Genomic DNA, 57,671 nt, shown 5'->3' with positions numbered 1-57,671 from the left:
AACCGGCGGTAGTCCGATTTGACCGGGCCAGCGGTATCAAATACAACACATGATGCCACCGTCGCTTCACCTGATGAATGGCTGATATCGAAGCACTCCAGCCTCTCCGGAAGCTGCTCCAGATCCAACACGTCCTGCAGTGCCTCAAAACGGTCAAACAGTCTCCGCTGTGCGGCGGTGCGGCTGCTCAAATTCTGTCGGGCCGCCTGTTCGGCCATCTCCACCCAGGTGGCGCGTTTACCGCGCAATTTGTGTGCTATAGCAACCTCGTGCCCTCCCTGTGCGCCCAGGGCCTGCTGCAGCGGCACCACATCCTCCAGGGCTTCGGATACGAGAATTTCGCGGGGGATTTCCCGTGGACTGCCGATATAGAACTGCGGCACAAAGGCGGATAACAGCGCTGCATGACTCAACCCGAGACGCTCGCTGGGAAAAAAACTGCGACTGCCCAATATTCTCCCCAAGCGAATAAACAGCACGTGTACACAACAGCTGCCAGCCTCACTGGCAACCCCAAGCACGTCCACATCACCGCTGTCGCCCTCAGCCACCTGATCAGCCTGGAGGCGTCGCAGTGTGGAGATCTGGTCGCGCAAGCGCGCGGCTTTCTCGAAGGCCAAGGCTCTGGAGGCATCGTCCATTTCATCAGCCAATTCTCGAATAATACTGTCGTTCTTACCAGTGAGGAACATCTCGGCATGACGCACATCCTGACGGTACTCCTTCTCCCCGATAAAATGCACACAGGGCGCCGTGCAACGCTGAATTTGATATTGCAGACAAGGTCGTGAGCGGTTGCGAAAGACGCTGTCTTCACAGGAGCGGATACGAAAGGTCTTTTGCAGGAAATTCAGACTCTCACGCACTGAGGACGCATTGGGAAAAGGGCCAAAATAACGCCCCTTCCGGCATTTGGCACCGCGATGCAAGCCAATGCGAGGGAAAGTATCGCTACTTGAAAGAAAGATATAAGGATAACCTTTGTCATCTTTCAGCATGACATTGTATGGTGGGCACTGCGACTTGATCAGGCTTTGCTCTAGTACCAGCGCTTCCGTCTCGCTGCGCGTAACCGTAACCTCTATGGTGTTGATGCGCTGCACCAGTGCCATGGTCTTGGTAGTGAGACCGGAACTGCGAAAATAACTGGAAAGGCGATTGCGCAGGTTTTTCGCCTTGCCCACATAGAGAATATGGTTGTCGGCGTCAAACATCTGGTAGACACCCGGCTTTCGGGTAACGGAGGAAAGAAAACGCTTGCTGTCAAACATCTGGCAGTCAATTTTACTAGGCTGGCACCTGCCCGCTGAAATTAAAAGGCCCCTTCGGGATCGAGTATCTGGTATTTGATTGCGAGCAGGGTCAATTCAACATCACTGCTGATATTCAGCTTCTCGAAAATCCTGTAACGGTAGCTGTTTACTGTTTTGGGGCTGACAGAGAGCGCCTGAGCGATCTCTGCAACCTTGGCCCCATTGACGATCATATCAGCGGTCTGGAGTTCACGCTTGGAAAGTTTTTCGAACGGGGAGCGGTTGCCCGCGTGACCGGAGACATTGCGCAGTGCCATTTTCGTCGCCATGGCGCTGCTGATATGCATCTTGCCGGACACCACGGTCCGAATTGCCTTAACCATCTCTGCCAGGTCAGCGCCTTTGGTGACATACCCGCGGGCGCCCGCCTCTATCAATCGACCGGGGAACAAATCGTCATCCAGGGCGCTCACTGCGACAACTTTCGCCTGCGGACAACGGTGCAGCAGTTTTCTTGTCGCTTCGAGCCCACCCATGCCGGGCATTTTTACATCCATGAGAATCACGTCGACTTCACGCTGGCGCACAAATTCCAAGGCTTCCTCGCCACAATTTGCCTCACCAACCACCTCTACACCCTCGACGTCACTCAACATGCGCGAAATCCCCATTCGCACAAGATCGTGATCGTCTACCACCAAGACTTTGATCAAGCTATCCCCAACTACGGATAAGTGCAGTGATTGCGCAGCGTATTCATCCCCACCGCCTGTGCCCTCAAAACTGCCTTCTTCTTTTTAATTGCGGGGAAACTGCCCCGCACAGATCCACCCCGAGAATCCAACGACAACATACCAAACAAAAACGCTACCGCAAAACAAAGCTGCCGTTTCAAATGCTGCCAAAAAGTCTGATCGGCAAAGAAATCTGCTGCGTTTATTGGCAATCGTTACACTGTAAAAACGTACCAAGTTATTTTCCTGTGATCAACAGGTTTTTATTTCGCACAATTTGCATGGCAAAAAGCCAAATAGCAAAGATTCTATGGATAATAGGATTCGAAATATATTCCCCACATTCAATTTCTTTCAGCTATATAAACTAAAGTATATACCACGTCACAAATATCTGTTGAATTATATGACATACAGGTAATTAGGCACCGAAATTTCCTATAAAATCCGTGTTGAGCGGTAACTGCATAAAACACTGGGAGCAATATGGGAATAACAGAGCTGTTGAAAACGCTGGATCGGCGCCGTCAGCAAGCTGCCTTTCAACTGGAGCGCTCCGCTACGGATAGTAGCGTGGCTCAGGCTCCAGTGACACGCCAAATTTGGCATACACGTCAGCGGCGATCTCCTCGGCCAGCCCCGTCAGTTCCTCCCCACTGCCCCTGCCGGGGTTGACCAGCACTAGAGCCTGCGAATCGTGAACCCCCACAGCATTGCGCCGGACCCCCCGCCAACCGGCGCGATCAATCAGCCATGCCGCAGCCAACTTCCAGCGATCCCCCGCCGCAAAAGCCACCAAACCCGGGTGTACCGCTTTGAGGCTTTCATAGAGCGCGGTTTCTACGACAGGGTTCTTGAAAAAGCTGCCAGCATTGGGAATGATCTCCGGCAACGGCAATTTGCTATTGCGGATATCCGTCACTGCCTGCGCCACCACAGCCGGCGTCAGCGCGCCACTCTCCCAATTGCGCTTTTGCAGATACCCATGTAGTGCGGGATAGCCGATACAGGGCTCCCATGCGCCGGGAAGCGCCAGGCTCACTTGGGTGATGATGTACTGGTCTCGTAGTGAACCCTTGAATACGCTATCGCGGTAGGCAAAGGCACAGTCTCCAGTATCGAATCTATGTATTTCCCCGCTGGCAATTTCCATTGCCTGCAAGCTGCTAAAACGATCGCGCAACTCGATTCCATAGGCACCGATATTTTGAATTGGTGCTGCACCCACTTTACCCGGGATCAAGGCAAGATTTTCCAGCCCGCCCAATCCCTTCTCTACCGTTGTCATCACCAATTGATGCCAATTCTCTCCGGCAGCGGCACTGACAGTGTGGCCAAAGTCGCCAGACTTGACTGAAAGACCCCGAAGATCCAACTGGATAGCCAGGCCGGGAAAATCCCCTGTCAAGACGATATTGCTGCCGCCACCCAAGGGTAAAATAGGAAGGCGCCGCTGCCGCGCAAAGGTCAGAGCTTCCCGCAACTGATCCAGTGTTTGCACCCGCGCAAAATGGGCACTCTGAGCAGAAATTGCCAGGGTATTGTGGGGTTGTAAATCGATATCGGATTCTATCATCGGAAAACAGCTTTAGCCGAAAAGCGCTCGTACGCGCTGAAGATCCCACTCCGTATCTATACCACCAGGCACTGCCGCACAGGCATCGGCTACATGAATATGTTCATCGTGGTACAAAAAACGCAGCTGTTCCAGAGCTTCGAACCGCTCAAGCGGGGCCACGGGCCAGGATACAAAGCTTGTCAGCAGCGCCACCCGATAGGCATAGATGCCAATATGTCGGCGGGGTTCCAGACCAGCGGGCAGTTCCGTGGCTTCCAGGCTAAAGGCGTCCCTCGGCCAGGGTATGGGTGCGCGGGAAAAATAACGCGCCATCCCCGATTTGGCAGCGACGACTTTTACAATATTCGGATTGCGAAAGTCATCCAGGGTCTGAATAGGCTCCGCCAGGGTGGCCACACCGACACGGGCGTTTGCCGCGAGATTTTGTGCAACCTGGTTGATAACCGGGGCCGGGATCAGAGGCTCATCCCCTTGCACATTCACCAGTATACGGTCGTCGGCAAACCCCAGATTCATTGCCACTTCCTGCAGGCGATCAGTGCCGGAGGCATGATCCGCCGAGGTCATACACACCGCCCCACCAAATGCCCGCACGACTTCGGCTACGCGCATATCATCAGTGGCGACAATCACCCTTTCGGCGCTGCTTTCCCGCGCTCGTTCATAGACGTGCTGCACCATGGGTTTGCCAGCAATATCCGCCAGGGGCTTGCCCGGTAATCGGCTGGCGGCGAAACGGGCGGGGATAATGACATCGAAAGGGCAATTATTTTTCATCATCAGAAAACAGCTGCAGGTGCCGGTGCACCTTTTGGTAGAACAAATCGGGTAACCTGGCGCGCACCTCCAGCGCCCACCAGTGGCTCTGCCAGAAATCGCGGCATTTTACCGCATCTTTCATCGTCATGATGACCGGTGTTTTACCATCAAAGTGCAGTTCCTGGGGGCTGAATTGATGGTGGTCAGCAAAGGGCTGCTCCATCACCCTAAAGCCCAGTTGGCGGAGCGTGCGGAAAAAGCGCCGGGGGTTACCGATCGCCGCCACTCCGTGGCAGGGACCGGGTTCCGGCCCCGAGGGCAATCGCAGTGTAGAAGTCTGATCGAGGTTGAATTGGTGCCAACAAGAGGGCTCCAGTGTCATCGGGAAATCCAGCAGATCCCCGCACTGTTGCCTGACGCACGTATCGGGCTCGCCGCTACTCACCACAATATCCACAGTCCGCAAACGCGTTTGGGGCTCTCTCAGAGGGCCGCACGGCAACATATGCCCATTGCCGAGACCGCGCAGGCCATCCACCACACAAATTTCCAGGCTGCGCCAAAGACTGTAGTGCTGCAAACCATCATCGGACAAAATGACATCGCACTGGTGATAATCAATCAGTGCCCGGGCTGCCTCTGTGCGATTGGGGGAAACCATCACCGGCACGCCGGAAATCAGGTGCAACATCAGGGGTTCATCCCCGCATTCCAGCGGGTGTGATTGAGCCGTCACCTGGTAGGGGTAGCGCCTGGCCCGCCCGCCATATCCGCGACTGACAATACCGGGGTTTCTGCCTCGCTCTTTCAACCAGCGCGCGAGTTCCGCAACCAACGGCGTTTTGCCGGCACCACCAACGGTGATATTACCCACTACAATGACCGGCAGTGGCAGTGGCGGCCTGCGGGCCTTCCTGATCCTGCGCCGCTCGCTCAATTGACGGTAGAGTATCTCCAGCGGTGTGAGCAGATAGAGAGCCCGCCCCCCGCCCTTTTTTGGATACCAGCGCCTGTTGAACCAGTCTTCCAGTGACATCCCCGTGCCCTACCCCATCGTCTGCCGTTGCAACAATACGGCATAATGCCCACCGCGTGCGAGCAACTCCGAGTGATCGCCGCTCTCCACTATACGGCCCCTCTCCATCACCAGGATACGGTCTGCATTTTCAATCGTACTCAGGCGATGGGCAATGACAAACGTCGTGCGGTTTTTCATCACCTCTTTCAGGGCGGCCTGAATATGGCTTTCGGATTCATTATCCAATGCTGAAGTCGCCTCATCCAGAATAAGAATGGGGGCATCCTTGAGCAGGGCTCGTGCAATTGACAGGCGCTGGCGCTGGCCGCCGGAGAGTGTCTGCGCATTGTCACCCAGAGCGGTCTCCAGCCCCTGAGGCAATGCTTCAATAAACTGAGCCGCATGCGCCTGCTCTATGGCGCGCAGTACATTTTTACGAGGAGCATTTTCCAGTTCGCCATAGGCGATATTGCGGTAAACGGTATCGTTAAACAGAACAATATTCTGCGATACCATGCTGATATGACGACGCAATTCGGTGACAGGTACAGTGGAGATATCTGTGCCATCCACTAGAATACGCCCGCCACTGGGTTCATAAAAACGGGCCAGCAGGCTTACCAGGGTGCTTTTGCCGGAACCCGAGGCCCCGACCAGAGCCACAGTTTCCCCCGCTCCCACAGAAAAGCTGATCCTTTCAAGTACTTTCGGTGCGGCCTCGTCATAGCTGAACTCCAGCGCATCAAAACTGACCGCCCCACGCACCGGTCTGGATAATCTCTGGTTACCCCCCTGGGGTTCCTTGGGCGCATCCATTACCTCGAAGATGCTCTCTGCCGCAGCAATGCCTTTTTGAATATCCGCAAACACCTCAGAGAGACTGCGCACCGGTTTTGCCAGGGAGGCCGCAGCACCGATATAGGCGGCAAAAACCCCGGCAGTCATGGACTCCACCATTCCCGGTGCCAAGGCCAGCCATACAATAGTGGCCGTCGAGAGCCCTACCAAAATCTGGATAACCGACACACTGGCAGTATTAGTCACCACCAATTTCATAAATTGTCTGCGATTATTGTCACTGGCAGACAGAAAGCGGGAACGCTCATAGGCCTGACCACCGTACATGCGCACAACCTGGTAGCCATTGATAGCTTCCTGGGTGACATGGGTAACATCTCCCATGGAGTTCTGAATGCGATGACTCAATTTTCGAAATCGCTTGCCAACTACCCGCACAATAAAAGCGATCAGCGGCGCAAACAGAAAAAAGGTCAAAGTGAGTTTCCAGTTCACCAACAGCAGGTATATCAACAAGCCGAGCGTGGTAAAGGATTCACGGAAAAGCACCTTGATCGCCTTGGTGATGGCATTGGTTACCTGCTCAACGTTATAGGAAACTTTGGAAATCAGGTAGGCGCCGGTATAACGGTCAAAATAGGCACTGGGGAGCTGACCGATCTTTTCGAACAATTCGGTGCGAAGCTGATGAATCACCGCGCGTGCCACGTAGGCAAGGCCGTAGCTGCCAATAAAGTTGCCCAGCGCCCGCAACACAATAATCAACAGCATCGCCAGAGGTACCAGCCAGCGCGCGGTTTCCTGGGGCATCACGCCACCGGGATAGTGGGAAGCCACAAATTTGGAGAGAAAGCCGCGCTTTTCCGAAATACCTGCCCCCACGGCATCGAGCAGCAGCTCGGTAACGGCAATCAAGCTGACGCCCATCACAGAAAACAGCAAAAACCCCAAGACTGCAACACCAAAAATGGCGATATGCGGCCGGGCGTAAATGAGTAGTCGGCGATAGGTTTGCGCCCCGTGTTGCGGTTTGCTGGGGAGCGGGGTTACTCTCTTCATACAGACCAATGAATGGACGCACCCAAACGGGGTGCATTCACGCGTGAAGCCCACCATCTGTCACAGCCAGATACAGGCTCTGCGCGCTAGTTTTGTTCCGGTTGCCGTGTAGTAATGCTTAGGTTGACAAAGCCCAACTGTCCAGCGGCATCCAGTGCCCGAACCACGGCCTGATGGTGGGCAGTGGCGTCAGCGGTGATCACAAGCGGGCGATTGTACTCGCCTGCGGAAACTTCTGACAGTGCGGATTTCAAGGTGGTCAGTTTTTTGTTGATCAACGCCTGGCCCTCCACGGCGTAAGTACCGTCTGCGCTGATCAAAATTTCCACAGCACGGGGTTCCTCTGCCGCCTGGGGTCCAGCGGCTTCCGGCAGATTCAGCTTGAGGTGGCTCTCTTTGGTAAAAGTGGTAGACACCATAAAGAAAATCAATAGGAGAAAAACCACGTCAATCAGCGGCGTGAGGTTCACTCCATCAGACTCTTTGGCTTGGCGGCGAAAGTGCATCGGCTGCAACCTCGCTCAGGCTACAGCTTTGATGTTGCGGTCACTGTGCAAAACATCCACAAGCTTTACGGCCTCCTGTTCCATCGCAACCACAATGGCATCCACCCGGCGCTGGAAATATCTGTGCGCCATCAGCGCGGGAATAGCCACGGTCAGGCCTGCAGCGGTGGTGATCAAGGCCTGGCTGATACCTCCGGCCAGTACCCCGGCATTACCGGTTCCCTCCAGCATAATGGCGGTAAAAACCTGGATCATGCCAATCACGGTGCCGAGCAGGCCAATCAATGGCGCAACTGCTGCAATCGTGCCCAACACACCCAAATAGCGCTCGAGTTCATGTACCACTTGATTCGCAGTCTCCTCAATACTGTCTTTCATCACCTCGCGACCATAGCGGGAACTGGACAGGCCGGAGGCAAAAATGCGCCCCAGGGGGCTGGAGTCCCGCAACGCTTTGAGTTGCTCCGCCTGTACCGGATTGTTTTTCAGCCACCCCCAAACTTCACTCAACAGGGTTGGCGGCGCTATGCGCTGAGGGTGCAATGTCCACAAGCGTTCAATACAGATCGCAATCACAGCAACGGAACAGAGCAGGATCGGCAGCATCAGCCAGCCACCGGATTTTATGATTTCTAACACGTTTCTCAGCCCTAAACAGCGAGAGGGATTCCGGGAGTGTATCTACTGCATAACAGATACGGGTTCAGCACTTTATCACAGCTACTCCCGGCGGCTAAGTCCTCTACCATGTCCTGTCTCATCGCTGTGACCCGCATACCAAAACCGCGCAGCGGAGCGGGCCAGGTTCACCTGGGGCTGGCCGATGCCTTCCCGCCAAGTAAATGCCACCGCGCCACTTTGCGCGGTATTGAAGATTTGCGTGCCCATTGTGCGGTAACGCTCGACCACTTCGGCATGGGGATGGCCAAAGTGATGGCGGAAACCTGCGCTAAAAACAACCCTCTTCGGCTTCGACCAAACCAGCAGACTTGTCGATGACGAAGTTCTGGACCCATGGTGTGGTGCCACCAGTAGATCCACTGGCGGGAAGTCGGGGTACCTCTGCTGTAAGTGGCTTTCCACCGCACTGCTGATATCCCCTGTCAGCAACAATCGAACCTCGCGCCACTGTACCAGGGCGACACAACTGTGGTCATTTTCTGTACCGCTCAGCGCCTCTCCCTGAGGCCAGAGCCAATCAATAGTGATATCGCCGATACTGACGCTTCTGCCGGCCACACAGGGTTCCGTTGGCACACTGGAATTACCCGCCAGCTTGAATACCAATCGCCCCGGAGCAAACAGCCTCTCCGGCAGGAAAGTCTTCAGCACCCCCTGTACACCACCGGCGTGATCCCTGTCCCCATGGCTGACAATCAGCGCATTCAGAGTGGTAGCCCGCGCCGCCGCAAGGTGAGGGACGACTATGGCGCTACCGGCGTTCCAACCGGTTGAAGACAGGGGACCTGCGTCATAGACGACATGGGCTTGTGAAGAGTAAAACACCAGGGCCAGCCCCTGACCGACATCCAGGGCGGTGAAGTGAAACCCCTGGCGCTCCGGCATCGACAAAGGCAGCAGTGGCTGGAGCAGAGGCAGCAGAAACAGCCAGCCCAGCTTGCGCCCCGGCCAACCCCGTGGTAGCAACAGCACCAGTACACCCAGCGCGGCAACCGCCAGCAGTACTGGGTCGTGCGGCGCCGCCAGGGTCTGCCAACTGGGCAGCAGGCGATCCACTGTCTCCAGGCACCTTATCAAAAGGTCCAGTTGCCAGCCGGCAAACCTGAAACAGAGAAGCCCTAAGCCCGTCTCCATCAACAGAGCGCCCAACATCAGCACAGGTAGGATAAGCACACCCAACCAGGGAATCGCTACCAGGTTAAACAACATACCGCCGGCACTGAAACCGGAGAAAAAGACTGCCGAAGGCAGAATCAATCCCAGAGCTACCAGCCACTGGCTGCGCAACAGCTGCAGAATATGGGTGAGCCACAGGGGTTGCATTGCGGGATAGGCCTCTGCTTCCGACACCTGGGAAGTCGATACCGGCACAGGTCCCAGTGCCAAGCGCCCCCTGAAACCCAACAGCAGGGCTGCGACTGCACTGAACGACAACCAGAATCCCACTGCGTAAAAAGCCAGCGGCTGCAGGACTAGCACCAGGGCAAGTGCCAGGGCAAAGGCAATGCCGGCACCTATACGACGCCGCCAATGCCAACCCAGCAGCAAGACCCAGGTCATCACCAACGCCCTCTGCGCTGAGAGGGGCGCACCGGCTAGCAGGGTATAGATCAGGGTGCCCGCCAGAGCCAATACCACAGGCAGGACAGCGGGGGTGGTGCCTGTCAAAATACCGGCGCCCCGGGCAATACCATGACCGAAAAGCAATAGAAATCCCGCGACCATTCCCACATGCAGCCCGGAAATCGCTAGCAGATGCGCTGTACCGGTCCGCTTCAGCAGATCTCGATCCGCCTGAACAAGACCGCTGCGATCGCCCAGCAACAGCGCACTGATCAGTGCTGTCCGCCCCACCGGCAGTGCGTGCAGCCTGTCGCGCAGCACACCACGCAGCGACACGATTCCCGTACCCTGCCCCAACCACAGCGGGGTCGCATCTCCAGGACGCACATAGCCCGTTGCATATATCCCCCGTTGCAGAAGCCATTGCTCAAAATCAAAACTGTGAGGGTTCACACTGCCCCGCGGGCGCATCAGGCGCACCGGCAACAACCAGCGGCTGTCGCCGCGCAGTCGGGGCAGAGTGTCGGCATCGACACGATACCAGGTGAGATACAAGAGGCTACCCGCTGCAACCGGGCTTCGCCCTGTGTCCGCAGGGGTCCCCAAAACCACCGCCTGAAAACGCACACTGCCTGCCACCGACCCGCCCCATTGATCGCCGGTACTGGAGCGGATTTCCGGCAGGGATACGATTTGGACTCGGAGCAGATGGTCGGAGCCATGTCTCTCAATGGGCAGGCGTTGTTGCAGCGCTTTCTGGTTGCTCCACAAGCCCCAGCCGGCACCGGCAAGGGAAGCTGCCAGCAGTATCAGTGCGGGCCTGTAGCGAGGCCATATCAGCAGTACCAGGGCCAATGCCACATAGGCGCCCAGCAGCAGCCCTGTTTCAGGCAGTTCAGGAAGGCAACCAAGGCCTATGATGGACAGTGAAAATAACCAGAGCAGCAGGGTGGGACCCCAGAGTTGTTTCTCACCAGATACCCTCCACAAATAAGGCATATCCATTTCCCCGCAGCGCCCGCCCGATTCAATGCCTTCACATCAACAGGCGGTATCCCCCATGCGCACTTGCATCAAGCCTGGGATAGCTAGAAACCCAACACAGGTACAAGCGAGGCAAAAGAAACGGGGTATCGTTACCTTATTACTGCCGCCCGGCGACATTAGCACCTCTGAATGACACTTATCAGTCATATTATTTTAAAAAAAGTGCCATGTTTAACATTTTTGTAATATTTAGGACGCAGAATCCGCACCAGATTGAGGGGGCGCCAATACAAGTGAACGAAAAGACCCCCTCTGCCCAAAACCATAAACTGTGCGAGACGATTATGAACAAGACTGCGCTCTCTCTGGCCATCGTTACCCTGATCCCCACTGTGGTCATTGCTCAGGACGAAGGCGAAATAGTGGATTTTTACGGCAAAGCCAATGTCACTCTGCACTCCTTCGACGAGGGAGATGGCTCTGCCACCGACGTCCAGAGCAATGCCTCCCGCCTGGGCGTGAAGGGTGAAATCGCTTTGACGGAGAGTATCAAGGGTATCTACCGTATGGAATACGAAGTGGATATGGACGGCGATGCCGAAGATACCTTTTCCCAACGCAATATCTACGCTGGCCTGGAGGGCGGTTTCGGCCAGGTTATCGCCGGCAAGTTTGACACCCCCCTAAAAGTTGCCCAAAAGAAAGTGGATCTGTTCAACGACCTGGAGGGCGACATCAAGAGTCTGATTACCAAGAGCGACAACCGCGAAACAGACAGCTTTCAGTACACAACTCCGTCTTTCGCTGGCTTTAAAGCTTCTGCCGCTTACATCAGCCACAAAGACGCAGTCATTGGCTATGAGGTAATCGGCCTGGATGAAGCCGGGGATGAAATACTCAGGGAAATCACACGGGAAAACGGTGTTTCCGTCTCGATTGCTTACGACAACAACGGTGTTTACCTGGCCTACGCCGTTGACCAGGATGTTGAAGAGAATGACCGTGACGTTCAGCGCTTCGTCGCCCAATACAATATTGGCTCCCTGCAGGTTGGTGCCCTTTTCGAAGACCAGGAGAAGGCTGACGGTAGCCGCCAGGACGGTTGGATGGGCTCTGTTGCCTACAAGATTGAGCCGTGGACCCTGAAAGCCCAATACGGCCATTCCGACATTGTCAAAGAGGACGGTAAAACCTATAGCCTTGGGGTCGACTACAAGTTCAGCAGCGCGGCCAAGGTTTTTGGTTTCTACACTGACGAAAGTGCAGAGGCTGGCTACGACCGCAACTACGCAGGCATCGGCGCCGAGTACAAATTCTAGGCGCGCTTGCCATGCTGTCGACTCCAAGTGGGAAGGACTATCTGATCACCCTACCCTGTGAGTACTCAAACGGCGGCCACTGGCCGCCGTTTGAAGACTCGCTTGCCAGTCCTTTCACCGCTGACAACACGGGCCACTAAATCACCAACAAATCCATAAAGCGATGTACCGGCAGACTGCAAAGGCGTTGCTGATCCTGGCATAACGCCAGAACCTTCTCCACTTGGCCCGAAGGAAAGCGTGAGGCCAGGTTCTGGCGGAACTTATGCTCCAGCAGGGGAATTCCCTCCTGCCGGCGACGGCGGTGTCCAATGGGATATGCCACCTCGACCTTTTTTGTCGAGCTGCCATCCCGAAAAAAAACCTGCACTGCATTGGCAATAGAGCGTTTGTCCGGGTCCAGGTAATCCCTTGAGTAGCCTCCGTCTTCAATCACCGACATTTTGTCGCGCAGCACATCAATTTCCGGATGCGCCCTATGGAAATCATCTTCGTAGTATTCAGCCTGCAGATTGCCCAATAACAACGACACCGCAACCACATACTGGAGACAGTGGTCCCTATCCGCCGTATTCGTCAATGGGCCACGTTTGGAGATAATACGAATCGCTGACTCCTGCGTTGTCACCACAATCCTGTCAACCTCCGAAAGCCTTTCAGCCACCTGTGGGTGCAGGACAATGGCTGCTTCACAGGCAGTCTGGCTGTGAAACTCGGCCGGAAAGGAAACCTTAAACAGAATGTTCTCTATCACATAAGACCCATAGCCGCGGGAAAATAGAAACTGCCTGTCTCCCTCCACCTTCACTTTCTGATCCGCATTGGTTTTGCTAAAACAGACATCGTAAAAACCCCACTGTTTTGCACTGAGTGCGGTGGGAACGCCCATTTCCCCACGCAGTGCCATCTGCGCAAGCCAAAGCCCCCTGGATGCAGCGTCTCCCGCTGCCCAGGACTTGCGTGAACCGGTATTGGGGGCGTGCCGGTAGGTACGCAGGGCGCTGCCATCTACCCAGGCCAGGGATACTGCCGACATTATTTCCGCCCGGCTGCCACCTTTCATCCAGGCCGTGACCGCCGCTGAAGCTACCCGCACCAAGACTACATGGTCAAGGCCAACACGGTTAAAGCTGTTTGCGATCGCCAGTACACCCTGAATCTCGTAGGCTTTGACCATGGCCTCAAGCACTGTTTGCATCGACATCTGGGGGCCGCCCTGCACCAACTGCTCCCGCGACAGAAAGTCGCCCATCGCGAGTATGGCGCCCAGGTTATCGGAGGGATGACTCCATTCCGCGGCCAACCAGGTATCGTTGAAATCCAGCCAGCGTATTGTACAGCCGATATCCCAGGCCGCTTTCACTGGATCCAGTTGCAACCGGGTGCCCGGCACTCGCGCGCCACCAGGTACCCAGGTTCCTTCCACCACAGGGCCCAGCAACTTGGTACATTCAGGAAAACGCAACGCCAGCAGTGCACAGCCAAGGGCATCCATCAGGCAATAGCGTGCTGCATCCCAGGCTGCATCGGAATCTATCGGGTAATCCAGCACATAGTCAGCGATATCCTGGATGACAGAATCATAATCGGGCCGGGTATTCTGCTCGACAGCGGGGTGCATAGTGGGACTTTCCTGTTGAAGAAGCGCATAGAGTGTAACTGCTGTTGATCTCCAAGCTCTTCGAGAGCGCCAACCGCCAGGACTCAAACCATTGTATCCAAAAGACACGGGTCAACCGGATACCTGTTTGATTCATATTACGCCGGGCCTTGCCGCCACTGCCACAAAATAGTGTGAAGTGGAAAAAATCTGACACCAAAGTCTCTGCGCGCGTTTATTCACGATCACAATAAACCGTGAGGTGCGCATAACCCTCCGGCAATCACCCCTGAAATACAAACAGTACTGTTCGTTGCGTCAGCATTTCAAAGTCCTGAAAAAACGCCGCTAATGACATTTCCGCTAACGTCATTGATTGCCGGGCAAACCGGCCACTAGGGCATCGAACAAAAATAGAAAAGCGGGCCAAAAGACCCGCTTTTCTAGAGGCGCTGGCAGAGCTGGCAGCTAACAACCACCAAACCCCACACGACAACAGTTCTTTCAACGAGCAATCCGAGAATCACTCACAGGGAACAACATCTTCCGCCAGCAGTCCTTTGTCACCTTGTTGCATTTCGAACTCAACCGCCTGCCCCTCATTAAGGGTCTTATAACCCTCACCGCGGATGCTGCGGTAGTGCACAAAAATATCTTCAGTTCCTTCTCCACAGGTGATGAAGCCATAACCCCTTGCGTTATTAAACCACTTCACAGTACCTGTAACGCGATCACTCATTGAGACAACCTCATTATTGTTATTGCGCCTACCTCTATTACCCCATGCGTAAAGAGGGACAAACGCCACCCTATTGTTAACAGACTGCACAGTGCAGAATGCTATCTTGAATCATCCTTTGGACAGAAATCCAGCGAACGTAAACTGATTTTTAGATAAAATAGCGCCAGTGTCTAGTTTTCTATGTGAAATAAATACTAGCTTTGTACCTATCCGCGTAATTAACCGTCAAAAGCCTAGCAAAGGGCAGTATTAATATGACTCCCATGTATCTTATTGTACCTGCGGCGAGCTGTCACACACCGCTTCCTGCGTTAATGAAGGAATATCGGCAATATGCACGGTAGAGGTAGGAAATGCACAGGAAGCGCCATGGCTCTCGACAATCTTCAAGATTGATAACAAAATCTCCTGCTTAATCTCGTGAAAACGGATCCAGTCCGTCGTTCGCGTAAACGTATATACAAAGAAATCCAACGATGAGGCGGCAAAGCTGTTGAAGTTAACAATAAGTGTTCGATTGACATCTATTTCAGGGTGTCGCTGTAGCATTGCCTTTACATCTGAAACAATCGGCGCCATCAAGTGCGCGTCTTCATAACGGATTCCAATAGTTTCGAAAATCCTTCGGTTTAGCATACGAGAGGGGTTTTCTACTGCGATCTGAGTGAAAATGCTATTGGGCACATAGACCGGGCGCAGATCGAATGTGCGTATCCGGGTAAGGCGCCAACCAATATCCTCAACTGTGCCCTCAATCTCCTTATCTGGCGATCGAATCCAGTCCCCCACCGCAAAGGGGCGGTCCAGATAGATCATCAGGCCACCAAAAAAATTCGCCAGCAGGTCCTTGGCCGCGAAACCGACTGCCAGTCCACCGATCCCACCAAACGCCAGCAGACCACTCACGCTGTAGCCCAGAAACTGCATAATCACAATGCCAGCGGTAACGGCTATAGAGGCCCTGACAAGCTTGCCGATCGCGCGTACCGTGGTTGCATCCATCGGCTTGCCGATATAGCGGGGATTGCTCAGGTTGCACTCGATACTGTGGGAGAAGCGCCAGGCAAACCAGGCCAGAACCAGGATCAGCCCTATCTCACGCACCGGTTCTGCCACAGAGAAGATTTCCGCACCGGTTGCCCGTCCGGCATACTGCGCCGCAAGCGTCAGTCCCAGTAGCCACGCCAAAACCTGCCCCGGGGGCGACAGTGCCCGCACCAGGGCATCATCCCAGGGATTTTCTGTCTTTTCAGCCCGAGCTGCGAACCGCAGGACGAAACGGCCATACATCCAGGCAACTACTGCCGCAATCAGCACGAACAGGAAGACGATCACGATCCAGGCGCGATTCTCACCAAACCAGGTCAGAAGCAAGTGCTCTACAGATTCCACCAATACCCCCTAAATGCTAACAACGTTACAGCCCCCTACCCCCTCAACGCTTCCACCATAGGGATGGGGCTACCCTGGCACCACAGCCAGAGGTAATCTCAATACCTTATTGACACCAAGCCAACAATCTCAGACGCAACCGCGATGGCGCTGTAGCGCAGAGTCAGCCCATTTGTCTTGACGATCTCATCGGACAGGTAGGGCAGAGGGCTCACGGCCGCTGAATACCCGGAAATTCTCTAGGCTAAAACGCGTGCCATGGATACTCTGAAGAACCAACAATCCACAGCGATCCACCCGACGGCAGTCAATGGTGCCAGGTTGAAAGCCAGTCGCGCGTTCTGTGCCAACGGGCATTCGTTTCCAGTTCAGCCCAGGCAGTAATAGAGGGCCTGCCGCGCATGGCGCCCAGGCGCACACGGGATTCTGGTTGTGGCACAACCCCCTGCAGCGCAGCGAGGGCTTCCCGGGCCCCCTCACGACTGTTGCACACTACCCCCATATCGCAGCCGGCCTCCAGGGCAGCCCGAATTCTTTCCCCATAGCCGCCAATGATAGCGGCACCTTTCATGGAAAGGTCATCGCTAATGATAACCCCGTCAAAGCCAAGGCGTCCCCGCAGGATATCCTGTAGCCAGTAGCGGGAAAAGCCCACAGGCCGGTCATCGACATTCACGAAGTGAATATGAGCCGGCATCACTGCGTCCAGCTCCGAGGTACCGATACAATCAATAAATGGCAAGGCATCGGACTCCATCACCTGATCCAGGGTGCGCCCATCCTCTGGCAATTCCATATGGCTGTCTTCAAGCACGTGGCCGTGGCCGGGAAAATGCTTGCCGGTAGCCGCCATGCCCGCCTCCCGCATACCCTGAATAAATGGGCGTACAAATGCCGTCAGGCGTTTCGGATCTGCGCAAAAACTGCGGTCGCCAATGACCCGACTGTATGCATCATCTGCATCCAAAACCGGCGCAAAACTGAAATCCACTCCCACTGCCAGCAATTCCGCTGCCAACAGCCAACCCACATCCCGCAATTGCTTTTGTGAGGCTCTTGCGGACAGGGACTGCAGGGATGGCAGACGGGTAAATTCATCGCGAAAACGCTGGACCCTGCCCCCTTCCTGATCGACAGCCAACAACAACTCCGGGCGCAACGCACGGATCGCCGCGATCAACTCCTGCAATTGGGCCCGGTTGTGGTAGTTACGCGCGAAAAAAATCACCCCTCCCACGAGTGGATGCTGCAGCAATTCACAATCCTCACTGGAAAGTTCAAGTCCCTCGATATCGACCATAACCGGTCCCAGCGGTGCGGACATAATAAGCTCCTTGAATAGTTCCGCCGCCTGAACACCCCTTTCAGAGGCTATGTTTCAACAACCTGTAGCATGGCAGCGGCAGCAGGCACCAGTCGTTCCAGGGTCTCTGGCAAACTGCTCTGCGCACCAAAATCCTCTCTCAGGATAGCCTCTATGGCATCGAAACTCGACAGCGTAAAGATGGTTGCACCCAGCATGAAGTACAGGCGCCAGTAGAAGGTGACAGGGTCTATCCCGGGGAGGGCCTCTGCCAGCAGACCGGCAAAACGGCGGTAGCTATCGCCATACCGGGACACGATAAAACGGCGCAAATGCCCCTGGAACTGCGTATAGGCCAACCCTAAAAGGCGCATGAAACGCTGGGGATCGCGACCATGTTCGCCGAGGCTGCCGAGCCCCACCCGGTAGAGACTCCCCAGCAGGTCTTCCACACGCAGGTGTCGACCAGATGCAGCACACCCGTCCAGTTCTGACTCCAGCGCGCAGGTGAACGGGGTTAAAAAACGTTCAAACACCGCCTGAATCAATGCCTTCTTTGAACCAAAATGATAATTGACGGCGGCCAGGTTGACCCCGGCCGTGCTGGTGATTGTCCTTAAGGATGTCTCGGTAAAGCCGCGCTCCGAAAACAGGATCTCTGCGGCGTCCAGTATGCGGATAACGGTGTCCGTATGGCTCATAAGCAGTCAACCAGGATTTAAAACAGGTGTTTGATTCTGGCCAGACTAGCACACTCCACCGCCGGTCTGTCGACACCCTATTCTACTCCCATATCCCGATCAATCATTGAGGCTGTGATCAGGAGGGGGTAGCGGTTGGGAGCACGTTGTCGATAAAGACCGCTCCTTTGGAAGAAGTATGGTTTGCTCAGTTATCGCTAACCCGGTCGTGGCATACATTGCCGGGTCATTGCAATACAAGCGGCGCAGCCAGCAGCTCCGGGCCGGCGCGAGTCACAAAAGCAGCCAGTTCAATTGCGCTGTTTTTTAAATGCGACGCTTTGTTTGCCGGTTAAAATACGAGATGGAGGCAGGCGCGACACACGGGAAAAATTCTGCTTACTCCTGGGGCCGCATAAATTGCAGTATCAGGTCTGCCGCCTCCTCTACCGTTTCCACGATGTGGAATAAATCCAGATCGCCTGCATCAATGCAATCTCGCTCCAAGACCGTATCCACCAGCCAGTTGTAGAGACCACGCCAGTAGTTTCTATCCACTAATACAATGGGAAACCGTCGCACTTTTTGTGTCTGAACCAAAGTTAATGCCTCAAACAATTCATCCAAAGTACCGTAGCCCCCCGGCAGACCCACAAAGCCCACAGCGTGTTTGACAAACATAAATTTACGCACAAAGAAATAACGGAAATTTAAACTGATATCCTGATACGGGTTGGCTGTCTGCTCAAAAGGAAGCTCAATGTTCAACCCAATTGAAGTGCCCGGCAGGGCAAAAGCTCCGCGATTACACGCCTCCATCAAACCCGGTCCCCCACCGGTGATTACCGAAATACCCTCTGCGGCCAATAACTCACCGAGCTTCACACCTTGCCGGTACTCGGGACTACTCTCGGTAAAGCGCGCGCCCCCAAAAACCGTAACCGCGCCACTAAGTGCGATCAGACGTTCAATGCCATCTACCAACTCCGACTGTATGCGCAGCACCCGCCATGCCTCAGCCATTTTTGCATCCAGCATCGTTCCCTCTCTGTCAGGCCTTTCAACAAGCGTGTTTCATTCCCAGTTTTCATAACCAATGTAGCAGCATATACAGCGGGGGTGCATTGGGATTGCATATACATCAATTCTGTATATAATCCCAGCAACTGTATAAAAATACAGAATATTAGGTAATCCCATGACCAATCTCACTGCCCGACAAACCCAAGTACTAGAGCTGATCAAAACCTATTTGGAAGAAACAGGTTATCCGCCAACCCGGGCGGAAATTGCCCAGGAGCTGGGCTTCCGGTCACCCAATGCCGCAGAAGAGCACCTGAAGGCCCTGGCGCGCAAAGGAGCCATTGAGATGGTCGCCGGCGCTTCCCGCGGCATTCGGATTCCCGACCACCAATCCGGCCTTCCCATCATTGGTCGCGTTGCCGCAGGTCACCCCGTTCTCGCGGCAGAACACATCGAGGACTATTGCGACCTTCCTGCCAACTTCTTTCGCCCGCCGGCAGACTACCTGCTCCGGGTACACGGGATGAGTATGCGCGATGCGGGCATACTCGACGGGGATCTGCTCGCGGTACAGAAAACCGAGCAGGTCAGGAATGGGCAGATTGTTGTGGCACGTATTGACGAGGAGGTCACCGTGAAACGTTTCCGCCGCAAAGGCAACCAGGCGGCGGTGCAGTTACTGCCTGAAAATGATGATTTCGACATCATTCAGGTGGATATGCGGGACAACCACTTTGTGATTGAAGGGCTGGCGGTGGGCGTCATTCGCCAAACCCCTTGATTTGATCACGCCTTAATACGAAAAACAGCGGCCGTTGGCCGCTGTTGAAACCTCTCCGGGATAACCCCTCGATCAATGGATCGTATGGTTAGCCAGCAGTGATTCCTCGTCTTCCTCAAAGTAACCCGGCTCCAGCTCATCCAGATTGTGTACAGCCTCAATGCCCGCTTCCAGCATAGCCCGGGCAATAGCCACCTTGTGTTTTCTCATAAACTGGAGACTCTCGGCTGAGAAATGAATACTCACCAGAGGGTCCTCCTTGTGGCCGCTGCGACGCAAAGCCACATCGCCATTGGCCAGTTCGATAATCTCATAAGTTTCGGAGGACATTTGCTTTTCCTTCACCACAAATCAATTTGCGCCCAGTGTAACACAGGCTATTTATAAGTTTCAGTGGGCGCAGGCAAGCGAAGCAAATGGTACACAGGTACACTTAACACTCCTCCAAACTGGCACGCTGCCTGCGCACCAATTCTCTCAGAGCACCATGCCACTTCAGCAGAATTTCAGCAGAAAGCGCACCGGATGTGGGGGCGGCCATACTGCGCAGTGGGATCAGGTTTGCCTCTTTCCGCGCGGATTCCATTGTGGGTGTGGGAGCAAGCTGCTGCAGCTTTCTCCAGCCTTGAAGCAGCTTGCTTAACCAGCTATCTGGATCAGCATAGAGCAAGGATAATTCCCTGGCCTCACTACTGACCACTCCCCGGCTCTTGAGACTATCCAGGATTACTTGCAATGACTCGGGCTCGAAACCCAATTGCAATTCATTTGCCAGCTCAGCGAGGTAAGCCTTGTAGGCTTTCCACAACTGAAACAGGGCTGCCTCTTGCAGGGCCCTGTTTTGCAAGGCAGATTCACCAGACAACTGTAACAACAGCTGGCATTTGCGCAGCGCAGAGACAACCAGACCCGTATAGAGATTCGTCATTGACTGCCTTGAGCGGCTTTCTTGCGCGGGGGTTTACGTTTGGCAGCGGTGCTTTTATCACCGGGCTCGACCTGCCAAGTGCCCTCGCGATAGAAAGCACGCCATCCTGTCGCTTTGCCCCCCTCCTCAGACTGCACATATTGCTGCTGCATCTTGCGACTGAAACGCACCACCGTGTCCCGCCCCTCGTTGTCTTTGAGCGGGGCAGAGAAAAGGAAGCTGTACTTGGGGTCGATTTCGCTCTGGTGAGGCAGCAACTCTTTGACCAGGGGGGCGCGTGTTTCGCGTTTTTTAGGGAACTGACTGGCGGCCAGGAAAAGCCCGGTGGCACCGTCGCGCAGAATATAGTGGTCATCCACTTTCAAGCACGCCAGCTCCGGCATGGGCACCGGGTCCATTTTCGGCGGCGCCGGCTGGCCATTTTTCAATAACTTACGGGTGTTTTTACAAGCTTCATTGGTACAGCCAAAGTACTTACCAAAACGACCAGACTTCAGTTGCATGTCACTGCCGCACTTGTCACACTCGATCACCGGGCCATCGTACCCTTTGATCTTAAAGGTGCCCTGCTCAATTGCATAACCGCTGCAATCTGGATTGTTGCCACAGATGTGGAGCTTGCGGTGCTCATCCAGCAGGTAGCTGTCCATGGCCGTGCCACATTTGGCGCAACGGCGCTTCTCGCGCAAAAGGCGGGATTCCGCTTCCTCATCTGTGTCCGCATCCACCGCCTCATCGCCAGATACCAGGTTCATGGTATTGACGCAGCGCTCCTTGGGGGGCAGAGCATAACCGGAACAGCCCAGGAATACCCCGGTGGAACCCGTGCGAATTTGCATATGGCGTCCGCACCTGCTACAGGTAATATCCGTGTCAGTCGGGGTATTGCGACGCATGCCCTTATCGGTAGACTGCGCCTTTTCCAGACGAGCGGAGAAGTCCCGATAGAACTCATCGAGTAACTGTTTCCAACCTTTCTCCCCCTCGGCCACCGCATCCAGGGACTCTTCCAGGTTCGCGGTAAAACCGTAGTCCATTAAATTTTTGAAGCTTTCACTGAGGCGATCGGTAACAATGTCGCCCATCTTTTCCGCGTAGAAACGCCGGTTTTCCAAACGCACATAGCCGCGGTCCTGAATGGTGGAAATGATTGACGCATAGGTGGAGGGCCGGCCAATGCCGCGTTTTTCCAATTCCCTCACCAGGGCCGCCTCACTAAAACGCGCTGGGGGTTTGGTGAAATGTTGTTTCGGGTCCAATTTCTGCAGGGCGAGCCTGTCGCCGACTTTTACGTCCGGCAGTTCCAGATCCTCCTCCTTTTTGCCCCCGGAAGGCGCCACTTTGAGGAACCCGTCAAAGCGGATAACCCGGCCGCGAGCGCGCAGTTCAAATTCGCCGGCGCTGACCACGATTGAGGTAGAGGTAAATTGTGCTGGCGTCATCTGGCAGGCGACAAACTGTTGCCAGATTAGGTTGTAGAGCCTTTCCGCATCGCGTTCTACCCCCGATAGCATATTCGGGCCCACACGCACATCGGAAGGTCGAATGGCCTCGTGGGCCTCCTGGGCCCCTGCCTTGCTGCTGTAGGTGTTAGGCACCTTCGGCAGATACGGATCGCCGTAGTGCTCGCCGATATATTCCCGAGCAGATTCCACAGCCTCCCCACTGAGATTAGTGGAATCGGTACGCATGTAGGTAATATGCCCCGCTTCATACAAACGCTGAGCCAGGGTCATGGTCTTCTTCACACCGAAACCGAGGCGGTTGCTCGCCGCTTGCTGCAATGTCGAGGTGATAAACGGGGCACCGGGCTTGGAGCTGGTCGGTTTGTCGTCCCGCCCGCTAACAACAAACGCACTGGACTCCAGTTGCCGCACGGCACTATTCGCCTGGGCCTCATTGACGGGCCGGAATACCTGACCTGCCTGCTTTTTGACTTCAAGGCGCAGCTTGTCGGCGTTATCGGTTTTTGTGTCTGCAAGCAGGGACCAGTACTCTTCCGGAATAAAGGCACGGATCTCCCGCTCCCGCTCTACGACAAGGCGTACGGCCACAGACTGCACGCGCCCTGCAGACAATCCCCTGGCCACTTTTTCCCAAAGTAGCGGCGATACCATATACCCGACAATACGGTCGAGAAAACGCCGTGCCTGCTGGGCATTCACCCGATTGATATTCAATCGCCCGGGGTCTTTGAAGGCGCCCTGAATTGCCGACTTGGTGATTTCGTTAAAGACTACCCTGCGATAGCGGTCGTCACTACCGCCGATGGCCTCGCGCAAATGCCAGGCGATTGCCTCTCCCTCGCGATCCAGGTCCGTCGCCAGGTAGATATGGTCAGCGTTTTCGGCGAGCTTGCGCAATTCACTGACAACTTTTTCCTTGCCTGGCAGAATTTCGTAATGTGCCAACCAGCCGTGATCCGGGTCTATGCCCATGCGTTTAATCAGTTGCTCGTGACTCTTTTTGCGCTTGTATGCCGCTTTCGCCTCCGGGGAGAGCTTGCGGGTTTCCGCCGCGCGCCGCGCCCGCGCCTTAGCATCAACAGGCCCTTTGCGGCCCCCACCTGTGGGCAAATCGCGAATATGGCCAACGCTGGACTTAACCACAAAGTCCTTGCCGAGGTATTTGTTGATGGTTTTCGCTTTGGCCGGTGATTCAACAATGACCAGTGATTTACCCATAACTCTCTGATTTGAAATAAAAATTTACTGCTGTTTAAGGCCCGGCAAGCTGCCAGTCCAAGCTTGCGCTGCGCGAATATATAAGCTCCAGCCAGTGCGCGGTCAAGCAAAGCTGACAATTTTCTGTGCCAGACAGCAAATATCCTCACCCTTTAAAGGACTGGGAAGGAGGCGTAGCACCTGGCTCCTCTTGCGGGTATCAGGCCTCGAAAGGCTAGTTCTCCACGGGCCCTACCGGGCTCGGTTTGCGAATGGCCCCCTCTATCAGCGGACCGAATTCAGCCAGTGCCGATAACAGTTGTGCAAAGGTCTGCCCTCCACCAGACTCCTCCCACTGGATGCCTAATCCCACATCGGTGGCTACGACTGCATAGGTGTTCACTGGCACTTTTTCCAGTAATTGATGCAGATAATGCCAGGCGGATTTGGGAGCAGCGGGACCGCTACCCCAATCCCAGCGTCCGGCAAAATTCAACTCGTGCGCTACCCGCTGGCGCTGTAGCGTCCAGCCAACCCGCAGCCCTTTGCGATCCTGCCACCGATGGGAATAAACGGCGGCAGTCCCCCTGCCAGCGGTGGCCGGAAGGGCCTGAATCTGCACAGTAATGCCCGCCCGCGCAGCCCGACTGCGCAAGTCCGCCAGTTGGCGGTCTCGACGGTTGGGTTTCAGCCACATCACCGGCCCCAATACCAACCCAATGACGAGGCCAATAATGATCACTGGTAACCATTCGGACATCACCAATCACCCCAATGAAAGACAAAAACCGCCATTCTGCGCTGTTTCGTATGATCTGTGTCAAACAGTTTTTTTACGGTAGACTGAAAATGACTGTCGAAAGGGTATATTCATTGAGTCAATAATAGAGGCGGGAGAAAGCACATTATGGCGGAATATCAACGGGTTTTGGTCGGCCTTGATCTCTCCGAGGAGTCCTCGCAGGTGCTGGAAAAAGCCGCTGCGCTTGCGGGGGCATTTGGCGCAGAGGTGAGTTTGGTACATGCCATAGAGCCTTTGACTTTTGCCTATGGCGGAGATATCCCTATGGACCTTTCCGAAGTCCAGGAGCAATTGCAAACCCAGGCCAAGGAACAGCTCCGCAAGGCTGCCCATGCGCTGAATATTCCCACCGAACGACAACACGTCATTCTCGGCCAGCCCTCTACCGAGATACATCGCCTGGCCGCGGACCTGGGGGCAGACCTGATCGTCATCGGCAGCCACGGCCGCCACGGCCTGGCCCTGTTGCTGGGCTCGACCGCCAATGGGGTGTTACACGGGGCCAAATGCGATGTGCTGGCAATCCGCGTGCACCTGGAAGATAAATAGCTGGTGGGAAGCGGTGAAGGTTTGGTAAAACACCGCTCTTCAAGCACCAGAAACACCCTCATCCAGTGCCGCTTTCAAGTTCAGACCAACGCGCAAAAGCGGCTTCCAGTTGTGCCTGCTTTTCAGTCAGCAAGCGCAACCGCTCCTGTACCAAAGACGGCTGTTGACGGAAAAAAGCCGGGTCGGCGACCTCCGATTGCAAAGTGTCAATTGCCTCTTCGAGGCTCTCAATCAACTCGGGCAGGCTGTCCAGCTCTCTCTGTAACTTGTAGCTGAGCTTTTTTTTGAGTGCCTGGGGCTTTGCTTTTTGCGCGGGTTTGGATGAGGGTGCAAGCTGGGGCAGCTTTTGCGCTTTGGTCCCTGTTACAAAGCGGCCCCCCTGGCGAAGAAAGTCGTCGTACCCCCCCACATACTCGCGAATGTCGCCATCCCCTTCGAAGGCCAGGCAGGCGCCCACTACATTGTCTAAAAAGGCGCGGTCATGACTCACCAACAGCACGGTGCCGCCGAAGTCCAGTAGCAGCTTCTCCAGTAGCTCCAGGGTTTCCGCATCCAGGTCGTTGGTGGGCTCATCGAGTACCAGGATATTCGCGGGCTGACTGAACAGCTTGGCCAGCAGAACACGATTGCGTTCGCCACCGCTCAGGGCGTCAACCCGAGTATGTGCCTTGGCGCCACCGAACAAAAAATCGGACAAATAGGACATCACGTGGCGGCTCTTACCACCAATAAGTACCGAATCGCGTCCCCCGGCCACATTATCCAAAACCGATAGTGCGGGATTCAACTGGTCGCGGTGTTGGTCAAAATAGGCTATCTGCTGCTTGGTACCCAGGCGCACACGGCCGCGCTGGGGCTGCAATTCTCCCAGCAGCAGGCGGATCAGGGTACTCTTGCCGGCGCCATTGGGACCAATCAGGCCGATCTTGTCACCGCGCATCAAGGTGAAGGAAAGATCGCGAACCAGCGGTTTTTCACCGGGATAGGCAAAGGTGGCACCGGTCAGTTCCGCCACCAGCCTGCCGGATCTTTCCCCGTTATCGATCGATACTCGCGCGATGGACTGCTGGTGCCTGCGCGCCTCCCGCTGACGTCTGAGCGCCTGCAGAGCGCGGACTCGTCCCTCGTTGCGGGTACGGCGGGCCTTGATACCCTGGCGAATCCAAGCCTCTTCCCGGGCCAGCTTCCTGTCGAATAGCGCCTCGGTTCTGGCCTCCTCCACCAACAGTTTTTCCTTCTCCTCCTGATAGCGCTCAAACTGGCAGCGAAAGACGCGTAAACGGCCCCGGTCCAGGTCCCATACGGTGCGGGTCAGACGCCGGGCCAGCGCACGGTCGTGACTCACAAATAAAAGTGCGCCACGATAATCGGCAAGGAAGCCCTCAAGCCATTCCACTGCAGCGATGTCCAGGTGATTGGTGGGCTCGTCGAGGATCAACAGATCTGGCTCCACCACCAGTGCACGGGCAAGTGCCGCGCGGCGCTGCCACCCACCGGAGAGCGCCTCAACCCGCGCTTCGCCATCGAGGCCGAGACGGTCCAACACCCCACTGAGACGTGGCAGCAGGCCCCAGCCCTGCGCAGCTTCCAGTTGCGCCTGCAGCTCGGCAGTGGGATTATCCCGGTAGCCCGCCAATACGGCGCCAATCTCACCCAGTCCACCAGCGACGTAGGCATATACGGAATCTGTACAATCCGACGGCAAGGCCTGTTCAAGCATCGCTATCACCATACCGCTTGCACGAACAATTTCACCCCCGTCGGGGTCGAGTTGTCCGGTAATCAGGCGCAGCAGACTGGACTTACCCTCCCCATTGCGCCCCGCAAGGCATATGCGGTCACCGCGCTCGATTTTTGTGCTGACTTTCTCAGCGAGTACTTGGGTTCCGTAGCGAAAACTGACCCCATCCAATAGAAGCAACATAAACACGCACTACACTTAACAAACCCGGAGAGCATTCACGCCAAATGAAAAAGCGAACTCGATACTGCGGGCCCAGTGAAAAATCCGCTATTTTAGCATCTTTACCATGCTGTCCTGCACACTGGCCGGGATGCACCCAATGTCGTGATGAATAAACTGTGGACCGACACAAGGGGGATTGCCCCGCTCTTGATGATCTGGATCTGCCTAGGTGTCCCGTGCAAGGCCCAGCAACAGGTGCAGCTTTCGGAGCAGTTAGCGGCAACGCCGGGCAAAGCAGCGGTTGTCTTTCGCCATAAACTGCACAGGGCACGACTCGCCATTGAGCACAACGACCAGCGCCAGCTTAAAAAACTGAAATCTGAGCTCAGGGACTATCCGCTAGCCCCCTATCTGGACTACTGGATCATTCACCAAAAGCTGTCCCGGCTGCCCATGGCGGAAATAGACCGCTTTCTCATCGAGAATGACAATACAGCCATCGGCGACTGGATGCGCATGCAACTCCTTGCACAGCTGGGCAGCCTGGGCCAGTTTAAAACCTATTTGGAATATTACCGGCCAAAGCGACACAACCGCACTGCCCTGCGCTGTTATTATGCCGATGCCCTGTTCCGTCATGGGGACAAGGCCCAGGCCTACCGCCTGGCAAGAGCACTCTGGCTGGTGGGGCATTCCCAAGCGGAGGCATGCGATCCCGTTTTTGCCCAATGGGCACACGCCGGCGGCCTTACCCAGCAGATGATCTGGAGGCGCCATCTGCTCGCACTCAAAGAGGGGAACCTGGCACTGGCCGCCTATATTGCCAGGAAAATGCAAGCCCCCTACAAGGAACTGGCAGCACACTTGCGCCAAGTGCACAAAACCCCTGAGCTGCTGCTCAACCATTCCCGCCTTTTAGACGGTACCCAGCAAAACCGGGAAATCATCCTGCACGGCCTCTATCGATTGGCGCGACAGGATGCAGCCCGTGCCGAACAGGCCTGGCAGCGCTATAGTGCCAATTTTCTCTTCAGCGATACGGAACAGGAGGCAATGTTGCGCCACCTGGCACGACAATTTGCGCGACAGGAGAATATGCAGGGCTTGTTGCAGCTCGGGCGCGGTCGCGCAATCCGCAATGGACACAGTATCGAATGGCTGGCGCGCCAGTCCCTGCGCGAACTGGATTGGGAACAGGTTGCCTTCTGGATTGATCGCCTTCCACCGGCCAAGCAGCAGCTCGACCGCTGGCTCTATTGGAAAGCCCGCTCACTGGAAGAGCTCTACGGCAAGTCACGCACCGGGGCCTCTGCACACCTCTATCGGCAATTGGCACAGAAACGCAGCTACTACGGCTTTCTCGCCGCAGATGTATTGGGGCAGCACTACAGTTTTGTTCACAGGCCCGCGTCGATCACACCGGACCAGGTCCAGAAAATAGCGCGCCGCCCGGCCTTACAGAGAGCGCGGGAATTACAGGCCATGGGTGAATTCTTTCATGCGCGCAGGGAATGGAATTACGCCACCAGAGAAATGACTCCCGAAGAATTGCTGGCCGCGGGTAAGGTGGCGAGCCACTGGGGTTGGCATCACAAATCTATCCAGTCTGTACTGGCCGCAGATTATCTGGACGACCTGGAGTTGCGCTTCCCACTGGCCTTCGCAGATATCATTCACAATGCCAGTGAGCGCGTGGGCAGGCAGAACTCGCCATTGGATCCATATTTGATATACGCGGTCGCACGCCAGGAGAGCCATTTCAGTCACGATGCCAAATCCAGCGCGGGGGCTCTGGGGATTATGCAGCTATTGCCCTCTACAGCCCGCGACACCGCGCGCCGTTCCGGGGTGCCCTACCGCCGCAGCTGGGATCTGTTGAGCCCCAACACCAATATCATCCTCGGCAGTTTCTATCTGAGCACCCTGCTCAACCGCTTCGACAACAACCGCATCCTCGCTGCAGCAGCCTATAATGCGGGGCCGTCCAGGGTAGCGAAATGGCTGAGGGAAACCCGCAAACGCCTGCCCTATGACGTCTGGATAGAAACCATTCCCTACAAAGAAACACGTACCTATGTTCAAAATGTCCTGGCATACACGGTCATCTACGCCTACCGTAATGGTGCCAGATTGCAGTTACTGCGGGAGAGTGAAGCCGCAGGCAAGCTGTAACTATCCCAACCTTTGGATCAGCCAGGTTTGCAGCTGCGACCGGTCAAAGGGCCACAGGCAGACGTCTTCAGGGTCGCCGAGCCCCACCGCGGGAATTATCGACCGAAAGCGTTCGAGCAAATACGCATCATCGGCGATATCCACTGCATGCAGCCGCAGATCAAATCGGGCCAGAAGGGGCCAGATCTCCTTTTTTGCCTTTTCACACAGACTGCAGCCAAGCGTTGTGTAAAGTATGAGTTCACCACCCTCTTTCATCCGAAAAATCCCTGCGAGTCTGCCCAGTAAAGACCGGCAGCCCCCGTTCCCAGCAAAAGAGCCACCGCCCAGGCGCGCAGACGGGTCTTGCGAACCCCGGAAACCTCAACAGCACCGACTCCACCCGACAGGTGAAGGCCATCAACAACCGCAGAAGGCCGGGTGATATCCTCTGGCGCCGCTCCCGCACTGACTGCCCCCTCCATTCGCTCCACTTCAGCCATGGAAACTGCGGGACGCACCGCAGTTCTGTCAATATCATCGGGGGGGCCTACAACGGAAAAGCGCAAGGTATCGAAACGCAGTTCGTCACCGCGTCGCACGCGGCTCTCCGCAACCCGCCGATTATTGACAAAAGTGCCATTGGCTGAACCGAGATCGATGACAAATAACAGTCCTTCGCGCACTTCCAGGCGCGCGTGGCGGCGCGATAAATGAGACAGCGAAAAAGTGATGTCGCACTCCTCCGAACGCCCCACCACCGCACCCCCTTTCACAGGGAACACTTTACCGGCAATGGCCCGATGGTTTGCTCTTAAGGCCCAGGCAACACTTTTTGCAGGTGCCGCTTTGAGTCTGGTCACTTTCGGATCGATAATTCTCAGTATACGGGTACCAACTGTCAGTTGGTCATTCAACTGTAACTGATGCGGCATTGCCACAACTTTGCCATTGACCAGAATCTGGGAGCCGGAGGAGACACTGTCGAGCATCAACTCATGCTCTTTTACCACAATTTTCAGGTGCAACTTGGCCACAGAGTCATCGGGTAGGCACAGGTCACAACTCTGGGCCCTCCCTACGGTCACGCCCGGTGAAACCAGCCAGACACTCTGACTTAGGTCCTGCACGTCGCAAAGTTTGAGCATTGAAGTCGCTCCTAAGCCCAAAGGGAATTCAAAAACAGCCCCCATCCAGGAGATAGAACGCTCGACGCTTATCTTGGCAATCAAACCAATGCCTTTCCGGGCTAATAAACGCAGGCCCCGCAGCCGCAGACTCCGGACTGGCGCAGACGCCAGATAGAAGGGCAACTTTGCACTTCTGCACCAACATTTCAAGAACCGCAAACCAATAGAAATGGAAGGCCTATCGGAATGCCAGCCTGAGAAAATCACCGGTAAGAAGCTGCCGAAACGCTCAGTTTTATTGTTACAACTGAGTTTAACACGGGCAATACCATTAGCGTGTGACTGGGTTTGCAGCTTACAATGAAGCGAAGGTCTAGTATCCGCAAGGTGCAATAATGGCCACTGGGGTGCAGTAGGTGGGGTTACATAAAGTACATTTGCCGCGCCACTGGAGGAGGGCCGGCTGCTGCCGGGCTGGCTATCTCCTATACAATGATCATCACAGAGTACAGGTAGTTACACGCCCGTGAGTGAAGCCAAAGTGTCCCGGCAAAGCGGAGTTGTTCAGTGCAGGCAAGGCGCTAGGCGCAGTGCTGGCGCCACCCATCCCGGCTACCGGCGTGAACAGAATGAAGATGCCTACTGGGCCGATGAACAGAGAGGGGTTTGGGTGGTCGCCGACGGTCTCGGCGGACACCATGCCGGTGAGCTTGCCAGCAAAACGGTTGTCGAAGAGATTCAGCACTCCTCAGCTACCGATCGCCACTACGAGCAAGCGCTGAGAAAAGCCCATACCCTCCTGCTCGGAGACGAACACTGCACTGCCAACATGGGCTCCACTGCGGTCGTACTGGCCGAGGAGGGCGACTACTTCCGTATCTATTGGGTGGGAGACAGCCGGGCCTACCTGTGGGCCCCGGGCGGCGGGAACGGCGAGCTCAGTCAGCTGACCAATGACCATTCCTACGTTCAGATGTTAATGGATTCCGGTGCCATTAATTCTGAAGAGGCGGCCAGCCACCCCAATCGGCATGTTATTACCCGCTGTATCGGCGGCAGTGCAAACCCAAATCTGGAAATAGATCGGGTTTCCTACCAGTGGGCTGCAGGACAAAAGCTGCTGTTGTGCAGTGATGGCCTCTGCACCGAAGTGCCCAATGAAAAGATTGCGCAAATACTGGCTGAAAATGCTGACAATCACCGCGCAGTGGATTTACTGATCGGGGCAGCACTCGATGCCGGCGGCAGAGATAACATTACCGTACAAATTATCGACGCCCCGCCCCAGGCACCTGCCCTTCGCTCGACTCCGGACAGCGCAGCTGTTCACAACAAACCACTATCGGGGCAGTTCCAGAGGCTGTCGAAGCGGACGTTTGCGGCACTTCTTGTGTTAGCTGCCGTTACGATGGCAGTGATCGGACTTCCCAAGCTGCTCTGACAGGATCCGCCCATCATGGAAGTCGTCACCAGCGGTAGTTCATCCCTGCAAATTCCGGGCTATCGAATCCTCAAGAAGATCAATCAGGGCGGTATGTCCACGGTGTACCTGGCAATCCAGCGCAGCGTGGGCCGCCAGGTGGCCCTCAAAGTGATGTCGCCGGTTTTGAATGCAGACCCGGTCTTCAGTGAGCGATTTCAGCGCGAGGCCAATATCGTCGGGCAGCTCTCCCACCCCAATATTGTCGGTATCCACGATATCGGTCGCTACCGCAGCTTAAATTATATCGCCATGGATTTTATGCCAGGTGGCTCGGTATCAGAGCGGCTAGAAAAAGGCCCCCTGGCACCGCTGGAAGCCCTGCATGTCGTACGGCAAATCGCCATGGCATTGGATCACTCTCACAGCAAGGGCTATGTGCACCGGGATCTCAAACCGGAAAACATTCTATTCCGAGAGGATGGCTCCGCCGTGCTCAGCGATTTTGGGGTCGCGCGGGCAGTCGCGCGCACCACCCGCATGACCAATAGTGGCATGGTAGTGGGGACCCCCCACTACATGAGCCCTGAACAAGCGCGGGGAGCCGCCATTGACGGTCGCGCCGACCTCTACAGCCTCGGTGTAGTCTTCTATGAAATGCTGACCGGTGCCGTGCCCTATCAGGCCGAGGAAGCGGTGGCAATTGCCATCAAGCATTTGACCGGCCCCATCCCGCAACTGCCGTCGCGCAGCGCCGTCTACCAGCCACTGATAGACCGTTTTCTGGCCAAGGACCCGGACAAACGATTTCAGCGCGGACTGGATGTGAGTGATGCGATGGACCAGTGGTTCTCTGCTCTGGCGGGTAAACCCAGCAACCAGGTCAGCCAGCTCAACAACGCATCCGTTGGGATTTACAGCCTGGCCCGCGCCCTGTTGCTCACCTTGTACAGCAGCGCGAAGGAGCGCTTTGTCTTCGCGCTGAAGCGGGGGAGAACACACCCCGAGCAGCCGCAACGGGCGCAAACAGAACGGGACACGCTCGTGCGCCTGCACCAGCTGCTGCGTGAGCCCGCAAAACACAAACGCCCCTGGCTGGTCGGCGGGCTCATGCTCTTGTCCCTGTTCCTCGCCTGGAGTCTGTTCAGCCTGATCAGCGCCAAAGCCCAGTGGCGCAGCGGCATTCCGCTCCTCGACAGCGCCAGCCGCTTTACCGCCGGGTTTCTGTCGGGTCAGGCAGACTCCCCTTTACACACGCCCGACACAGCACCCGACAAACATCCCGCCGCTGGGGTGCAAACGGCAGTTTTGGGGGCAATAAGCGGTGGGGATCATACAACCGCAGAACCCGTTGCCCCCGCAGAAGATAGGCGGCCTCCCCAGGACCCCGGCAGCGGCATAGTCAAAACGGCCGCAACGCCCGCGCCAAACCCGGAAAAAGTGAACAATGCCTCCGGGACCAATCAGGCTCGGCCATCCGAAAGCCCCGAGACCCCACCCACCTATGCCCTGAATGTGAAGACATCGCCGCAAGACGCCCGTGTACGTATTATGAATATTGCCCCCCGCTATCAACCGGGCATCAAGCTAGAGCCGGGAAAATACGACCTGGAAATCAGCAGGCCCGGTTTTACCAAGGTGCGCCGCTGGGTCACTCTCAAAGATAGTGACCTCACACTGTCACTCGCGCTGGAACGGACTTACTTTGCCGGGAAAAAAATCCGCTCCAAACTCCCATCTGGAGGCTGGGGACCGCAGATGATTGTGATTGAAGCGGGCGGGTTTACCATGGGCAGTAACCGGCGCTCTTTCAGCAGTCCGGCCCACAAGGTGGTCATCACCCGCGCTTTTGCCATTTCGACCCATGAAATTACGTTTGATGATTATGACCGCTTTGCTCTGGCCACTGGCAGCACTCTGCCGGACGACGCCGGCTGGGGGCGCGGAGACAGGCCCGTTATCCATGTTAGCTGGGAAGATGCCCAACGGTACGTACAGTGGTTATCCACAGAAACCCGCCAGCGCTACCGTCTGGCTACTGAAGCAGAGTGGGAATACGCAGCCCGCGGAGGCGTTGCAGAGCCTTTCTGGTGGGGAGATGACGATGCGCGCGGCAAGGCCAACTGCCGGCGTGGCTGTAACAGTGAATTCAACAGCCTCTTTCGTGTCACTACGGCACCTGTGGGCCATTACCGGACCAACCCCTTTGGGCTCTACGATACCGCGGGTAACGTCGCTGAATGGGTGCAGGATTGCTATCAGCCCGGCTATGACCGCAGCCGCACCGACGCGACCCCTCTGTTGATAGCGAACTGTAAACTACACAGCGTGCGCGGTGGCTCAATGCGGGATCCCTCCAGCAAGATCAGTGCGGATTACCGCAAAGGTCTCGGTGATGATAGCCGCTTGCGGGATCTCGGCTTCCGAATTGTGATGGAGCTCGAATAATGCGTACCCCCGCCGGCAACTGAGCCCCCAGTATTGTGGGCTGCCGGGCGGCCACCAGTCTCCTACCCTGTACTCAATTCCCAGACATTGTGAATCCTCGGGTTTCTGTGAAAATCCCTGTCCAGCAGTTGCAGCGGCTTTACCCGGTAGGTTTTGCCAAGCTCCCCATCCATTTTGAAACTGCGCAAATTATTTGAAAATACCAGTCTGCCACCGGGCGCCAGCAACATCATGCACTGGTGAATCAGCGCGACGTGATCGCGATGTATATCCAGTACTCTGTGCATTTTGACAGAATTGGAAAAGGTCGGGGGATCGAGGAAGATCAAATCATACTGCCCTTTGCGATTTTGTTGGGCAGAGGCAAGCCACTGCAGACAGTCAGCTTCCACGAGCTGGTGTCTGTAGGGGTCCAAATGATTCATGCGAAAATTGCGCGCGGCCCAGGACTGATAGGTTCGGGACATATCCACACTGGTACTCTGCACACAGCCCCCCAGGGCGGCTTGCACAGTCGCACTGGCGGTATAACAGAATAAATTGAGAAACGTTTTGCCGGAAGCTGACTCACGAAGGTATTTCCGCACCGGACGGTGGTCGAGAAACAGCCCGGTGTCGAGATAACGCCACAAATCCACTTCGAGTTCAGCACCGTACTCCTTCACCCGCAAAGCGGTGCCAGCCTCCGCATGCTTTTGATACTGACCACCACCCGTCTGCCCGCTCTTGTGACTTTGGCGGCGCCGCTCCTTGATGCTGATATTTGCCTGTGGCAAGTCCAGAACAGATTGCACGGCACGGAGCAGGTCGCGCAGACGGTTACGTGCTTTACCCTCATCAATTGTAACCGGCGGGCGGTACTCCTGCAGATGCACATACAGCGTACCCCCGCAGGTTCGGTACAAATCCACTGCGGCAGAATATTCTGGCAGATCGGCATCGTAGAGGCGGTAACAATCGATACCCTTTCTATCGGCCCACTTGCCGGTGGTGCGCAGATTCTTACGCAGGCGGTTGGCTACCATTTGTGCTTCTGCAGAGAGTTTACAGGCCCTGTCTGCCGCTTTCCCCCGCTCGCTCAACGGGTGAATCTGGAACAATAACAATTGGCTGGGAATACTGCCGTTGTACAGCTGGTAGTGCCTGTGGGAGCGCAGCCCGGTAGAATAGCCAAGTTCCGGGTTACCGGTAAAAATACCTACCTGCCAACCGGGAAATTCCCCTTTCAACTGACGCCCCAGCTCCGCATAGGTTTCCCGCAGAGCTTCCTGTTCACCCAGGCGCTCACCATAGGGGGGGTTGGTCAGTACCAAGCCCGGTTTGACCACCTTGTGACTCGGGACTTTGAAGGCCACTACGGGCCGGCAGCGCACCCGCACCCGGCCCTCCAGTCCCGCCCTGGCAATATTAGCTTCGGCCGCAGAAAGTACTCTGACATCCCCATCATAGCCGCGAATTTCCGGTAACTCTTTCCCCAAACCAACGGCGCGGCGCTGCAGCGCCTCCGCACGCAGCGTATGCCAGATATCGCTCTGGTGATTGAGCCAGTTCTCAAAGCCAAAACGTTCACGCAACAAGCCCGGGGCGATATCTGCCGCCATCAGGGCCGCTTCAATCAAAATGGTGCCCGAGCCACACATAGGATCCAGCAGTGCACCACCCTCTGCAGCAATCTGTGGCCACCGCGCGCGCAGCAAGAGTGCGGCGGCGAGATTCTCTTTTAATGGCGCGGCGCCAATTTGGGTGCGATAGCCGCGCTTGTGCAGGCTGTCACCGCTGAGATCAATCGCAATATCCAGCTTATCCCGCTGTAGTCGCAATGCCACGGTCAAATCGGGATGGTGTTTGACGATGTTCGGTCTCTCACCGGTTTGCCGGCGCAGGCGATCGACGATTGCATCCTTTGTTTTTTGCGCACCGAACTGGCTGTTGCGAATCTCGCGGTTGGTGCCGGAGAAATGCAGCCAGAGATTGCCGGATGGCTGGAGGTGCTGTTCCCAGGGCAGGGTGGCAACTGCCCGGTACAGGTCTTCCGCACTGCCAATACGCACCTGATCCAAGCGCATGAGGATACGGTTGGCAAGGCGGCTCCAGAGACAACAGCGGTAGGCCAACGCTACAGAACCGCAAAAGTGCACGGCCGCGGGCTGCTCCTGTAGCCCAATCGCACCGAGGGCTTGCAGCTCCCGGGCGAGCAGACCTTCAAGCCCTCTGGGGCAGGTGGCAGTAAACTTTACTACTTCGCACTGTAAATCTGTGAACATATTTACCCAATTTGCCCCTTTGGGGGAATATTTCATGCCTGTCGAAGCTTGTTAGCCTCTCCACAGTCTTTTCTGTCTGGTGTCGCAATAATGGACAGGCCGCCCTCAGAGGCCAAGGACCCACGAGAGGCTTCGATACCCCCCGATTCCTCCCACACATGGCCACTTTCGATACCGGACACACCCAGAGGGTCACTGCACAGCCATCGAATTGTTCCGCACTGTGCCGTTTCGATCCGGGCAAAACGCACTTATTCGCCCCATGTCTAGCAAGTCAAGTTGGATTTTTCCGCCCCACCAGTAGCGCTGTATATGCCTGCCCGGAGTTTTCCGATTGGGCAAACCCGACAGTATTCTTGCAATAGGAGGCGGAAAGGAAAGCGCGGTCACCTGCAGGAGAGATTCAATAAGCTTAAACAGGCAGTGCAATATAACTGTAAAGCGTATGCATCATACCGTGCTGCCGCCGGTACATCTACAAACAGAGGTGCCTGATACAATGAAACGCCAAAAACGCAATCACACCGACAGGGCATTCTACCGGGGGTATTTAGCTGCTCTGAACAACAAGTCCATTGACAGCTGCCCCTTTGTGGAAAGCAATGCCCACCAGGAATGGGTCAACGGCTGGCGTGAAGGGCGGGAAGACTACTGGAATGGCTTTGACAGAACCACCAAGGCGCAAAAATTGGAGATTTATAGCGCTATTTCCACCGACATCCAGTACCCGGACGGCTGGAGCACCATTTAGATAGACCCAAATGTAGATAGACCCAAATGGCGGCGCAGCTTTCCTCTCAGGCCCTGCCCGGGGCCGGGGAGCCAGAGTGCCGAAATGAGCGGTTGTCTGCGCTCTACCAAGCCTATTGGGAGTGATGCCCGACCGAGCGACGGCGTTCCAGGGCAAGGGCCTGCGCCGCAGTGCGAATGAGTGCCGGTCCCCGATAAATAAACCCGGTATAGATCTGCACGGCAGTGGCACCGGCACGAATCTTTTCCACCGCACAGGTTCCGTCAAAAATACCGCCCACACCGATAATGGGGATCTGCTTGTGCAACACCTTGGCCAATTGCGCAATGACCTGGGTCGAGCGCTGTCGTAGCGGCTTGCCGCTGAGACCGCCTTCCTCGTTTCCATAGGGCAGACTGGCCACCGAGGACTTATCGATGGTGGTATTGGTCGCAATCACGCCATCGATACTGTACTCACACAACACTTCGGCAATCTGGGTGATAGCCTCCCCATCCAGATCCGGGGCAATCTTCACTGCCACGGGCACATAGCGGTCACTCTTCTGTGCCATCTGCAGCTGCTTGTCCTTGATTCGCTCCAGCAGATGTTTCAGGCTTTTGCCAAACTGCAGATCCCGCAGCCCACGGGTATTGGGAGAGGACACGTTGGCAGTAATGTAATCTGCAAAAGGATATACTTTTTCCATGCACAGGCAGTAGTCCTCCGCCGCTTTCTCAACCGGCGTATCGAAGTTCTTGCCCACATTGATGCCCAGTACCCCTTTGTAGCGGCGATGTCGCACCCGCTGTACAAGGTAATCGACACCGAGGTTATTAAAGCCCATACGATTGATCAGAGCACCAGCCTCTTCCACACGGAACAGGCGCGGTTGCGGATTGCCTGGCTGCGGGCGCGGTGTCACAGTCCCCACTTCGATAAAACCAAAACCCAGTGCCCCCAATCCGTTGAATGCCTGCGCATTCTTGTCCAGCCCTGCAGCCAGGCCCACGGGGTTGGGTAACGTCAGACCCATCAATTCGACAGGATCATGCGCTATGGGTTTTGTGAACAGCGACATCAGACCGAGGCGCTCGGCGGCCCCGATTGCATCCAGTGAGAAATGGTGGGCGCGCTCGGGATCGAGCGCGAACAATGCCTTACGCAGTGTTGAATACATACCTTACCTTAATGGGGGGTGACTACCTCTCTGCCACGGGAAGGGCAAACGAAGCATTCGGGTTTCACAAATACCTGGTCGGGACCAACCACAGGGGTCCTTCTTATCCATACCAATCCGGCAATCAAACAATGGCTGGAACTTATGAGTTTGTTATTCTTCCAGGGATTCGCAGTCTGCGGTAGCCTGTGCCAGGTACATCAACTCACGCAGAGCCACCGTAAACATCGCAAAATCACCCATAGAGGCTGCTTTTAACTCGGCAATCATCGTGTGCCAACGCGCAATAGCAGGCCCCATAATAGCGCTCCATCGCTTCATCGCAGTGTCGACATCCAATTTCTCCCCGCTGGCAAGGCGCAGAATGTTGACCGCAAGGGTCGAGAGCTGGTTGTCCAGATCATCCATGCTGGTTTCCCGGGCCTGTGCCTGCCAGAAACTGTCGACCGGCAGATCGACAATCAGATTGCCGAACCAGTGCAGATTCAACGCGTCGGAAAGCCGAAAATACACGATGGCAACCTCTTCCACCGACTTCCCACTGACCCGCGCCGACGCGGAGATACCAAGCGCCGAATAGAGATAAGTTGGGGAGGCTGACAGAAGTGCCAGAGGCTCTGGCACCCCCGCTTCCAAAAGCTTCTGGTAACGCTGCTCCCACTCACTGAGTGGATCTCCGCTCAGGATTTTAGGCAGGGCCTGGATGACGCGCTGTACCGGCTCCTGGAACAACGCACAATTGTGCGCCGGCTCTAAATCACTGCGACGATTGCGCAGAAACCAGCGGGTGGCACGGCGCACCCGGCCAATCATGGAATTCAGCAGCTCGGTTTGCAGTTCCGCCGGTACCTTGTAGTCGAGCTGAACCACCTGCTCCTGGAACTCTCGCATGCTGTAGACATCGCGGGCACTCACATAGGCCGCTGCGACATCATCGATATTCCCCCCGGTGGCGGTGCTGATGCGATTATAGAATGTGATCCCCATACTGTTGACCATTTCATTGGCCACCTGGGTGGCCACAATCTGACGCAACAGCGGGTGGCTGTATATCTGGTCCTGGTATCGCGCCACGAGCTCCGCGGGAAAGGCGGATTCGGCAGCCCGACGCACTTGGGGGTTATCGGTAATCTCTGAACCTTGCAGCGCTTCTTTGAGCTGCACTTTCACATAGGAAATCAAAACCGACAATTCCGGACGGGTGAGGCACTGCCCTTTGTGCAGCCGCTCGGAAATCTGTTCGTTGTCAGGGATAAACTCCAGTGCCCGATTGAGGCGGCCGTCATCCTCCAGCCCATTAATGGTGCGCCGGTATTCATCCAGACGGTTGGAAACCTGATACTCAGCAATGCTTAATGCGCGGGTCTGATCGTAGTTATTACGCAGTACGAGATCGCTCACGGAGTGGGTCATTCCATCCAACAACTGATTGCGCTGCTTGTCGGTGAGATCCCCGCTTGCCACCACCCGATCGAGAAGGATCTTGATATTCACCTCGTGGTCGGAACAATCCACACCGGCGGCGTTGTCGATAAAATCGGTATTACAGCGGCCGCCATTCAGAGCGTATTCAATGCGACCGCGCTGGGTCATGCCCAGGTTGCCCCCTTCACCGAAGACCCTCGCGCGCAGCTCACGCCCATTAATACGCAAATGGTCATTGGACTTGTCCCCCACTTCGCCATCGGATTCTGTAGCGGCCTTGACGTAGGTACCAATGCCGCCATTCCAGATCAAATCCACCGGCGCTCGCAGCAGTGCACTGATCAACGCATTGGGCGTGAGTTGGTCTTCTTGGATATCAAAGGTGCTTTTCATCTGCGGGGAGATCCTGATCGCCTTGACACGGCGCTCGAAAACGCCACCGCCTTCGGAGATCAGCTCGCGGTTGTAATCTCTCCAACTGGAGCGGGGCAGGTCAAACAGGCGCTTGCGTTCCGCAAAACTGCTGGACGCATCCGGATCGGGATCAATAAAGATGTGCATATGGTTAAAGGCGGCTTTCAGACGAATATGTTCGGATAACAGCATGCCATTCCCAAAAACATCGCCACCCATATCACCGATACCAATGACGGAGAAATCCTCTTTCTGCACATCCACCCCCATTTCGCGGAAGTGTCTCTGTACAGATACCCAGGCACCACGGGCGGTAATCCCCATTTTCTTATGGTCATACCCCTGACTGCCGCCGGAGGCAAAGGCATCGCCCAACCAGAAACCATAGTCTTTGGCAATGCCATTGGCGATATCGGAGAAGGAAGCGGTCCCCTTGTCCGCCGCCACCACCAGGTAGGGGTCGTCCTCATCCCGGCGCACGACCAATGGTGGCGGGACGATCTCACCATCCCTCAGGTTATCGGTGATATCCAGCAGGCCGCGGATAAAGGTTTTATAGCAGGCAATTCCCGCTTCCAGCACAGCCTCGCCGCTGCCACCCGCCGGCGGGCGACGTATCACAAACCCCCCTTTTGCACCGCTGGGAACGATGACCGCATTTTTTACCGCCTGGGCCTTCACCAGCCCCAATACCTCGGTGCGGAAATCCTCCAGGCGGTCCGACCAGCGCAAGCCACCCCGGGCCACCTTACTGCCGCGCAGGTGCACTCCTTCTACACGCGGTGAGTAGACAAAAATCTCAAACTCGGGGCGTGGCTCGGGAATACCTGGAATATCCCGCGGACTGAACTTGATTGAGATGTAATCTCTGGAGCGCCCCTCGGCATCACTCTGAAAAAAGTTGGTGCGCAGGGTTGCCAGCAGCAATTCCAGGTAGCGACGCAGCACCAGGTCCTCATTGAGATTTTCGACCCCATCCAATCCATCGTGAATTTTAATAATCAACCGTTCAACCCGGGTCTGCTCCTGCTTGCCGGAACTCAGGCGCGGATCAAACAGCGCGCGGAAAAGCGCCACCAGGTTGCGGGTAATCTCCACATGACTGGCCAGCGTTGCTGCGATATAGTCCTGGCTGGCACTGAATGTTGTTTGTTTCAGGTAGCGGGCATAGGCGCGCAACATGGATACTTCACGCCAGTTCAAGCGGGCGGCCAATACCAGGCGGTTAAAGGCGTCGCTCTCGGCGGTCTGACTCCAGATAGCCGAGAAGGCATCCTGGAACAGGTTGCGGGAAGCCTGGGCATCGATTTTGGTGGCCAGGCCAAACTCGAGGTAAAACTCGTGCATCCACACATCGGTGCCGCCACAGGGGCGGATCGTATAGGGGAACTCACCGATTACCCGCAGACCCAAGTTCTCCAGTACCGGGATAATATCTGATAGGGTCAGGCCACTGCCCCAGTTAAAGACTTTGAAACGGAGGCTGCCCTGGGCTGCACCGGCAGGCTGGTAGAAACTCATGGCGACGCGGTTGTGCTCATCCAACCCCTGGATGGCGGTGACATCCTGTACCGCGATACGCGGTTCAAAATCTTCACGATAGCCCGCCGGGAAAGCGCGCCCGTAGATGCGAAAGAGCCGGTTGCCTTCCTCCTCCCCACTGCTTTCAATGAGCGATCTTTGAAATACATCTTCCCAGGAGCGGGTTATATCCACAATCTGCGCCTCCAACAGCGCTACATCTATATCCACAGGTTCTTCAGGTGAAACGCGGAAGACAAAATGCACCCGCGCGAGAATGGATTCGGAGAAGAAGGTGGTGAAATCCGAATCCCTGGCCTTTATGGCTCGGCTTATATGGGAACAAATCAGCTCACGCACGCTACTGCTGAATTGTTCCCGCGGCACATACACCGTCGCTGTGACAAACTTGCCAAACGGGTCGCGGCGCATAAACAGACGGATCTGCGCGCGTTCATTCAGGCTCAGCACCCCCATCACCACGTCGAACAATTCCTGTGTGCTGCCCTGAAACAGCTCGTCGCGGGGCAGGGTGTCGAGGATACGGCGCAGCGCCTTGCCATCGTGGCCGTGGCCTGTCAGACCGCTGTACTCGATGATAGACGCCATCTTGCGCCGGATAATCGGGATCTTGGCGGGGCTCTCTGTATACACCGGGGAGGTATAAAGCCCCATAAACGCCGACTCGCCGATGACCTCGCCTTCCGCACTATAGCGCTTGATCATCACGTAATCCGAATAGGCACTGCGGTGCACACGGGATTTCACCGAGGATTTGGCGAACGTCAGATAATTGGGGCCCTGATAAAAGCGCTGCTTGCCCTCGCTGAAAGCGGTCTCCGGCATGGGAGCAGCCGTCTCCTGCAACTTCTTGAAAATCCCCAGGCGCCGGTCTTCCATCTCGCTCAGAATCTTCTTGTCGTCCACCTGGCTGAACTCGTATTCCCGATAGCCCAGGAAAGTAAAGTTGCCATCGCGCATCCACTGCAGGAAAGCGCATGCCTCCAGCAGATTGGTGTCGTCTTCCGAAAGCCCGGTCTGTAACTGGCCCTCCATCTGGCTGCAGGTTTCGAGCAGAGGCGCGTAATCATCTACCACCAATTCCACCTCGCCCAGAATCTCTTTCAAGGTAGCGGTCAATCCAGAGGTGAACTCCGCCGAGGTGTCGCGGTCCACCTCGATATAAATCAGGGCTTCGACCCGCTTTCCCCCTCCTTTGCCAGGTTTGCTCTTGCGTGTCGAGAGATGCTCGTAGGACAAATCCGGCGACATTCCGGGGGCGGGAAGCAGATGTTTCAACTTACCACTGCTATTGCGTTCAAGATGCAATACCGTACTTTTGATGGAATGGATGACGGTATTTCTCCGATTGACCTCCATTCGCACGGAATCCACCAGAAATGGCATATCCCGCTGCAACAGCCCGATCACCGTATGGGTACATTCCCAGCCATCATCCTCCAGACGCGGATTGAAGATCCACACCTTGGGAAGGTCGCTGGGGCGCTGCTGAATAAAGTTCCACCAGGAGTAGATGCAGCCGTAGACATCCACAAGTCGTCGGCCCGCCAGGTCTTCCAACGGATACTGGTGAAGAAACTGCTGTGCAAAGGCCACCACTGGCTCGGCCTCACTCGCCAGCTTATCGCGAATCAGCTCACAAATTTGTGCTACCAACTCTTCACGGCTATTGGTAATCACCGTCGCCATATTCACGGGGAACCTCCCAATCGCATTTTTGTCTCACCCGATCCAATAACTGTAGATCCGAAAAGACGGTCATCTCATCCCCGGACTGCAGCCGGAGTGAGTCCTACAAGTTCACTTTCAGTTACCCTTTGAGGTCTGACAGAACAACCTCAAAATTTTGTCGCCTTGCCGATGATCCGTTGTTACGTACTTGCCTCTTCTTCTGGTGCCGTTAAAATCAACGGAGCCAACCCCAATAGGGGCGACTATATATAAAAGATCGCAGATAGCCAGCCAATTCGACTCGGCGGGCACATTCGCAAAAGAAGAGATGCTATGGAAGCAAACCGGAATATCAGAGATCGCATTGTCGCCCTGGGCGACTGGTTGGAAGAGCAGATTATCGGTCAGAAAACGCTGGTCAACCGCATATTGATCGCCCTGCTTGCAGACGGCCACCTGTTGGTGGAGGGCGCTCCGGGCCTGGCCAAAACCAAGGCGATTAAAACATTGGGCGAAGCTGTTGAGGGAGACTTCCATCGCGTTCAATTTACACCGGACCTGTTGCCGGCAGATATTACTGGTACTGATATTTACCGGCCGGAAACCGGTGAGTTCCACTTCCAGCCAGGACCGGTCTTTCACAACCTGATCCTGGCCGATGAGATCAATCGCGCTCCCGCCAAAGTGCAGTCCGCACTGTTGGAGGCCATGGCAGAGCGACAAATCAGTGTAGGGCGGAAAACCTATCCGCTACCACAGTTATTCTTGGTGATGGCCACTCAAAACCCTATTGAGCAGGAGGGCACCTATCCTCTACCAGAGGCTCAGTTAGACCGATTCTTAATGCAGGTGAATCTTGCCTACCCGGATGCAGAGGCGGAAGCAAAAATTCTGCGTCTGGCCAGATCCGAGGCTAGCCTTGGCGAAAATCGCCCTGACGACGTGATCAATCAGGAGACCATCTTTCAGGCCCGCAAGCAAATTTTGGACATGCAGATGATTGAGGCAGTGGAAACCTACACTGTGCAACTTGTCATCGCCACGCGTGAGCCAATGAAGTATGACCGTGAGTTGGCGTCCTGGTTAGATTTTGGCGCCAGTCCCAGGGCAACCATTGCCCTGGATCGCTGTGCCCGCGCTCGAGCCTGGCTTGCCGGCCGTGATTATGTGACCCCAGACGACGTAATGGATGTGGCTCCCGATATTTTACGCCATCGCCTGTTGCTCAGTTTTGAAGCCGAAGCCGCCGGCATTAACACCGGCCAGGTAATAGAGCGACTGCTGCAGCAGGTTCCAGCCATTTGATGCAAGCTGCAGCCCCCCAGTTAGATTCGGAATTGCGCGGCGCCTATCCACAAGTGGGCCCGCTGGTACAATTGCGCTATGCAGCGCGCCAGCTGCAATTGTTTCAACCGCGCCTGGCGCGCAGCGACCAGGCCGGCAATCTGCTCACCCGCTACCGCGGCCGCGGCATGAACTTTGAGGAGGTCAGGGGCTATCAGGCCGGTGACGATGTCCGCTCTATTGATTGGCGCGTTACAGCACGTACTGGCAAAACCCATACCAAACTCTACCAGGAGGAGCGGGAAAGGCCGGTGGTTATCCTGCTGGATCTGCGCTCACCGATGTTCTTTGGCAGCCATCGCGCTTTTAAATCTGTAGCCGCCAGCGGCATTGCCGCAGCACTCGGCTGGGCCGGACTGCTGCACAGCGATCGTATTGGCGCCCTGCTTTTTTCAGACCGGGAGATTGATACTGTTCGTCCGCGGCGCAGTCACCACGCCGTACTGGCAATGATTCACAGTATGGTGGCCAGGGCGGGCGAACTCAGCAGTCCGGTAGCGGAAAATGGCAGTCATTCCCTGAAGACCCTGTTGGAAGAGGCCCGCCGCATCGCCCGCCCCGGCAGTGCCCTTTTTCTGATCAGCGACTGTCACGACCTCAATGAACCCTGTTCGCAACCCCTATACCTGCTATCCCGACAAGCGGACCTGCAGGTAATTCGGGTAACCGATCCTCTGGAGCAAAAACTTCCGGCACACTCGATGACGATCACAGACGGCCTCCAGCGCACTTTTCTGAATGCCGTTAACCGCTCCCAGCGGGACGCTTTCGCAAAGGAACAGGCTCGCCTTCGTATCGAAGTGGAGCAGCTCTGCCGCCGCCACCGGCTGCCGTTACTGGACTTTGACAACACCAAACCCCTGGTGCCGGAGCTGATGTCCTTCTATGGGTCACACCAGAAAAACAACTGCTACAGAAACAGAAAAAGGGGGCAACCGTGAGTGATAAGGTGGGCGTTTCAATATCTGCCAACGGTTGTCGCCAGACGCTCAAAAGCACGGTCGTCGGCAAGTCTGTAACCGCCTGGGAGCCGTTATGCTGAGAGGGACCAAACGGCAACAAACACCAGCGCCTTCCCCGCAAGCCCGGGAACTGCTGGCGCAACTACACGACATACGAGAGCCTGCTTCCGTCAGTTGGTGGCCGCCTGCACCAGGATGGTGGCTGCTCGCGGCACTGATCTCGGCTTGTCTGGTGGGCGTTGCCTTGGGAATCGTGCGCCGACGCATAAAAGCCCGCCGCAATCGCTATCGGATCGAAGCTGTGGCCCTTTTGAGAGCGGTCGACACCAGCCAGTCCACAGCCAGTGCCGAGATGAACGAAATTCTAAAGCGGGTCGCCGTGACCGGCTTTGGCCGTATGCAGTGCGCCAATCTCACCGGCCCTCAGTGGTTGACATTTCTGCAAAATACCGCCCCATTGCCATGCCCTTCCGATGCAAGGCAGGTTCTGCTAGAACAGTTGTATCGCGATACTGACGACCCGGAAAAAAACAACGTGTTGCGAGAATACGCTATTGGCTGGGTGGAACAACACGGCCACCCTGCGCAAGGAATGCCTTCTGCCGAGCCAAACCGGGAGACCAGCCGTGTTTGAGTTTGCCTGGCTCTGGGTTTTTTTTCTCACCCCGCTGCCACTTTTGCTGCGCTGGTTGTTGCCCCGCGCCAAACCCTTAAACAGCGCACTCAAAGTCCCTTTTTATGCGGCCTTGTCACACCGCGACAGCGGCGGTCAAAGTAATCTGTTCAACCTGCTGCTACTCAGCCTCCTCTGGCTGTTGCTGATCTGCGCCGCTGCCCGCCCGCGCTGGTACGGCGAGCCCATTACCCAGGCTGGCAGCGCCCGTGACCTGCTGGTGGCCGTAGACATTTCCGGCAGTATGGAAACTCCAGATATGCTGATTGGGGGCCGCCCAGCCATGCGTATCGACGCCGTCAAGCAGGTCGTCGGGGATTTTGTCGAGCGCCGCAAAGGCGATCGGCTGGGGCTGGTACTGTTCGGCACCCGCGCTTATCTTCAGGCACCGCTCACCTATGACCGGGAAACCGTCGGTACATTATTGCGCGAGGCACAGATTGGGTTTGCCGGTCAGGGCACCGCTATCGGCGACGCCATTGGCCTGTCCGTGAAGCGGCTCACCCAGCGCCCCGCCGAACAGCGGGTTCTTATCCTGCTGACCGATGGTGCCAATACCGCTGGGGAGGTCTCTCCACTCAAAGCGGCACAACTGGCACAACAGGCCGGAATTACTGTCTATACCATCGGTGTGGGCGCTGATGAGATGGTGCAGCAAGGGCTTTTGGGCAGTCGCTTTGGCAGCCGCAGGATCAATCCCTCCAGGGATCTGGACAGCAAGACACTGCAAGCCATCGCGGAAGAAACCGGCGGGCGCTACTTCCGCGCCCACAACCCCCGGGAACTGGCGGAGATTTACGCCGAACTGGATGCCCTTGAGCCGGTAGAACAGGAAGCGGAAAGTTATCGACCGCTGAAATCTCTCTTTTTCTGGCCACTGGGCGCCGCCCTGTTACTGTCGGGTATCTGGGCCCTGACGCCACTTGCTGCCTCTTTGAGCCACGCGGGAGGCCGTCTTAACCACACGGCTGTCCGCGGAGGCCGGGCACAATGAATATGCCAGATCTACTACAGTCCTTTCACTTTCTGCGCCCCTACTGGCTGTGGCTGCTGATACCGGCCGCACTGCTTTGCTGGGGGCTCTGGAAGACCGTTCTCAACAGTGCACAACTGCAAAAAGTGATTGATGCAGACCTGTTACCGCACCTATTGTTGCGCGGAGGGGCCAAACGCCCCTGGCTGTTTGCACTGGTTTTTGCCCTGATGGCCGCGATGATTCTCGCCCTGGCCGGCCCTACCTGGCGGAAACTGCCCACACCGATATACAGCAATCAGGACGCCCTGGTAATTTTGCTGGACCTGTCCCCCTCCATGATGGCGACAGATCTCTCCCCCAACCGTCTCACGCGCGCGCGGCTGAAAGTCCTGGATATTCTGCGAGAACGCAAGGACGGATTGACGGCTCTGGTGGCCTATGCCGGCGAGGCCCACGTAGTGACACCGCTCACCGAGGATACTGCCACCATTGCCAACCTGGTTCCCGCACTCTCCCCCTCTGTGATGCCGGTACCCGGCAGCAATATTGAAATGGGCGTGGAAACCGGCATTCGCCTTCTTAAAGACGGGGCTGCCGGCCGCGGTCAGCTCCTCGCGGTAACAGACGGTATTGACCCAATGGCCCTGGATACCGTAGCCAAGTCGCTTGCCGATGCCAGTGTAGCGCTCAATATTCTCGCCGTGGGCAGTGGCGAGGGGAGCCCAATACCCCGGAGTACCAGCGGTGGCTTTGTCACAGACAGGGAAGGGGCGATTGTGATATCCAATTTCAATCCCCGTGCACTGCGTAACCTCGCCAGAAGCAGTGGCGGCCGCTATGCAAGGATTGCCGTAAGCGACAGCGATATCGATCATTTGTTACCACAATCCGGGCGCCCACAGCAGGCGCAACTAATCGAGAGAGAGTTCGATCAGTGGCGCGATGAAGGCCCTTTGCTGATTCTGCTGATCCTGCCCCTTGCCGCCCTTCTATTCCGCCGCGGCGCACTGGCCTGCACCCTGCCCCTGGTCCTGCTTGTGGGTCTGCCCAATGAGAGCCGGGCTTTCGATTGGAAAGATCTCTGGCAGCGCAAGGACCAACGGGGTCAGCAACTGCTTGCCAAGGGTGAGCCTGCGGAAGCGGCAGAGACATTCAGGAATCCCCAGTGGCGGGGCACTGCCAACTATCGCGCCGGTGACTATGCCGCAGCCCAGGAGGATTTTGCCCTCAGCAATGATCCTCAAGGTCTCTACAACCTGGGCAATAGCCTGGTTCAGCAAGGGGATTACAACAGGGCCATTGAAGCCTACGACCGCGCCCTGCAACAAGCCCCACAATTCACCGACGCTGAACACAATCGGCGCATTGCCAAACAATTGCAGGAGCTGCAAAAACCCCCACAGCAGCAGGAATCAAAAGAACAACAGGGACAACAACAAGAACAGCAGCAATCGGCCGGCCAACAACAGGGCCAGCAACTGCAGCAGGGCGACAACCGGCAATCCGCTGACCGTGAAGAGCGCTCCTCCGGGCAGGAGCCCGGTCAGGAACAAAAGCGGGAACAATCTTCCTCGCAGGAAACCTCCAGTGCCGAGCCACAGGAAAAAGAACAGCCATCTCCAAAAGCCCAACAGATTGGGGAAGAACAGAATCAGGATGGGGGCCAGGAACCCGCTGAAACAGGTATCCGGGAATCTGACCTGGACCCGGAAACTCAACAGGCATTGGACCAGTGGCTACGGCAGATCCCCGACGACCCCGCGGGCCTGATGCGCGAAAAATTCAAATATGAAAGTCTGCAAAGGCGTCGCGCTTATCGCAGCGGCGAGTGGGAGCCCCCGGAAAATGGCGCCACTCAAAGATGGTAGGGAAAGAAGTGATACGATTTTATGACGGCACTGGCATCAGACAATTCTATGAGGCGGTCAAATAAAAAACAGTTGACCCGCGGCCCAGGAATTCGATTGGGGGTGGGGCTCTATGGATTGTGTTTCATTTTTGTGCTGCTCGGTTTGGCGACCATCACCCGTGCAAGCGAACTGAATGCCAGCGTTGATAGAGATAAAATCGCTATTGACGAGACCTTCAACCTGCGCCTCAGATACTCCGGTGACGAAAGTGGCGGACAGCCCGATTTTGAACTGCTGGAAATAGATTTTGATATTCTTTCACGGCAACAGTCGAACCAATACCGCGTGATCAATGGTCGAGCGGAAAGCTTTGTGGAATGGACGCTCTCGCTCGCTCCCAAGCGCGAGGGTGAATTAATGATTCCATCCCTCCACTACAAGGACCAGGTCTCCAACGCGATCCCCATTGCCGTGAGCGAACCGCAAAGCCGCCCAGAGGATGGCGAGCGCAAAGTCTTTCTGGAAGTAGAACTGGATAAAAGCAAAGTCTACGTTCAGGAGCAATTATTGGTGGATGTGCGCCTGTATACCACAATCGGCCTGCACGATATTGCCACTCAGCCCTTGCAGGTCACCGGAGCCCACGTCGAGAAAGTGAATGAGCAACGCTACGAGCGAAAACTGAACGGCACCAGTTACGCAGTGTACGAATTGACCTATGCGGTCTTTGCAGACAGCTCGGGACAACTCACCATTCCAGCGTTGGCCTATGCTGCAGTGGCCGGGCGCAGGGACCCCTTTTCCCTTTTCAACCGCAACAGTCAACGCTTGCGCCTCCGCTCCCTGGCAAAAACCGTGGAAGTGCTGCCCAAACCCGATCGCTATAGCGGTGCCCACTGGCTGCCTGCTACGAGCCTGGGTATAGTACAGAGCTGGAGCCAGGACACCGATACATTCGCAGTTGGGGAACCCATTACCCGTATCCTTACGGTGCGTGGTGAAGGTCTGCGCGCTGCGCAACTGCCACCACTGCCCAAACTGGATGTGGAAGGACTGAAGACCTATCCGGATCAACCCCAGCAGGAAGACCAGACCGGTCCCGACGGGGTGACCGGCAGTCGTATAGAGACCACAGCCATTGTCGCCACCCGGCCAGGAAGCTATCAACTGCCGGCCATAACCCTCACCTGGTGGGATACCAAGAACCATCGGCAAAGGGCTACGCAACTGCCCGCCTTCCGTTTTAACGTTAGCGGCAGCGCTGCACCCGCTACTCCCAGCCAGGAGGCCGGAACCCTGCAAACACTGGTGCCAGGTACTCCCAGCCTCGAAGTGCAGGACCACTTCTGGCGCAACCTGGCGATAGCCGCACTTGCCTCGAACCTGTTATGGCTACTCTATTTTTACCACCTGCGCCGCCAGCACATCCGCGCAAAAGGGCAGGCTGTGCCTAAAAACCCGCGGCCGCACAAAAGCTATGGCAGCAGTGCAGTGAAGCGGGCTGTCGACAGTGGAAACCCCAGACACATCCAGCAAGCCATCCTCAACTGGCTGCACACCCGCTGGCCTCAGGTTGAGAGCACTACCCTGGCCGATGCCGCCCGCCAGCTCGGCTTTGAAGAGCTTGATGAATTGCAAGAACTGCTGGGTGCCGCTCTCTATCAACAGCCACCCAGGCCATTGCCCATGGGGAAAATCCAGGGGCTTGTAGAGCGATTGATGGACCGCAGGGCCGGTCATAATGGAGAGACTGAAGAGGCGGAAGCTTTGCCCAAGTTGTTCGGTTAGTAGAAAACTGGCGATCCCCGCTCATGGAGTTCAGACTATCAGTAACCCCAGGCTGGGTGGCGGCTATTCAGCAAACGGCTGGCATGGGATGAGCAAATTCCTGGGATGCTTTGCCCTGGCCTCGGCAAGCGCTTGGGCAGTGGAGCAACCACCAGAGCCAAACCATCGCTATGGCGGATGAAATCACAGGATTGAGCCAGCTGCTGGATCAAATAGAAACCAGCAGCCGGCATTCGAAACGCATCTCCCTGCAATTGGTAATTGAAGCCATCGGGCTCAGGTCTTTTGCCCCCTTCCTGTTACTGGTGGGACTGATTTTGTTCTCACCGCTCAGCGGTGTACCCGGTGTCTCCAGTGCCATGGCAGCTCTGCTGTTACTGGTCGCCATTCAACTGCTGCTGGGGCGCCGGCATGTGTGGCTGCCCCAGTGGCTGCTGCGGCGTTCCATCTCCAAAAGCAAGCTCAACAAGGCCCTCAATGGCATGAAAAAACCAGCAGAGTTCGCCGACCGCTGGATGCAACCGCGCCTGGACTTTTTGGTCAGGCGGGGGGGAACCTATGCCATCGCAGCGATTTGCTCCCTAATCGCACTGGCCATACCCTTGATGGAACCAGTGCCTTTTTCCGCGACTACCGCGGGGTTCGCCCTTACGATATTCGGTCTGGCTCTGGTGTCCCACGACGGCCTGCTGGCCCTGATGGCATTTGCGGTTACCGCACTTTTAACAGGATTGCTCGTCAGCACACTCCTCTAGTTTGGTATTCTTCAGGCGGAGCGGGTCAGTGGATACCGGCTGCATCCACACCGAGCAAGTGCGGGTTATAAACGAGTGTCACCAACACGAGAAAATCGTACATGGCATGCCAGGTAATAACACCCAACAAGCTGCCACTTGCCTGGTACGCAAGACCCAAAATCAACCCGAACACAAAGGTCAGCAGAACATAAACCCGCGATGCCCAGTGCAATAACGCGAATACCAGCGAGGCACCCAACAGCCCGACCAATGGCGAACTCAACTGGGACCACCAAACCTGCAAAAAACCGCGAAACAGCAGTTCCTCACAAATACCCGTGACAACGGCAATCACTGCAATCTGGCCGATGGAGAGTCCCGCGAACACCGGTTTTAGCTGAGTACAATGCCGGCGCAGAGTCCGGCCCACAGCAGTATTGGAGCGGGTCAGCCAGACCACGGAGACAAAACTGGCCGGTGCACCAATCAACGCAAAAAAAAGCGCGCCCCAGAGAGCACCACCCAGCAAATTCAGCTCAACACCGGAAAAGGAGCCCCCCACCACAGCAGCCAGCAGACAGACGGCCTGTATGGCCAGCAGCAAAGGAAAGACGCCTGTCCTGGTCATTTGAGGTACTGTCATTTCAACGGGTCCCGCAAGTGTTAATCATCGCCAGCCAGTTTCCTGAGACCAGCCCTGCCACTGGACATCACCATCAGTTCTGCCACTCCACCATCCCGCAACGCGTCTTCAAGCTGCAGCGCTTTTTCCCTGGGAGCAAAGTAGGCTTCAATACCGTACTTGATGCGGTAATCGCCGGTATTGCTCCAGCGATTCCCCGCCACACGCCCCCGCAGAAAAATGCCCCTCTGCGGCCTTTCCAGACTCGCCGAGGAAAATACATAGAGACCGGACGGGTGCTTTTTCAGGGAGACATACACCACCTCTCCCTGGCGCAGTGGCTGATCTTCTTGAAAGGCCGACTGAGCAATAGTGGAGAAATCATAATTGAGTCTGGCGTAATTGCCGCGGAACAGGGAGCGGGGGTCCACCGGTACGGTCTTTACCCGAATCGGCTCGCCAAGCCACAGGGGTACCTGCGCCTCTACATACAACCCGATGAGTATTAAACACTGCGCGGCAATAGCCATCCCCAAAGCAATCGGGATTGTGCGTTTCATCGCGAGCCCTCCCTGCCTTGGCGATACCTCCAGTACTTTGCGACACCGATCAGCAGGCCGGCAAACAGGATAAAGATCAGTGCTGCCCCCACATAATCACCCATCAGGTCGAAATACCGCAGCAGCGCAACCAGTAAAATAGACACTACCCCCAGGAAAAAATAATGAGAAATACCGGCGTAAATGCCGTGTAAAATAAGCCAGATGCCGCTGCCGATCAGGGCAAAATTGGTAGCCACCTGCAGGTAAACAGCCATTGCAGCACTGTCACTGTGACTCACCAGAAACAGTACTGCGGCCAACGTCAGAAGCTGGATTGCACTGGCTAACAGACGCCTCGCCGGCACCGCCAGCATCAGGGTTGCGCCCCCTATTACAGCAATCACCACCCACATGGCGTAGCGGTGGTGCCAGTCCGCCTCAATCAGTTGCTTCCAGGGCTGCTCGAAACTGAAAATCAACATAGCAATCAGGGCAAAACGCAGGCACCACACCGAGATCACAGCGGCATAATCTCTGGCCGTCGGTGACAGCCGCCGCGCCAGCCAGTGCGCGAATACATACAGAAAGATAAACAGGCCAACCGCCACTGCCAGATTTTCCGGTAGTAAGTTCAAACCAAAACGCTGTCCCTGCGACCGCCATAATTCCGCCAGGGAATATTCAAGCCATAGGCCTCCGCTGAGTATGGTCATCAGCAACAGGATGATGCTTGTCCGTCCCCAAATCAGTACATACAGGGAAACCAGCAAAAAGAGTGGGAAAAGCACCGGATAAAAGCCCAGGTTGACTTGCAGCAGAAACCAGATAAGCGCCAGTGCATTGGCCTGGATGGCAAGCCAGGGGCTGCGGGTAATCAAGGCAAACGGCACGCACCCCAGGGCCCACCAGAAAACCCCGTCGGGCATATGCTCACCCAGGTGGTAGATCTGTGCGATCAGAATGATCGCCGCACCAAAAAAGATATTCCCCAACAGGAAGAGCCCCTCCCCCGCCCGGGGTTCGCGGGTGAGATACACCCGCAAAGCCAAAACCTGGGTCCCAATGGTGATGGCAATCACTCCTATCATGCGCAGGGCGCGAGGAATCTCTTCCCAATTGGCCCCCAGCAAGGTGATCACAGCCAGTCCGACAAATAAATACCCGAGCCCTACCAGCAGGTTGTAACCGAGTGCACGCTGGGGCGCTCCGTGGTAGTCCACCGCATAGCGGGCACAGATCAATCTCGCCTGGGCCTCGCTGATTACACCATCCGCCACCCACTCCCGGGCCTCCCGAGCCAGGTCGTGCTTTAACAGCCGAATCAATCGCATACCATTCCCTTACACAAAAACACCATTGTGGACGCAACCGGTGGATCATGCCCCATACCGCTGGAGTACTGATAGTGTGGTGCCTATCCACAGGGGGCAGGTGGCAAAACTGGCACTGTGGCAGGGGTAACTACCCGATAGCAGGAACCTATTTAGCACATTTAAATTGTTTATTTTTATCAGTAAGAAAGCGCAAATAGAATACAACCCATCAAGCTTATTCAGCATCAGATCTTAAACATCCTAAGGAGCTTTTCATGTCCCGATACATCGATTCCGAATTGAAACCATTCAGCGCCAAAGCCTACCAGAGCGGCGATTTTCTTGATATCAGCAACACCGACCTGCTGGGCAAGTGGGCCGTGTTTTTCTTTTACCCTGCCGACTTTACGTTTGTCTGTCCCACTGAGCTGGGTGACCTGGCGGACAACTACGAAGCCTTTCAGAAGCTGGGTGTGGAAGTTTACTCTGTATCCACCGATACTCACTTCACTCACAAGGCCTGGCATGACACCTCGGAAACTATCCGCAAGATCCAGTTCCCGATGATCGGCGACCCCACCGGCACCATCACCCGCAATTTTGGTGTAATGATTGAAGAGGAAGGTATTGCCGACCGCGGCACCTTCGTTGTCGATCCCCAGGGCCGTATCCAGATTGTGGAGATTACTGCCGGTGGTATTGGCCGCGATACCGGCGAGTTGCTGCGCAAGATCAAGGCTGCCCAGTACATTGCCGCACATCCCGGCGAGGTTTGCCCCGCCAAATGGCAGGAGGGCGAAGAAACCCTGGCGCCCTCCCTGGACCTGATTGGCAAAATCTAAGGCATTGCTGAATCGGATCACATTGGGTTGGAACTGGCAGTGCCCGCTATCTAGCGGGCACTGCCATTGAGGCCATCATTAAGAACAGTCACCAACCTGCACGTTTTCTCTGTTTCTCCAATACGACACTTCACCCTCCTGTTTAACGCGCCGGCTCAAACCCGCCCCTTCCCCTCCCCTGCCTTTCCGAGGTTAGGGGCCACGGACACATCCGGGTACCACTCTGCGCCAGATCACCTTTTGCACATGGGTATCAGGAAGAGCCACTGATATGAAATAACTATCAAAGTTATTTATATTAATAATTTCTATCAGTAAAAATTAATTGATAGCATAAATTTCATACTTGAACCACTAGCGGCAAGACCTTGAAGATTTGAGTAGTTCCCTATGTCACGTTATATAGAAACCGAATTAAAGCCTTTCAACGCCAGGGCTTACCAGAACGGCGACTTTCTTGATATCAGCAACACCAACGTGCTGGGCAAGTGGGCCGTGTTTTTCTTTTATCCCGCCGACTTTACGTTTGTCTGTCCCACTGAGCTGGGTGACCTGGCGGACAACTACGAAGCCTTTCAGAAGCTGGGTGTGGAAGTTTACTCTGCATCCACCGATACCCACTTCACTCACAAGGCCTGGCATGACACCTCGGAAACTATCCGCAAGATCCAGTTCCCGATGATCGGCGACCCCACCGGCACCATCACCCGCAATTTTGGTGTGACGATTGAAGAGGAAGGCATTGCTGATCGCGGCACCTTTGTCGCCGATCCTCAGGGCCGTATCCAGATTGTGGAGATTACTGCCGGTGGTATTGGCCGCGATGCCGGAAAGTTGCTGCGCAAGATCAAGGCTGCCCAGTACATTGCCGCACATCCCGGCGAGGTTTGTCCCGCCAAATGGCAGGAGGGCGAAGAAACCCTGATCCCCTCCCTGGATTTGGTAGGAAAAATTTGAACCCGTTGACTGCTCGAGCCCGCCAGAAGGCGGGCTGGTGAAATATTGAGATTGTGAAAGTAAAGGAACACCGATGTTAGATGCAAACCTGAAAAACCAACTGAACACCTACCTGCAAAATATTGTTCAACCGATAGCGATTCACGTATCCACAGATAACAGCGTTAAATCCAAAGAAATGCACGCTTTGGTGGAAGAAATCTCTGCGCTCTGCGGGAAAATCGCCGTGCAGCAAGAACGGGCCAAGCACAACCCGAGCATGGCCATTGCACCTGTCGGCACCAAGCCCCGTGTCAGTTTTGCCGGTATTCCCCTGGGCCACGAATTCACCTCGCTGGTACTGGCACTGCTGCAGGCGGGCGGCCATCCCGCCAAAATCGATCCCGAGCTACTGGAGCAGGTGCGCAACCTGGAGGGCAAATACCACTTTGAAACCTATATCTCCCTGTCCTGCCAGAATTGTCCGGATGTGGTGCAGGCACTGAACCTGATAGCCACGCTCAATCCGAATATATCCCACGAGATGATCGATGGAAGCTTGTTCCAGGAAGAGGTAGAAGCACGTAACGTGATGGCAGTACCCGCCGTTTACTTAAACGGTGACCATTTTGGCCAGGGCAGGATGTCAATTGAGGAAATCATTGGCAAACTAGATACTGGTGCCGCCGAGCGTAAAGCTGCCAAGCTGAATGCAAAAGTCCCCTACGACCTCCTGGTCGTAGGGGGAGGACCGGCCGGCGCTGCAGCAGCCATTTACGCCGCGCGCAAGGGCATTCGTACCGGACTGGTGGCGGAGCGCTTTGGTGGCCAGGTGATGGACACTGTGGGTATTGAAAACTTGATTTCCGTACCTTACACAGAGGGTCCCAAACTCGCTGCCAACCTGGAACAACACGTGAAAGAGTATGGCGTGGATATTATTACAGAGCAGCGCGCCGCGCACTTACAGCGCAAGGACATGCTGCAGGTGGAACTCAATAGTGGCGCCACCCTGTCCAGCCGCTCGGTAGTACTCGCCACAGGTGCCCGATGGAAAACGCTGGGCGTACCTGGTGAAGCGGAATATCGCACCAGGGGCGTTGCCTACTGCCCTCACTGCGACGGCCCCTTCTTCAAAGGCAAGCGTGTTGCGGTAATCGGCGGCGGCAACTCCGGTATCGAGGCCGCCATCGACCTGGCCGGTATTGTCGAGCATGTCACCGTACTGGAATTTGCCGATCGGTTGCGTGCAGATGACGTCCTGGCGGGCAAGGCAAAACAGAAAGATAACATCGAAATAATCGTGAATGCCCAGACTAATGAAGTGCTCGGTGACGGCAAGAAAGTGACCGGCCTCACCTATACCGAGCGCACGACTGGCGAAACTCAAATTCTTGAGATTGCCGGTGTTTTTGTGCAGATCGGCTTGGTGCCCAACACAGAGTTCCTACAGAAAACCGATGTGGCATTGAATCCCATGGGCGAAATAGTGATTGATGAGCGCGGAACCACCTCTCTCCCCGGCGTCTATGCCGCCGGCGACGCCACTACCGTGCCCTACAAGCAGATCGTGGTTTCCATGGGCGCCGGTTCTACCGCAGCACTCAGCGCCTTTGACTACTTGATCCGGTCCTAGAAGAAGGGGCTTGTCAACACCGGGCACCTCCAAGATCATAAAATGGTCACACCATCAAGCCGGTATCTATATGTAGGCAGATAGATGCCGGCTATTCATACTGCCACCGCTAGAATAAGAGCTGTCTGTGCACCCTCCCGGAATTTTGCATACACCGCCTGTGGTGTGCCGCTCCATTCTCTTATTTTCTCTGATGCCCTGCAAAAACCTGTTATCAACCGTAGCACCAAAGTTTCACTATGACATCCTTACGTTAGAAATACGACAAATAATCGTCAAACTGTTGCGTCAGTTTGTGGGGAAACGCTTTCTAATGTTTCCTTAAGGTTTTTATTTTCAAATTATGATTTCTAAAATTTCACCCACGCCCTTGTAATAACATTTTTTACATCATGTGAACCCCCCCCGGGTTTGTCGGAGGCAATTTGATTTGAGTCATGCTGCTTGGGA

General features: G+C 55.8%; 46 protein-coding genes (1 of these 46 running past the window's edge). 17 read left to right on the top strand and 29 right to left on the bottom strand.

Features of this window, described 5'->3' with window-relative positions:
• From uvrC to Q5Y71_RS02845, 9 genes are all read right to left on the bottom strand, one after another.
• A protein-coding gene (gene uvrC / locus Q5Y71_RS02885) for an excinuclease ABC subunit UvrC (protein WP_306039923.1) crosses the window boundary here: on the bottom strand, positions 1-1,271 show its 5' portion. Its footprint begins 544 nt before the window's first position; 1,271 of the gene's 1,815 nt are visible here — the first part of the coding sequence; the start codon lies at positions 1,269-1,271; its stop codon lies off the left edge, out of view.
• Between the two features lie 41 nt (positions 1,272-1,312).
• The gene (locus Q5Y71_RS02880) at positions 1,313-1,966 is read right to left on the bottom strand and encodes a response regulator (RefSeq protein ID WP_306039922.1); all 654 of its coding nucleotides are present in this window, start codon (positions 1,964-1,966) and stop codon (positions 1,313-1,315) included.
• A 580-nt stretch (positions 1,967-2,546) separates the two neighbouring features.
• On the bottom strand, positions 2,547-3,563 hold the full coding sequence (murB, locus tag Q5Y71_RS02875; RefSeq protein WP_306039920.1) for a UDP-N-acetylmuramate dehydrogenase: 1,017 nt from the start codon (positions 3,561-3,563) through the stop codon (positions 2,547-2,549).
• A 12-nt stretch (positions 3,564-3,575) separates the two neighbouring features.
• Positions 3,576-4,343, bottom strand: a complete 768-nt coding sequence (kdsB, locus tag Q5Y71_RS02870) for a 3-deoxy-manno-octulosonate cytidylyltransferase (RefSeq protein ID WP_306040040.1) — start codon at positions 4,341-4,343, stop codon at positions 3,576-3,578.
• Entirely contained in the window at positions 4,333-5,361 is a 1,029-nt protein-coding gene (gene lpxK / locus Q5Y71_RS02865; protein ID WP_306039919.1) for a tetraacyldisaccharide 4'-kinase, read from the bottom strand. Before lpxK ends, kdsB begins: the two co-directional genes overlap by 11 nt.
• A 9-nt stretch (positions 5,362-5,370) precedes the next feature.
• Complete coding sequence (gene msbA / locus Q5Y71_RS02860; RefSeq protein WP_301418529.1) at positions 5,371-7,200, bottom strand: lipid A export permease/ATP-binding protein MsbA; 1,830 nt, start codon at positions 7,198-7,200, stop codon at positions 5,371-5,373.
• Positions 7,201-7,286: 86 nt separating this feature from the next.
• A complete protein-coding gene (locus Q5Y71_RS02855) occupies positions 7,287-7,706 on the bottom strand; it encodes a biopolymer transporter ExbD (RefSeq protein WP_301418527.1) in 420 nt (139 codons plus the stop codon).
• Between the two features lie 15 nt (positions 7,707-7,721).
• Positions 7,722-8,345, bottom strand: a complete 624-nt coding sequence (locus Q5Y71_RS02850; protein ID WP_306039915.1) for a MotA/TolQ/ExbB proton channel family protein — start codon at positions 8,343-8,345, stop codon at positions 7,722-7,724.
• Positions 8,346-8,426: 81 nt separating this feature from the next.
• Positions 8,427-10,949 carry a DNA internalization-related competence protein ComEC/Rec2 gene (locus Q5Y71_RS02845; protein WP_306039913.1) on the bottom strand — a complete coding sequence of 841 codons (2,523 nt, stop codon included), beginning with the start codon at positions 10,947-10,949 and terminating at the stop codon, positions 8,427-8,429.
• Between the two features lie 332 nt (positions 10,950-11,281).
• On the opposite strand from Q5Y71_RS02845, the gene Q5Y71_RS02840 reads away from it, so the two are divergent.
• Positions 11,282-12,256, top strand: coding sequence for a porin (locus tag Q5Y71_RS02840; protein WP_306039911.1), 975 nt, complete (start codon positions 11,282-11,284; stop codon positions 12,254-12,256).
• A 136-nt stretch (positions 12,257-12,392) separates the two neighbouring features.
• On the opposite strand, the gene Q5Y71_RS02835 is transcribed toward Q5Y71_RS02840, so the two are convergent.
• From Q5Y71_RS02835 to Q5Y71_RS02805, 7 genes are all read right to left on the bottom strand, one after another.
• The gene (locus tag Q5Y71_RS02835) at positions 12,393-13,877 is read right to left on the bottom strand and encodes a bifunctional 2-methylcitrate dehydratase/aconitate hydratase (protein WP_306039910.1); all 1,485 of its coding nucleotides are present in this window, start codon (positions 13,875-13,877) and stop codon (positions 12,393-12,395) included.
• Between the two features lie 262 nt (positions 13,878-14,139).
• Positions 14,140-14,364 (bottom strand): hypothetical protein, encoded by a 225-nt coding sequence (locus Q5Y71_RS02830; protein ID WP_306039908.1) that lies wholly within the window; start codon positions 14,362-14,364, stop codon positions 14,140-14,142.
• Between the two features lie 15 nt (positions 14,365-14,379).
• Complete coding sequence (locus Q5Y71_RS02825; protein WP_020413094.1) at positions 14,380-14,595, bottom strand: cold-shock protein; 216 nt, start codon at positions 14,593-14,595, stop codon at positions 14,380-14,382.
• Between the two features lie 273 nt (positions 14,596-14,868).
• A complete protein-coding gene (locus Q5Y71_RS02820) occupies positions 14,869-15,990 on the bottom strand; it encodes a mechanosensitive ion channel family protein (RefSeq protein ID WP_301418513.1) in 1,122 nt (373 codons plus the stop codon).
• Between the two features lie 307 nt (positions 15,991-16,297).
• Complete coding sequence (nagZ, locus tag Q5Y71_RS02815; RefSeq protein WP_306039899.1) at positions 16,298-17,314, bottom strand: beta-N-acetylhexosaminidase; 1,017 nt, start codon at positions 17,312-17,314, stop codon at positions 16,298-16,300.
• Positions 17,315-17,361: 47 nt separating this feature from the next.
• Positions 17,362-17,994 (bottom strand): TetR/AcrR family transcriptional regulator, encoded by a 633-nt coding sequence (locus Q5Y71_RS02810; protein WP_306039897.1) that lies wholly within the window; start codon positions 17,992-17,994, stop codon positions 17,362-17,364.
• Positions 17,995-18,372: 378 nt separating this feature from the next.
• Positions 18,373-19,011 carry a TIGR00730 family Rossman fold protein gene (locus tag Q5Y71_RS02805; RefSeq protein ID WP_301418507.1) on the bottom strand — a complete coding sequence of 213 codons (639 nt, stop codon included), beginning with the start codon at positions 19,009-19,011 and terminating at the stop codon, positions 18,373-18,375.
• A gap of 160 nt (positions 19,012-19,171) precedes the next feature.
• Between Q5Y71_RS02805 and lexA the strand changes: the two genes are divergently transcribed.
• Entirely contained in the window at positions 19,172-19,777 is a 606-nt protein-coding gene (gene lexA, locus Q5Y71_RS02800) for a transcriptional repressor LexA (RefSeq protein ID WP_306039895.1), read from the top strand.
• Positions 19,778-19,849: 72 nt separating this feature from the next.
• Here lexA and Q5Y71_RS02795 read toward each other — a convergent pair whose 3' ends face one another.
• The 4 genes from Q5Y71_RS02795 to Q5Y71_RS02780 all read right to left on the bottom strand — a co-directional run bounded on the left by Q5Y71_RS02795 (position 19,850) and on the right by Q5Y71_RS02780 (position 24,128).
• A complete protein-coding gene (locus Q5Y71_RS02795) occupies positions 19,850-20,107 on the bottom strand; it encodes a hypothetical protein (RefSeq protein WP_306039893.1) in 258 nt (85 codons plus the stop codon).
• Positions 20,108-20,210: 103 nt separating this feature from the next.
• The gene (locus Q5Y71_RS02790) at positions 20,211-20,705 is read right to left on the bottom strand and encodes a DUF6586 family protein (RefSeq protein WP_306039892.1); all 495 of its coding nucleotides are present in this window, start codon (positions 20,703-20,705) and stop codon (positions 20,211-20,213) included.
• On the bottom strand, positions 20,702-23,389 hold the full coding sequence (gene topA, locus Q5Y71_RS02785; protein WP_306039890.1) for a type I DNA topoisomerase: 2,688 nt from the start codon (positions 23,387-23,389) through the stop codon (positions 20,702-20,704). The genes Q5Y71_RS02790 and topA overlap by 4 nt, the downstream gene beginning before the upstream one ends.
• Before the next feature lie 214 nt (positions 23,390-23,603).
• Positions 23,604-24,128, bottom strand: coding sequence for a hypothetical protein (locus Q5Y71_RS02780; protein WP_306039888.1), 525 nt, complete (start codon positions 24,126-24,128; stop codon positions 23,604-23,606).
• Positions 24,129-24,275: 147 nt separating this feature from the next.
• Here Q5Y71_RS02780 and Q5Y71_RS02775 point away from each other — a divergent pair, with 147 nt between their 5' ends.
• Positions 24,276-24,719 carry a universal stress protein gene (locus Q5Y71_RS02775; RefSeq protein WP_306039887.1) on the top strand — a complete coding sequence of 148 codons (444 nt, stop codon included), beginning with the start codon at positions 24,276-24,278 and terminating at the stop codon, positions 24,717-24,719.
• 58 nt (positions 24,720-24,777) lie between these two features.
• Here the strand turns inward: Q5Y71_RS02775 and Q5Y71_RS02770 are convergent, their stop codons facing one another.
• A complete protein-coding gene (locus Q5Y71_RS02770) occupies positions 24,778-26,643 on the bottom strand; it encodes an ATP-binding cassette domain-containing protein (protein WP_306039885.1) in 1,866 nt (621 codons plus the stop codon).
• A gap of 147 nt (positions 26,644-26,790) precedes the next feature.
• On the opposite strand from Q5Y71_RS02770, the gene Q5Y71_RS02765 reads away from it, so the two are divergent.
• Positions 26,791-28,797 (top strand): transglycosylase SLT domain-containing protein, encoded by a 2,007-nt coding sequence (locus tag Q5Y71_RS02765; protein ID WP_306039883.1) that lies wholly within the window; start codon positions 26,791-26,793, stop codon positions 28,795-28,797.
• On the opposite strand, the gene Q5Y71_RS02760 is transcribed toward Q5Y71_RS02765, so the two are convergent.
• Together Q5Y71_RS02760 and Q5Y71_RS02755 are read right to left on the bottom strand one after the other, a co-directional pair.
• Positions 28,798-29,055 carry a glutaredoxin family protein gene (locus tag Q5Y71_RS02760; protein ID WP_306039881.1) on the bottom strand — a complete coding sequence of 86 codons (258 nt, stop codon included), beginning with the start codon at positions 29,053-29,055 and terminating at the stop codon, positions 28,798-28,800.
• Positions 29,052-29,924 (bottom strand): FHA domain-containing protein, encoded by an 873-nt coding sequence (locus Q5Y71_RS02755; protein ID WP_306039879.1) that lies wholly within the window; start codon positions 29,922-29,924, stop codon positions 29,052-29,054. Before Q5Y71_RS02755 ends, Q5Y71_RS02760 begins: the two co-directional genes overlap by 4 nt.
• A 508-nt stretch (positions 29,925-30,432) precedes the next feature.
• Between Q5Y71_RS02755 and Q5Y71_RS02750 the strand changes: the two genes are divergently transcribed.
• On the top strand, positions 30,433-31,347 hold the full coding sequence (locus Q5Y71_RS02750; protein WP_306039878.1) for a PP2C family serine/threonine-protein phosphatase: 915 nt from the start codon (positions 30,433-30,435) through the stop codon (positions 31,345-31,347).
• A gap of 15 nt (positions 31,348-31,362) precedes the next feature.
• Entirely contained in the window at positions 31,363-33,774 is a 2,412-nt protein-coding gene (locus Q5Y71_RS02745; RefSeq protein WP_306039876.1) for a bifunctional serine/threonine-protein kinase/formylglycine-generating enzyme family protein, read from the top strand.
• 62 nt (positions 33,775-33,836) lie between these two features.
• Here the strand turns inward: Q5Y71_RS02745 and rlmKL are convergent, their stop codons facing one another.
• Positions 33,837-36,038, bottom strand: a complete 2,202-nt coding sequence (gene rlmKL / locus Q5Y71_RS02740; protein WP_306039874.1) for a bifunctional 23S rRNA (guanine(2069)-N(7))-methyltransferase RlmK/23S rRNA (guanine(2445)-N(2))-methyltransferase RlmL — start codon at positions 36,036-36,038, stop codon at positions 33,837-33,839.
• Between the two features lie 499 nt (positions 36,039-36,537).
• On the opposite strand from rlmKL, the gene rmf reads away from it, so the two are divergent.
• Positions 36,538-36,789, top strand: coding sequence for a ribosome modulation factor (gene rmf / locus Q5Y71_RS02735; protein ID WP_301418480.1), 252 nt, complete (start codon positions 36,538-36,540; stop codon positions 36,787-36,789).
• 112 nt (positions 36,790-36,901) lie between these two features.
• Here the strand turns inward: rmf and Q5Y71_RS02730 are convergent, their stop codons facing one another.
• Entirely contained in the window at positions 36,902-37,948 is a 1,047-nt protein-coding gene (locus tag Q5Y71_RS02730) for a quinone-dependent dihydroorotate dehydrogenase (RefSeq protein WP_306039873.1), read from the bottom strand.
• Positions 37,949-38,101: 153 nt separating this feature from the next.
• A complete protein-coding gene (locus tag Q5Y71_RS02725) occupies positions 38,102-43,018 on the bottom strand; it encodes an NAD-glutamate dehydrogenase (protein ID WP_306040039.1) in 4,917 nt (1,638 codons plus the stop codon).
• A 315-nt stretch (positions 43,019-43,333) separates the two neighbouring features.
• Here Q5Y71_RS02725 and Q5Y71_RS02720 point away from each other — a divergent pair, with 315 nt between their 5' ends.
• The 7 genes from Q5Y71_RS02720 to Q5Y71_RS02690 all read left to right on the top strand — a co-directional run bounded on the left by Q5Y71_RS02720 (position 43,334) and on the right by Q5Y71_RS02690 (position 51,348).
• Positions 43,334-44,305, top strand: coding sequence for a MoxR family ATPase (locus Q5Y71_RS02720; RefSeq protein WP_301418476.1), 972 nt, complete (start codon positions 43,334-43,336; stop codon positions 44,303-44,305).
• Positions 44,305-45,285: a DUF58 domain-containing protein gene (locus Q5Y71_RS02715; protein WP_306039869.1), complete on the top strand. Its 981-nt coding sequence runs from the start codon at positions 44,305-44,307 to the stop codon at positions 45,283-45,285. The genes Q5Y71_RS02720 and Q5Y71_RS02715 overlap by 1 nt, the downstream gene beginning before the upstream one ends.
• Before the next feature lie 94 nt (positions 45,286-45,379).
• Positions 45,380-45,940, top strand: a complete 561-nt coding sequence (locus Q5Y71_RS02710) for a DUF4381 domain-containing protein (protein ID WP_306039867.1) — start codon at positions 45,380-45,382, stop codon at positions 45,938-45,940.
• On the top strand, positions 45,933-46,973 hold the full coding sequence (locus tag Q5Y71_RS02705; RefSeq protein ID WP_306039865.1) for a VWA domain-containing protein: 1,041 nt from the start codon (positions 45,933-45,935) through the stop codon (positions 46,971-46,973). The genes Q5Y71_RS02710 and Q5Y71_RS02705 overlap by 8 nt, the downstream gene beginning before the upstream one ends.
• Complete coding sequence (locus Q5Y71_RS02700; protein ID WP_306039863.1) at positions 46,970-48,823, top strand: VWA domain-containing protein; 1,854 nt, start codon at positions 46,970-46,972, stop codon at positions 48,821-48,823. The genes Q5Y71_RS02705 and Q5Y71_RS02700 overlap by 4 nt, the downstream gene beginning before the upstream one ends.
• A gap of 117 nt (positions 48,824-48,940) precedes the next feature.
• Positions 48,941-50,593 (top strand): BatD family protein, encoded by a 1,653-nt coding sequence (locus Q5Y71_RS02695; RefSeq protein ID WP_306039861.1) that lies wholly within the window; start codon positions 48,941-48,943, stop codon positions 50,591-50,593.
• Positions 50,594-50,763: 170 nt separating this feature from the next.
• Positions 50,764-51,348 carry an exopolysaccharide biosynthesis protein gene (locus Q5Y71_RS02690; protein ID WP_306039859.1) on the top strand — a complete coding sequence of 195 codons (585 nt, stop codon included), beginning with the start codon at positions 50,764-50,766 and terminating at the stop codon, positions 51,346-51,348.
• A gap of 25 nt (positions 51,349-51,373) precedes the next feature.
• Here the strand turns inward: Q5Y71_RS02690 and Q5Y71_RS02685 are convergent, their stop codons facing one another.
• From Q5Y71_RS02685 to Q5Y71_RS02675, 3 genes are read right to left on the bottom strand one after another with little or no spacing between them, the layout of a single operon-like run.
• Positions 51,374-51,973 (bottom strand): CPBP family intramembrane glutamic endopeptidase, encoded by a 600-nt coding sequence (locus Q5Y71_RS02685; protein WP_306039857.1) that lies wholly within the window; start codon positions 51,971-51,973, stop codon positions 51,374-51,376.
• Between the two features lie 20 nt (positions 51,974-51,993).
• On the bottom strand, positions 51,994-52,512 hold the full coding sequence (locus Q5Y71_RS02680) for a GDYXXLXY domain-containing protein (protein WP_306039855.1): 519 nt from the start codon (positions 52,510-52,512) through the stop codon (positions 51,994-51,996).
• Positions 52,509-53,825 (bottom strand): DUF2157 domain-containing protein, encoded by a 1,317-nt coding sequence (locus Q5Y71_RS02675; protein ID WP_306039854.1) that lies wholly within the window; start codon positions 53,823-53,825, stop codon positions 52,509-52,511. Before Q5Y71_RS02675 ends, Q5Y71_RS02680 begins: the two co-directional genes overlap by 4 nt.
• A gap of 257 nt (positions 53,826-54,082) precedes the next feature.
• Between Q5Y71_RS02675 and ahpC (Q5Y71_RS02670) the strand changes: the two genes are divergently transcribed.
• The 3 genes from ahpC (Q5Y71_RS02670) to ahpF all read left to right on the top strand — a co-directional run bounded on the left by ahpC (Q5Y71_RS02670) (position 54,083) and on the right by ahpF (position 57,221).
• Positions 54,083-54,649 (top strand): alkyl hydroperoxide reductase subunit C, encoded by a 567-nt coding sequence (ahpC, locus tag Q5Y71_RS02670; protein WP_306039852.1) that lies wholly within the window; start codon positions 54,083-54,085, stop codon positions 54,647-54,649.
• A gap of 390 nt (positions 54,650-55,039) precedes the next feature.
• Positions 55,040-55,606 carry an alkyl hydroperoxide reductase subunit C gene (gene ahpC, locus Q5Y71_RS02665; protein WP_306039850.1) on the top strand — a complete coding sequence of 189 codons (567 nt, stop codon included), beginning with the start codon at positions 55,040-55,042 and terminating at the stop codon, positions 55,604-55,606.
• 73 nt (positions 55,607-55,679) lie between these two features.
• Entirely contained in the window at positions 55,680-57,221 is a 1,542-nt protein-coding gene (ahpF, locus tag Q5Y71_RS02660) for an alkyl hydroperoxide reductase subunit F (RefSeq protein WP_306039848.1), read from the top strand.
• The last annotated feature ends 450 nt before the right edge of the window (positions 57,222-57,671 follow it).

This window comes from Microbulbifer sp. 2205BS26-8, assembly GCF_030731025.1.
GTDB lineage: Bacteria > Pseudomonadota > Gammaproteobacteria > Pseudomonadales > Cellvibrionaceae > Microbulbifer > Microbulbifer spongiae.
The sequence above is the reverse complement of the archived record's forward strand: the minus strand, read 5'-3'. Positions and strand labels throughout refer to the sequence as shown.

Excerpts from the sequence above, each read along its gene's own strand:
- murB (WP_306039920.1), bottom strand. The coding sequence starts at position 3,563 with ATGATAGAATCCGATATCGATTTACAACCCCACAATACCCTGGCAATT.
- kdsB (WP_306040040.1), bottom strand. The coding sequence starts at position 4,343 with ATGAAAAATAATTGCCCTTTCGATGTCATTATCCCCGCCCGTTTCGCC.
- lpxK (WP_306039919.1), bottom strand. The coding sequence starts at position 5,361 with ATGTCACTGGAAGACTGGTTCAACAGGCGCTGGTATCCAAAAAAGGGC.
- msbA (WP_301418529.1), bottom strand. The coding sequence starts at position 7,200 with ATGAAGAGAGTAACCCCGCTCCCCAGCAAACCGCAACACGGGGCGCAA.
- Q5Y71_RS02855 (WP_301418527.1), bottom strand. The coding sequence starts at position 7,706 with ATGCACTTTCGCCGCCAAGCCAAAGAGTCTGATGGAGTGAACCTCACG.
- Q5Y71_RS02845 (WP_306039913.1), bottom strand. The coding sequence starts at position 10,949 with ATGCCTTATTTGTGGAGGGTATCTGGTGAGAAACAACTCTGGGGTCCC.
- Q5Y71_RS02840 (WP_306039911.1), top strand. The coding sequence starts at position 11,282 with ATGAACAAGACTGCGCTCTCTCTGGCCATCGTTACCCTGATCCCCACT.
- Q5Y71_RS02835 (WP_306039910.1), bottom strand. The coding sequence starts at position 13,877 with ATGCACCCCGCTGTCGAGCAGAATACCCGGCCCGATTATGATTCTGTC.
- Q5Y71_RS02825 (WP_020413094.1), bottom strand. The coding sequence starts at position 14,595 with ATGAGTGATCGCGTTACAGGTACTGTGAAGTGGTTTAATAACGCAAGG.
- nagZ (WP_306039899.1), bottom strand. The coding sequence starts at position 17,314 with ATGTCCGCACCGCTGGGACCGGTTATGGTCGATATCGAGGGACTTGAA.
- Q5Y71_RS02810 (WP_306039897.1), bottom strand. The coding sequence starts at position 17,994 with ATGAGCCATACGGACACCGTTATCCGCATACTGGACGCCGCAGAGATC.
- Q5Y71_RS02805 (WP_301418507.1), bottom strand. The coding sequence starts at position 19,011 with ATGCTGGATGCAAAAATGGCTGAGGCATGGCGGGTGCTGCGCATACAG.
- lexA (WP_306039895.1), top strand. The coding sequence starts at position 19,172 with ATGACCAATCTCACTGCCCGACAAACCCAAGTACTAGAGCTGATCAAA.
- Q5Y71_RS02795 (WP_306039893.1), bottom strand. The coding sequence starts at position 20,107 with ATGTCCTCCGAAACTTATGAGATTATCGAACTGGCCAATGGCGATGTG.
- Q5Y71_RS02790 (WP_306039892.1), bottom strand. The coding sequence starts at position 20,705 with ATGACGAATCTCTATACGGGTCTGGTTGTCTCTGCGCTGCGCAAATGC.
- topA (WP_306039890.1), bottom strand. The coding sequence starts at position 23,389 with ATGGGTAAATCACTGGTCATTGTTGAATCACCGGCCAAAGCGAAAACC.
- Q5Y71_RS02780 (WP_306039888.1), bottom strand. The coding sequence starts at position 24,128 with ATGTCCGAATGGTTACCAGTGATCATTATTGGCCTCGTCATTGGGTTG.
- Q5Y71_RS02775 (WP_306039887.1), top strand. The coding sequence starts at position 24,276 with ATGGCGGAATATCAACGGGTTTTGGTCGGCCTTGATCTCTCCGAGGAG.
- Q5Y71_RS02770 (WP_306039885.1), bottom strand. The coding sequence starts at position 26,643 with ATGTTGCTTCTATTGGATGGGGTCAGTTTTCGCTACGGAACCCAAGTA.
- Q5Y71_RS02765 (WP_306039883.1), top strand. The coding sequence starts at position 26,791 with ATGAATAAACTGTGGACCGACACAAGGGGGATTGCCCCGCTCTTGATG.
- Q5Y71_RS02760 (WP_306039881.1), bottom strand. The coding sequence starts at position 29,055 with ATGAAAGAGGGTGGTGAACTCATACTTTACACAACGCTTGGCTGCAGT.
- Q5Y71_RS02755 (WP_306039879.1), bottom strand. The coding sequence starts at position 29,924 with ATGCTCAAACTTTGCGACGTGCAGGACCTAAGTCAGAGTGTCTGGCTG.
- Q5Y71_RS02745 (WP_306039876.1), top strand. The coding sequence starts at position 31,363 with ATGGAAGTCGTCACCAGCGGTAGTTCATCCCTGCAAATTCCGGGCTAT.
- rlmKL (WP_306039874.1), bottom strand. The coding sequence starts at position 36,038 with ATGTTCACAGATTTACAGTGCGAAGTAGTAAAGTTTACTGCCACCTGC.
- rmf (WP_301418480.1), top strand. The coding sequence starts at position 36,538 with ATGAAACGCCAAAAACGCAATCACACCGACAGGGCATTCTACCGGGGG.
- Q5Y71_RS02730 (WP_306039873.1), bottom strand. The coding sequence starts at position 37,948 with ATGTATTCAACACTGCGTAAGGCATTGTTCGCGCTCGATCCCGAGCGC.
- Q5Y71_RS02725 (WP_306040039.1), bottom strand. The coding sequence starts at position 43,018 with ATGGCGACGGTGATTACCAATAGCCGTGAAGAGTTGGTAGCACAAATT.
- Q5Y71_RS02720 (WP_301418476.1), top strand. The coding sequence starts at position 43,334 with ATGGAAGCAAACCGGAATATCAGAGATCGCATTGTCGCCCTGGGCGAC.
- Q5Y71_RS02715 (WP_306039869.1), top strand. The coding sequence starts at position 44,305 with ATGCAAGCTGCAGCCCCCCAGTTAGATTCGGAATTGCGCGGCGCCTAT.
- Q5Y71_RS02710 (WP_306039867.1), top strand. The coding sequence starts at position 45,380 with ATGCTGAGAGGGACCAAACGGCAACAAACACCAGCGCCTTCCCCGCAA.
- Q5Y71_RS02700 (WP_306039863.1), top strand. The coding sequence starts at position 46,970 with ATGAATATGCCAGATCTACTACAGTCCTTTCACTTTCTGCGCCCCTAC.
- Q5Y71_RS02690 (WP_306039859.1), top strand. The coding sequence starts at position 50,764 with ATGGCGGATGAAATCACAGGATTGAGCCAGCTGCTGGATCAAATAGAA.
- Q5Y71_RS02685 (WP_306039857.1), bottom strand. The coding sequence starts at position 51,973 with ATGACAGTACCTCAAATGACCAGGACAGGCGTCTTTCCTTTGCTGCTG.
- Q5Y71_RS02680 (WP_306039855.1), bottom strand. The coding sequence starts at position 52,512 with ATGAAACGCACAATCCCGATTGCTTTGGGGATGGCTATTGCCGCGCAG.
- Q5Y71_RS02675 (WP_306039854.1), bottom strand. The coding sequence starts at position 53,825 with ATGCGATTGATTCGGCTGTTAAAGCACGACCTGGCTCGGGAGGCCCGG.
- ahpC (WP_306039852.1), top strand. The coding sequence starts at position 54,083 with ATGTCCCGATACATCGATTCCGAATTGAAACCATTCAGCGCCAAAGCC.
- ahpC (WP_306039850.1), top strand. The coding sequence starts at position 55,040 with ATGTCACGTTATATAGAAACCGAATTAAAGCCTTTCAACGCCAGGGCT.
- ahpF (WP_306039848.1), top strand. The coding sequence starts at position 55,680 with ATGTTAGATGCAAACCTGAAAAACCAACTGAACACCTACCTGCAAAAT.